The following is a 57,671-nucleotide window of genomic DNA, read 5'->3' as shown; positions in this document are numbered from 1 at the left end:
CGCACTGGAATATTTCGCTGTTCCATTACCGCAGCCACGGCACGGATTTTGGTCGCGTGCTGGCTGGGTTTGAGCTGGATGAGGGCGATCGTGAATTCGAGCAGCACCTACAGGCGCTGGGCTATGAATGTCACGATGAAACCAATAACCCCGCGTTCCGCTTCTTTTTAGCGGGTTAAGTTAGTTGATTAAGCGCTGAGTTTTCCCTTAACGCCGCCGATGGTGTTTCACTGTCGGCGGCGTTATCTTTATGTCATCTGACAGCAATAGGGATGGCATTTCTTTATGGCAACGCTTTTCTCAAGCGGGTTTAACGTTTCTTCAGCAGGTGTCTCAAGGCGTTGTTGAATCAATCTAATTGTAGTTTGTTATTATTATTTTTAAATTAATTGTTTGTTTTTCTAATTTCTTTAAATCTTGCTAATAATTATTTTCTCGGTTAGTTTGGTGAAAAGTGGAATAACACATGGAGACCGAGTATGAAAAATAAAGAAAAACTTGCCATTCAGTTAAATGAACAATTAAAGAGTAGCCTTATTAATAGTTCGTTACCTCCTGAAGAAATACTCGCATTGATGATGAAGCTATGCCTTTCTCTGATGCAGGTGACTCAAAGTAATCTTGTGGAAATGAAGACGTCGGATGGGCGAAAACTTTCACTCAAGCTTGATACACCGTCAGTGCATTGATCATATTTATTCTTAGAGGCTGCTAAAAATGTCGAGTATTATCTATTTAGAGTTGACGGGTGATAAACAGGGGTTAATTTCTTCTGGTTGTTCAACATTGCAGTCAATTGGTAATAGAAGCCAAGTTGGTCATGAAGATCAGATTCAGGTGTTAAGTTTAAATCACTCAATGAGTCATGCTGATAATCTATCTTGTCATCCCGTTGAAATAATTAAACTTATCGATAAGTCGTCACCGTTGCTTGGTGTTTCTACCTCTTCCAATGAAAAGCTAAGTGCAAATTTCTTTTTGTATAGGATAAATGCCGCCGGGGAATTAGAGTTGTTTTATGTCATTAAATTAACAGATGCCCGTATTGTTGACATTTCTTGTAGTTATCCGCATTCGATTAATGATAATGACGTCATGCCATACGAGAAGGTTTTATTAAAATATGGTTCTATATCATGGGAGCATAAAGTTGCGGGAACATCAGGTTATAGTATCTGGAATGATAGTGGTATTTAGTTTGACTTAGTAATAAAACATGCAGCCATTGATAATTATTTTATTTGTGGCTGTTTTATTAACTAATTAATCACTAACCCGAAGAGATGCTAATTAACTTCGCATATTGATGCTTCGTATTAATGAAAAGGAATTTACTCAATGCTAAGAGTACCTCAAGGACAAATAACCTTTGATGGTGAAGGGGATGATGTTCCCAATAGCCCTTTTTTTAGCCGAGTCGTTCACTGGCCAGGAAATCCCAAATCTGGTGTGACGCTGGGGCGCGGCTATGATATGGGGAAGAGAACCAAGGGCGAAATCTATTCGGATATGCTTCGAGCTGGCGTTGGGAGTGAAAAAGCCAGTTTAATCGCGACGGGGGCTGGGCTAAAGGGTGGGGCTGCCGCTACTTTCGTAAAAGAATACAAAGCGAAGATAGGAGCAATTACACATCAACAGCAGGTGGAATTGTTTAATATGATTTATTCTGGGTATATAAAAATAGCGAAAAATCGATACGCAGATTATTCCGCCAATGTACCGGATAGAGTGAATTGGGATGAGCTTCACCCCGCTATCAGAGATATTCTGGTGGATCTTGCCTATCAAGGGATTATGGGGGAGACGACTATTCCTGTCGCAGCAAAAAATGATATCGATCTGTTAATAAAGAAAATAGAGAGTGACGATTATTTGTTGAAGTTTGAAGCTGGAAGAAATCGAGCGGGTTATTTAAGGATGAAAAAATGAAAAATATCTACTGCTGTATGTTGGTGCTATTTGCTGTGAACGGTATATCGCCTGCGTTTGGTGAGATTTACCTGAGTAAACTGGACGTAATCGAAAAAACGTTATGTAAAGATGTGATGAAAGGAGAGAGTTATCATGAGCTGTATATTTGTACTGACCGGATGCTTTCTGATTCGACGGAAAAACTGGAACAGCGAAATAAAGAATTAATAAAGGATCTCTCCAAATTTAAGGCTTTTGGTGATTCGGAGGAGGCGGTGCAGCTTTTCAAAAAAGATCAAGCTGCATGGAAAAATTACGTTGTCCATCGTTGTGCGTATAAGGGATACGGATTCGAAAAAGATAGCCCCGTTTATTTATCAAATAAAGATCTTTGTGAGGCGGTAGAAAATTACAGGCGGATTGAGACGCTAGACGGTGAACCCAACATACCTTAATACTCATTCCTTGGATAAGTGTGTAACGTCGCCGATGGTGTTTCACCGTCGGCGGCGTTATCTTTATGTCATCTGACAGCAACAGGGATGGCATTTCTTTATGGCAACGCAGTTCACGGGTTTTTCTCAAGCGGGTTTAACGTTTCTTCAGCAGGTGCGTCAGTACAACGATAAAGAGTGGTTTGACGAGCATCGTGCGGTTTACGATGAGCAACTGGTTGCGCCATTCCGCACGCTGGTGGATGAACTCAGTCTGACTATGTTGCAGATTGACGACCACTTTGAAACTCGCCCAGCAATCGGTAAGACTCTCTCTCGTATTCACCGCGATACGCGTTTTTCTCACGATAAGTCACGCTATCGCAGCCATATGTGGCTGACCTTCAAACGCACCCGCAAAGACTGGACGGATGCACCGGTGTATTTCTTTGAAATCACGCCGGATACCTGGCGCTACGGGCTGGGCTACTACAGTGCGACGCGGAATACGATGGATCTATTCCGTCAGACGCTGCGCGGCAATTCGCCGCAGTTTCTTGAGGTTGCGAGCTGTCTGGGGAATACCTTCACTCTGGAAGGGGAAAGCTACAAACGCCCGCTGATTAAAGACCAGGAGCCAGAATTAGCTAACTGGTATAACCGTAAATCGTTTGCCGCGATATGTACTCGGCAGGATATGGAAGCGCTGTTTTCCGGCGATCTGGTGGCGATTCTGTCTCAGGGATTTACCCAGCTTGAACCGCTTTATCATTACCTGATGAACATCGAAACCATGAAGAAAGCCGCGCAGGAAGCAGAGTCCGATACGCGGGCATTTTCGGCGGATAAGTGGTTTGAACGCTAGAGCCAGAGATCGCTAACGCTACGGTGTTTGTTCCGGCTTCAGTGGGATTTTATCGCGCTCCAACAGATAGTTAAACAGGTAGCCTTCCTCCTGATTGCTGCCGAAGGTGGCGATTTGCAGATGATCATCGTCAATGCAGGTGAGTAGTATTTTCACCTGCTGACCGAAGCTGCTTTCACCTTTGCCAATGGCCTGCATGTCGCTCATCTGACGGGCCGTGAAGTCGGAATCATCCAGTTTGTTACCGTAGCGGAATGCAATGGACGCACCGCCCTCAATCTTGCCACGTTGGTTGGTCATGGTCAGGCTGACGGCGTGGTAGGGCGCTTTCTGATCGTACATCTCTCGAAAATAATCCCCCAGATCGCGGTACTCCTCGGCGGAAAGCCCTGACATCACATATTCATAGCTGAACGAACCGTGGAAGCAGGATGTGCTTTTCACCGGCGTAATCGGTGAAGGGAAGGCGTGCTGCGCGATGTCATTTAGGTAGCGCAGCCGATTTAACTGCTGTTGATAACGCTGTCGCAGGCAGTCCTCGTCTTTGCATTGATCGCGTGTGGTAAGCCAGCTGCGCTGAAACTGGTTGAGCGTTTTCTCCCACGGTGCGCTGTTGCCGTACGCCGTCAGGAACGCGCGGGATGTCTTCCATGCTTGCGCTAGTTCTTCATCTAGCTGCCCAAGCAATGGGCTGGCGCAAATCAGCTTTTCCTGCACAGAGGCGGCTTTTTCGCAGGGGAAACTGGCGGCTTGCGCGTGGTTGCTGAGGGATGCGAGCGTCACTCCTGCGGCGATGATGGCAGTGAAGGCTATCTTCATGGTGTGTCCTGTAATATGTCCCAAAAGGCGGCAATCAGCGGTTCGCTAAGCCGTTTTTTCTGTACGCAGACGCCCAGCTCAAGCGGTTCCATCACCTGTTCGACAAAGACAGAGACACGGTTGCGTACCGGCTCTGGGCTGTTCTCCAGCACGACGTTGGGAATCAATGCGATGCCGCAGCCCAGCGCGACCATTGATACCATCGCTTCATGCCCAGAGATGGTGGCGTAAATTTGCGGATTGGTGATGTGATTGCGGCGGAACCACTGATCGATGCGCTTACGCACCGGGCCGTGTTCCGGCAAGATGAACGGAATCTGCGACCAGTCTGGATCGGCTTGACGCACCAGCGACTGAACCGGGCAGGGAAGTGCTGGGATAATCAGCGCCAGAGGCAGTTTATCGAGCGGCATGAAATCAACGCTCGCAGGCAGCGCTTCCGGGCGTCCTGCAATCCCCAAATCCCCATCATTCGACTGAATTTTCTCAACGGCATCAGCGGCATCGCCGGTTGTCAGTTTAATTTCAACCAGCGGATGCAGCGCCCGAAAGCGATCCAGAATCGGCGGCAGATGGCTGTAGGCGGCGGTGACGGAGCAGAAGATCCGCAGTTCACCGCTTAATGACGGCCCGTGCTGGTCTATCGTGTGGCGTAGCTGTTGGTATTGCAGCAGCGTCTGTTGGGCGAACAGCTTTAGGTGCTCTCCGGCATCGGTGAGCTGTACGGTACGGTTATCGCGCAGAAACAGCATCTGCCCTAAATCCTCTTCGAGCCGCTGAATTTGCCGCGACAGCGTGGATGGGCTGATGTGCATCGCCTTGGCGGTACGGCCAAAGTGTCGGCTTTCCGCGAGGTGCAGGAATAATTTGAGATCACGTAAATCCATGCGATGCAGGCCCCGTTTTTTATCTTGCAGATAGTGCAATGTCACGTTGTTAATATATCAATTTAAGCAACGCAATTCCTGTCATATGATGAGGTCATAGTGAATTCCCATCTGGCGGGAATCCTTTTCTGAATAACAGACAAACAAAACCGTATACGGAGCACGACATGGCTAACTATTTCAACACATTAAACCTGCGTCAGCAGCTGGATCAATTGGGCAAGTGCCGCTTTATGGGGCGTGATGAATTTGCCGATGAGGCGAGCTACCTGAAAGGGAAAAAAGTGGTGATCGTCGGTTGTGGTGCTCAGGGTCTGAATCAGGGTCTGAACATGCGCGATTCTGGTTTGGATATCTCTTATGCTCTGCGTGCTGAAGCCATTGCAGAAAAACGTGCATCATGGCGCAAAGCGACCGAAAACGGCTTCACCGTTGGCACTTACGAAGATCTGATCCCGCAGGCCGATCTGATCGTTAACCTGACGCCGGACAAACAGCACTCCGCAGTGGTTCAGGCGGTACAGCCGCTGATGAAACAGGGCGCAGCGCTGGGCTACTCTCACGGCTTCAACATCGTTGAAGTCGGTGAGCAAATCCGTAAAGACATCACTGTCGTGATGGTGGCACCGAAGTGTCCGGGTACGGAAGTGCGTGAAGAATACAAACGTGGTTTCGGCGTACCGACGCTGATCGCGGTTCACCCTGAAAACGATCCAAAAGGCGAAGGCATGGCAATCGCCAAAGCCTGGGCAGCGGCCACTGGCGGCCACCGTGCTGGCGTTCTGCAATCCTCTTTCGTTGCAGAAGTGAAATCTGACCTGATGGGTGAGCAGACTATTCTGTGTGGTATGTTGCAGGCCGGTTCTCTGCTGGGCTTCGACAAACTGGTTTCTGAAGGTACCGATCCTGCGTATGCAGAAAAACTGATTCAGTTCGGCTGGGAAACCATCACCGAAGCGCTGAAGCAAGGCGGGATTACGCTGATGATGGATCGCCTGTCTAACCCGGCGAAACTGCGCGCTTACGCACTGTCTGAGCAGTTGAAAGGCATTATGGCTCCGCTGTTCCAGAAACACATGGATGACATCATCTCTGGTGAATTCTCCGGCGGCATGATGGCTGACTGGGCGAACGATGACGTGAAACTGCTGACCTGGCGTGAAGAGACTGGCAAAACTGCGTTCGAAAATGCGCCGCAGTTCGACGGTAAAATCGCTGAGCAGGAATACTTTGATAACGGCGTGCTGATGGTTGCGATGGTCAAAGCGGGCGTTGAGCTGGCGTTTGAAACCATGGTGAGCTCCGGCATCATCGAAGAGTCGGCTTACTACGAATCACTGCATGAGCTGCCGCTGATCGCCAACACCATCGCGCGTAAGCGTCTGTATGAAATGAACGTGGTTATCTCTGACACCGCAGAATACGGTAACTACCTGTTTGCTAATGCCGCTGTTCCATTGCTGCAAGAGGCTTTCATGGCATCTCTGCAGCCGGGCGATCTGGGTAAAGCGGTTGCTGGCACCGAAGTAGACAACGCGCAACTGCGTGATGTTAACGAAGCTATCCGTAACCACCCGATCGAAACCGTAGGCCACACGCTGCGCGGTTACATGAAAGACATGAAGCGTATCGCTGTCGCGGGTTAATAGTCGCTTTTACGTTTAGCGAAACGTGATAATTTCTATGCTGCTCCCTCTGGAGCAGCATTTTTTTATCTGCGATTATCTCTCAGCCTGCGTTATCTCTGTTGTGTATCGGCGGAGCTTTCACGTGAGGCCAGTGCCAGCGCAGTGGTTAATTCCGCTTTTGTCATACGTACACAGTAAGACGGCATGTTCCTTTCAAAACGCCATCCTTCAGACAATTTTCCCGCATCGACGACATCAAACCCGAAGGCATCATAGAGTTCGGCCACAATGGTTTTTTCCTGCTCATGATCACCCGCAAGCGGTAGCGCCCGGCGATGGGCAGAACCCGCAGGCAAACCATCACTTTCAAGCTGCGTCATGGTGATAGCATTGAACGCTTTGGTAATCTTTGCGCCCGGTAAATAACCAGCCAGTAGTTCGCTGGTGGTAGTGCTGCGCGTATCCAGTGCTGCTACCTTGCCATCTCGCTCGGTATAGTAGTTGACGGCATCGATGACGGATTTGCCCTGTAAAGCCTGCTCAGGGAGTTTATCGATAGCGGTAAAGGGAACGGCGATCACGATAATGTCGCCAAATCGCGCTGCCTGAGTCGCGGTGCCGATATCGCAGCCGATCATGGGGCGGAGGCTGAAAAGCGACTGGGGATCGCGTGAGTTGCTGAGCATGACCTGATGACCGTTCTGAAGCGCTAGTTTAGCGATCGCCCGGGCAACAAAGCCTGCGCCAATAATGCCAATTTTCATCTTTTTCTCCTTAATGCTTTTGAGAAGAGAATCTTAATTGCCTACAATTTGAAGATAAATTATGCTTTTAAAAGAAAACAAACAACAAATATGAGCGAATCATGGATCGACTGACCAGCATGAACATCTTTGTCAAAGCGTCGGAGCTAGGGTCTTTTGCCGCCGCCGCAGAGGTGCTGGGCATCTCACCACAGATGGTCGCGAAGCAAGTGGCATGGCTCGAAGCGAGGCTTGGGGTCCGGCTACTGAACCGTACCACGCGTAGGCAGAGCCTGACGGATATTGGTCTGCGCTATTATGAGCGCTGTAAGGTTGCCTTGGCTGAAGCGGAGGACGCCGATGCGATTGCCCGTGAAATGCAGGTGACCCCTTCCGGCGTTATTCAGGTGAATGCACCGGTTACCTGGGGGTCACATCTGCTCGCGCCGTTTATCACACGTTATCTCGCGCGTTATCCTGACACGCAAATTGCGCTGACGCTGAATGATCGCATCGTCGATCCCATTGAAGAAGGGTTTGAAGTCATCATTCGCATCGGTGAATTGGCGGATAGTTCAATGGTGGCTTGGCCGCTTCAGCCTTATTCGTTGATCGCTTGCGCATCGCCTGACTATCTGGCGCGTGAAGGATTGCCGGATACTCCATCGAGTCTCTCACGCCACGCGTGCCTTATTTATGGTGCACGCGCCGTCGCCACGTCTTGTCGATGGGTATTTCAGAAGGACGGTAAGACTGAAGAAATCAGGCCGGAAGGTAGGCTTTTTGCTAACGACTGGAATGCGCTGCTGCATGCCGCGATAGAGGGATATGGGATCACGCTTGGGCCAGAGGTTGTGTTACGTAAGGAAATTGATCGCGGCCGTCTGGTACAGGTGCTGTCTGACTATAATGGGCCTGCTCGCCCGGTTCATGTCATGGTGCCGATGGGGCGGCGGTCAGCGGTTAAAATTAAAACCTTTGTCGATGCCGTCAGAGCCAATTTCGGGTAAAGATAAGCCCGTGGCACAGGGCGCTATGCCACGGGCGTTATGGCTAAACGGACTGGTATTCCGCTTCTGCCTGATTGAAGCGGTCGGTAATTGCTTTTGATGGTGCTTTACCCAGCATGCTGACGATAAAAATGGTCAGGCTGTTGAAGATATTGACGTATTCCCGATGTGCATCTTCTAATCACAGGAGTGGACTCTATGGGCTCTACCACGATGGGTGTAAAACTCGATGAGGAAACGCGCGAGCGTATCAAGATCGCTGCACAGCGTATTGATCGCACACCGCACTGGTTGATCAAACAGGCTATTTTCCATTACCTCGAACGCCTCGAAAGTGGCCTCGACACGCCTGAAACACCGCAATCGGCGAACATCAGCCGCATTGAAGCGGAAGAGATTATGCCGCAATCTCGGGAAGAAGAAACCCACCAACCCTTTCTTGATTTCGCCGAACAGGTTCTTCCTCAGTCAGTTACTCGCGCTGCGATGACTTCTGCTTATCGCCGTCCCGAAACTGAACTGGTGCCTATCTTGCTTGAACAGGCGAGACTTACCGATGAAATGTTGCAGTTAACCCAGAAACTGGCTTATCGACTGGCAGAGAAATTACGCAGTCAGAAAGCCGGAAGTGGGCGTGCGGGTATTGTGCAAGGACTGCTACAGGAATTCTCTCTTTCTTCTCAGGAAGGTGTGGCGCTGATGTGTTTAGCCGAAGCGTTGCTGCGTATTCCTGATAAATCTACGCGCGATGCGCTGATCCGCGACAAAATCAGCCGAGGGAACTGGCAGGCGCATCTTGGCCACAGCCCATCGCTTTTTGTGAATGCTGCAACCTGGGGGCTACTGTTCACCGGAAAGCTGGTGGCAACACACAATGAAGCGAATCTCTCTCATTCTCTGAACCGTATCATCGGTAAACGCGGTGAGCCGCTCGTCCGCAAAGGTGTCGATATGGCCATGCGGCTGATGGGGGAGCAGTTTGTCACCGGGGAAACTATCGGTGAGGCGTTGGCTAACGCCCGTGAACGGGAAAATAAAGGCTTCCGCTACTCTTACGATATGTTAGGCGAAGCGGCACTGACGGCGCACGATGCTGCCGCCTATCTGACGGCCTATCAGCAGGCGATTCATGCTATTGGCAAAGCCTCGAACGGGCGTGGAATTTACGAAGGGCCGGGCATCTCCATCAAGCTATCGGCGCTGCATCCGCGCTATAGCCGTGCGCAGTATGATCGTGTGTTCGATGAGTTGTACCCACGGCTGTTATCACTGACGCTGCTGGCGCGGCAGTACGATATCGGGATTAATATTGATGCTGAGGAAGCAGATCGACTGGAGATCTCACTCGATCTGCTGGAAAAGCTCTGTATGGAGCCGCAACTGGCGGGGTGGAACGGTATAGGGTTTGTGATTCAGGCTTATCAGAAGCGCTGCCCGTATGTTATCGATGAGCTGATTGAGCTGGCACAGCGTAGCCATCGGCGGCTGATGATTCGTCTGGTGAAAGGGGCGTACTGGGACAGTGAAATCAAACGGGCGCAGGTTGACGGGCTGGAAGGCTACCCTGTCTACACGCGCAAGGTTTATACCGATGTGTCTTATCTGGCCTGCGCCCGCAAGCTATTGGCTGTGCCCAATCTGATTTACCCGCAGTTCGCCACACACAATGCGCAGACGTTAAGCGCGATCTATCACATGGCGGGCAACAATTATTATCCCGGTCAGTATGAATTCCAGTGCCTGCACGGCATGGGGGAACCGCTCTATGATCAGGTCGTTGGCGCTGTTGCGGATGGCAAGTTAAACCGTCCATGTCGTATCTACGCCCCGGTCGGAACCCATGAAACGTTGCTGGCTTATCTGGTGCGACGCCTGTTGGAAAACGGCGCGAATACCTCATTTGTTAATCGCATTGCGGATACGTCAATGGCGCTGGAAACACTCATTGCCGATCCGATTAGCGGCGTAGAGGCGTTAGCAAAAGTGGAATGGAGCATGGGCGCACCGCATCCTCGCATTCCTCTGCCGCGTCAGCTATATGGCCAGGAGCGGAAAAATTCGAGCGGGCTGGATCTCTCGAATGAACATCGATTGGCTTCGCTCTCCAGCGCGTTGCTGAGTCATGCGGTGCAGCCGTGGTATGCCGAGCCGATGATTGAGGGGAAAAGCGAGGCGAGCGAACAGAAGCCCGTGGTGAATCCAGCCGACGTGCACGATGTGGTGGGCTATGTTCGCGATGCTTCCACCGCGGATGTTGAATTGGCGCTAGCGACGGCGGTGTATGCCGGTACTATCTGGTTTGCGACGCCACCCGCAGAGCGTGCCGCGATATTGAATCGGGCCGCATCATTGATGGAAGGGCAGTTACAACATCTGTTAGGGCTGCTGGTGCGGGAAGCGGGTAAGTCCTTCAGTAACGCGATTGCGGAAGTGCGCGAGGCGGTGGATTTCTTACGCTATTACGCGGGTCAGGTACGGGATTCGTTCGCCAATGATACCTATCGTCCGCTGGGGCCCGTCGTCTGCATTAGCCCGTGGAATTTCCCGCTGGCGATCTTTACCGGACAAATTTCTGCTGCACTGGCGGCAGGAAACAGCGTATTGGCGAAACCGGCTGAACAAACGCCGCTGATTTCGGCGCAGGCCGTGCGTATTTTGCATGAAGCAGGTGTTCCCACTGGCGTATTGCAACTGCTGCCGGGACAGGGGGAAACGATCGGTGCTGCGTTGGTGAACGACGAACGGGTACGTGGCGTGGTGTTTACCGGTTCGACTGCTGTGGCAAAAATCTTGCAACGCAGCATCGCTAGTCGGCTTAACCCACAGGGGCGTTTGACGCCGCTGATTGCCGAAACGGGAGGCCTGAATGCCATGATTGTCGATTCGTCCGCACTAACGGAACAGGTAGTGAATGATGTGATCGCTTCAGCGTTCGACAGCGCCGGACAGCGTTGTTCGGCACTACGTCTTTTGTGCCTGCAAGAGGATATCGCGGATCGCACGCTGACTATGCTGCGTGGCGCGATGGCGGAGTGCCGAATGGGGAATCCTGAGCGGTTATCAACCGATATCGGCCCGCTGATTGATGCCGAGGCGAAAGAAAACGTGGATCGGCATATTCAAACGATGCGGGCGAAAGGTCATACGGTGTATCAGGCGGCGTATCCGCAGGATGACGCAGCGTGGCTGGGGGGGACGTTTGTGAAGCCGACGCTGATTGAATTGAATAACATCAGTGAGCTGGAAAAAGAAGTTTTTGGTCCAGTTTTACACATCGTTCGCTATCAAAGCCAGCAGTTGGATACGCTAATTGAACAGATTAACGCAGCGGGCTACGGCCTGACGCTAGGCGTGCATACACGCATTGATGAAACCATCCAACGAGTGACGAACAGGGCAAAAGTGGGTAACCAGTACGTGAACCGCAATATGGTGGGAGCCGTTGTCGGCGTTCAGCCTTTTGGCGGAGAAGGCTTATCGGGAACCGGGCCAAAAGCGGGTGGGCCGCTTTATCTGCATCGTTTGCTGGCACACCGGCCGGACGACGCGCTCGCAGCAGAATTCGCCAGGCAGAACAGGGAGCAGGCACCGGATACCTCTGCTCGAGCATTGCTGTTGGCGGGACTACAGACGTTGGAAGATTGGGCGATCAGCGGGGAACATCACGATTTGGCGACGCTGTGTCAGCGCTATAAAGCGCATAGTGTCAGTGGAACAACGCGACGGTTGCCCGGCCCAACAGGAGAGAGTAATACCTACACGCTGCTGCCGCGCGAGCGGATATTGTGTCTGGCGGACAATGATGAGGATCGCTTGATTCAGGCCGCTGCGGTGCTGGCAACGGGTGGGAAGCTGCTGTGGCCGGAAGGTGAGCAGGAGAAAACACTCTATGCCCGTTTGCCGGAGGAGGTTCAGTCGCGTATTCAGTTCACGCATGACTGGCAACGGCACGAGGTGTCTTTTCAGGGCGTAATTTATCATGGCGATGCCGATCGATTACGGCAGTTGAGTAAGGCGCTTGCAGAACGCGATGGCCCGATTATTCTGCTGCTGGGCTATACACATGGCGATACCCATGTTCAATTGGAACGTCTGCTGATTGAACGTTCTCTCAGTATCAATACCGCCGCCGCAGGCGGTAATGCGAGCCTGATGACGATAGGCTAGAATAAAGTGTTCAATATAAAAAAGCGCGCCAAACCGAAAGGTGGGCGCGCTTTTTATGTGTAGATCTGTCGGGTGATGACTTAGTTGCGGTACAGCACCTTGATTACATGGTAACCAAACTGGGTTTTTACTGGACCAAATGGTTTCAGTAACTCACAGGAAAACACCGCCTTATCGAAAGCGGGTACCATATCGCCTTTACGAAACTCACCCAAATCGCCGCCGTTACGTTTTGACGGGCAGGTTGAGTGTTTCTGCGCCAATTTTTGGAAATCGGCACCTTTTTCCAGTTGAGCAAGAATGTCGTTAGCCAGCTGTTCAGTGTCCACCAGGATGTGCAGGGCTGCTGCGGTATTTGCCATGTTGTTACCTTTTTGCAAAAGAGATTCCTGCGCGCAATGTAACATTTGCAACGCAAGATGTGGACAGTGACGTGCTTTCCTTAATAACAAATCCCCGGTCAAGATCGGTACCGCTTTCTGCTACAATCGCCTTCCGTTTTATGAGTGAGCAAGATCGTTATGCGCTTAAACCCCAGCCAACAACATGCTGTCGAATTCGTCACCGGACCTTGTCTGGTACTGGCGGGCGCAGGCTCAGGCAAGACCCGCGTTATCACCAATAAAATTGCGCACCTTATCCGTCAGTGTGGCTATCAGGCGCGGCATATAGCTGCCGTGACGTTTACCAACAAAGCGGCGCGTGAGATGAAGGAACGTGTGGCGCAAACGCTGGGGCGTAAAGAAACGCGTGGTCTGATGATTGCGACTTTCCATACGCTGGGGTTGGAGATTATCAAACGCGAATATGTCGCGTTGGGCATGAAATCCAACTTCTCTTTGTTCGACGATCAGGATCAGATGGCGTTGCTGAAAGAATTGACGGAGCAGTGGCTGGAAAACGATAAGGTTTTGCTGCAACAGTTGATCTCAACGATCTCAAATTGGAAAAACGATCTGATCGATCCAGCCGGTGCTGCGGCGACCGCCCGATCCGAACGTGACAAGCTGTTTGTACATTGCTACTCGCTTTATCACGAACATCTGCGTGCTTGTAACGTGTTAGATTTTGACGATCTGATTCTGCTTCCCACGCTGCTGCTGAAGCGGAATGCCGAGGTGCGTGAACGCTGGCAGAACCGCTTACGCTATCTGCTGGTGGATGAATATCAGGACACCAACACCAGCCAATATGAACTGGTTAAGCTGCTAGTTGGCACCCGAGCGCGTTTTACCGTCGTAGGGGATGACGATCAGTCTATTTATTCCTGGCGCGGCGCGCGACCACAGAACTTAGTGTTGCTACAACAGGATTTCCCCGCGCTTGACGTGATCAAACTGGAACAAAATTACCGTTCGTCCGGGCGTATTCTGAAAGCCGCCAATATTCTCATCGCCAATAACCCACACGTCTTTGAAAAGCGACTGTTCTCGGAGCTGGGTTACGGTGATGAACTTAAAGTGATTACCGCCAACAATGAAGATCACGAAGCAGAGCGGGTTGTGGGTGAGCTGATAGCTCATCACTTTATTAAAAAGACGCAATACGGCGACTATGCCATTTTGTATCGTGGCAACCATCAGTCACGTCTGTTTGAAAAGATGCTGATGCAAAACCGTATTCCGTATCGTATCTCCGGCGGCACGTCCTTTTTCTCCCGACCTGAAATCAAAGATTTATTGGCTTACCTGCGCGTACTGACCAACCCAGATGATGACAGTGCATTTTTACGTATTGTGAACACCCCCAAACGTGAGATTGGCCCGGCGACGATGAAGAAGCTGGGCGAGTGGGCAGGGCAGCGCAATAAAGGCTTGTTCAGCGCGAGTTTTGATCTCGGGTTGAGTCAGTCGCTGACCGGCCGTGGCTTGGAATCCCTGCAACGGTTTACACAGTGGCTGGCGGAGATTGCCCGTCTGGCGGAGCGTGAGCCTGTTGCAGCCGTGCGTGACCTGATACATGGGTTGGATTACGAAAGCTGGCTTTATGAAACCTCGCCCAGTCCAAAAGCTGCAGAAATGCGGATGAAGAACGTTAATCAGCTATTTAGTTGGATGACGGAAATGCTGGAAGGCTCCGATCTGGATGAACCGATGACGCTGACGCAGGTGGTGACGCGTTTCACGTTGCGGGACATGATGGAACGTGGAGAGAGTGAAGAGGAGCAGGATCAGGTTCAACTGATGACGCTGCATGCATCCAAAGGCTTGGAATTTCCATACGTCTTTTTGGTTGGGATGGAAGAAGGCCTGTTGCCGCATCAGAGCAGTATTGATGAAGATAACGTCGATGAAGAACGGCGTTTGGCATACGTGGGGATTACGCGTGCTCAGCGCGAATTGTTCTTCACGTTGTGCAAAGAACGCCGCCAGTATGGCGAATTGATACGCCCTGAACCGAGCCGCTTCCTACTTGAACTGCCGCAGGATGATGTGGTGTGGGAAACGGAAAGAAAAGTCGTTAGCCCACAGGAACGTATGCAGAAAGGTCAGACGAATGTCGCCAGTATCCGAGCGATGTTAGCGAAAGCAAAAGGGGAATAACCAATCCCCGTCATACTTCAAGCTGCATGTGCGTTGGCAATACTCGGCTCATCACTGAGCATCGCCCTAAAGGGCCAACGCTTCACGTTGTTCAAAACGTTAACGTTTTGTCCTGCAACTCGAATTATTTAGGGGATAACATATATCCGTTAAGCAGGGGGCTCTTCCAGCATTAGCGGCCAGTGTACGTAGCTCTGCCAGCGGCTTTCCTGTTCCAGCATTTCTGCTCGTAACGGGTGTTGAGCCAGCCAGCCAGCAGGCAGAATCAAACGCAACGCTTCACCTTCTACGCGTAACCGTACTGCTGGCAGCGTGTCATCTCGGCGGCGGCTGGCAAAAATAATCGCCAGACGTAACAGGCGGCACAGGCGCTGTGCTTGGCTCACCGGTAGCGCATTCTGCTGACTGAGCGGCATTAAATCGACGGGGTTAATCTGGTTTTGCAGGAGCGTGGCTAACAGTTTCTTCTGGGCTGGCGTAAAGCCGGGGAGATCGCTATGGCGAATCAAATAGGCTGCATGCTGGGGTGACTGGCGAAAATCAATGCTCAAACCGATTTCGTGCACCAGACAGGCGCTGCGCAGTAACTCTCGACATCGGCTATCTAACTGCCAGTCACGGGCAACTTGTTGCAGAAAGTTGTCTGCCAGTGTACTGACGCGTTTAGCTTGTTCGGTATCCAGCAGATAACGACGTTGTAGCGTCTCCAGCGTACGATGGCGGATATCCTGATCGACGGGCAGATCCAACATGCCATAGACCAGTCCTTCACGCAGAGCGCCTCCAGCCAGCGTCATCGTTTTGATGTCTAGCTCTTGGAAGATCGCCAATAGAATGGCGAGCCCGCTGGGGAAGACCAGCGCGCGTTCCAGCGTCAGACCATCAATTTCCAACTCTTCCAGTTTATCGCACTGAATAGCATGCTCTTTAAGCTGTCTGAGCTTCGGCAGGGTAATGTATTCATCCATACCCTGCGCAACCATGATTTCCTGTAGCGCTTGTACTGTTCCGGAAGCGCCAACGCAGATCTGCCAACCCTGTTCTCGCAGGGAGGCAGCGACGGGACGCAACATTTCACGCGCTGCGTTTTCAGCGCGTTCAAAATTACCCGCTTCCAGATTGCGGTCGCTGAAATAGCGATCCAGCCACGTTACACATCCCATTGGGAGGCTGATCAACTGGGTCGTTTTTGCGCCGATCCCCGTTGCCAGTTCGGTACTCCCCCCACCGATATCCACGACTAAGCGTGCATCTGGGCCACCCGTAGTATGTGCCACGCCTTGATAAATCAAACGTGCTTCTTCTTCACCGCTGATAACCTGAATCGGCAAGCCCAGAATTTCCTGAGCCCGTTGCAGAAACTCGTCAGCGTTCGTTGCCAGTCGCAGGGTTGCGGTCGCGACGACGCGTACCTGATCCTGCGGAATGTCCTGTAACCGTTCGGAGAACAGCTGTAGACACTGCCAGCCACGCTGCATCGCTTCCTGCGAGAGCCGATTCTGCTTATCCAGCCCTGCTGCAAGGCGGACTTTACGCTTTATTTTCGCCAGCGTCTGAATGCTACCTGCGGTTTCCCGGGTGACCAGCATATGGAAGCTGTTCGAGCCGAGATCGATGGCGGCGTAAAGTGAAGAAGAACTCAGCATCGACGGTTAGTCCGCTCGTTTACGGTTATTACGGGGCGCTCCACTGCGGCGCGGCGCATTACTGTGTCGGCGCGGGCCATTATTGGAACGCGGTGGGCGCGTTAAACGCTTCGGCGCAGGTAAATCACTCATCAGTGCGTCGCTGTTGTATTTGCTGACTGGGATGCCGTGACCGATATAGGTTTCGATCGCCGGGAGATTCAGCGCGTACTCTTCACAGGCCAGACTGATAGAAAATCCGCTTTGTCCCGCACGACCCGTACGGCCAATACGGTGAACATAGTCTTCGCAGTCATCCGGCAGGTCGTAGTTGAAAACGTGGGTCACAGAAGGAATGTGCAAACCGCGTGCTGCAACGTCCGTAGCTACCAGAATATCAAGACTACCCTGGGTAAATTCTTCCAGAATACGTAGGCGTTTCTTCTGCGCGACATCACCCGTCAGCAGCCCAACGCGATGACCGTCGGCAGCCAAATGGCCCCAGATGTCTTCACAGCGATGCTTGGTGTTTGCGAAAATAATGCAGCGGTCCGGCCATTCTTCTTCCAACAGCGTTTGGAGCAGGCGCATTTTCTCTTCGTTGGACGGATAAAACAGTTCTTCTGTAATGCGGTGGCCGGTTTTCTGTTCCGGTTCAACTTCCACATACTCTGCGTTATTCATTTGTTCAAACGCGAGTTCACGCACTCGGTAGGAGAGCGTAGCGGAAAAGAGCATATTCAGGCGCTGTGATGTTGCAGGCATGCGGCGGAACAACCAGCGGATATCTTTGATGAAGCCGAGATCGTACATGCGATCCGCCTCGTCCAGTACGACAACCTGAATCGCACCCAGATTAATATGGTTTTGTTTAGCGTAATCGATTAAACGACCGGTGGTGCCGATCAGGATATCAACGCCGTTTTCCAGCACTTTAAGCTGCTTGTCGTAGCCGTCGCCACCGTAGGCTAAACCCAGTTTTAACCCGGTCATGTGAGACAGCGCTTCTGCGTCTGAGTGAATTTGGACAGCCAGTTCACGAGTTGGCGCCATAATTAAGGCACGTGGCTGATTGGTCTGACGCTCTGCGTTTGCAGGGTGTGAAAGCAAATAATGGAAAGTAGACGCGAGAAAAGCCAGCGTCTTGCCGGTACCGGTTTGCGCCTGACCCGCAACATCACGCCCTGACAAAGCTAATGGCAGAGCTAACGCCTGAATAGGCGTACAGTTATGAAACCCTTTACTTTCAAGGGCTTCGATAACCTGCGGGTGCAGGGCGAAGTCGGAAAACTTCTGTTCAGTTAAGTGTGTTTTGCTCATAGTGTGGTAGAATATCAGCTAACGATTGCTTTACGAAAGCGTATCCGGTGAAATAAAGTCAACCTGTTGTTGGTTAATGCTACACCAACAAGGTAGAAATAATCCTGCGGAGTAAAATATGAGCGATAAAATAATTCACCTGACTGATGACAGCTTCGGCACGAAAGTATTGCAGGCTGAGGGCGCTACCCTGGTTGATTTCTGGGCTGAGTGGTGCGGTCCTTGCAAAATGATCGCTCCTATTCTGGATGAAATCGCCGAAGAGTTTGAAGGCAAACTGACGGTTACCAAGCTGAACATTGATGAAAATCCGGCTACTGCACCAAAATATGGTATCCGTGGTATTCCTACTCTGCTGCTGTTTAAAAACGGCGAAGTCGCTGCGACAAAAGTCGGCGCGCTGTCCAAAGGGCAACTGAAAGAGTTCCTGACAGCCAATCTGTAATTAGCGTGATCCCCTTCAAAAGGGTATTGCCGACGGGCACAATCGGGCAATATGCAATTCTCATATTGACTGCTTGCTGCTCGTCGGGAAGCGTGTTAGATTCATTAACACTGCATATCGTACTTGCCTATGTTTAAGCCCTTAGGCTTGAGCCTGAAAGTTAGAGTCTAAAGTATTATTCTGTGTCTAAATCGAAAAGTCGTTGTTTTACAAAATGATTGTTTTCCGAAATGATTGTTTTGAAAAGTGGTTGTTTTACAACACGTTGTGCTCCGATTTGGACAGTCTACTAGTTTTACAATAATTGGTTTTATGTGTCTTCGATCTCCTGCCGTTGGTTTATGCGGATATCGTTTATGCGGATGTTGTTTTGCGCGGATTTAATGCGCTTCAGGTGTGAAACCAGACAGGAATCCAGCGGTTGAAGGCTGTTATAGAGGCACGGATGATCCTGCCATACCATTCACGTTAATAGTTCGAGATTTACCCCGAGTTAAAGAACCCACCACTATGAATCTTACCGAATTAAAGAATACGCCAGTTTCTGAGTTAATTACTCTTGGCGAAAATATGGGCTTGGAAAACCAGGCTCGCATGCGCAAACAGGATATTATCTTCTCTATTCTGAAGCAGCATGCCAAAAGCGGCGAGGATATTTTCGGCGACGGTGTGCTGGAGATACTGCAGGATGGCTTCGGCTTTCTCCGCTCCGCAGACAGCTCCTACCTCGCAGGCCCCGATGATATCTACGTTTCTCCTAGCCAAATCCGCCGTTTTAACCTTCGCACTGGTGACACCATTTCTGGCAAGATTCGTCCGCCGAAAGAAGGTGAACGCTACTTTGCGCTGCTGAAAGTTAACGAAGTCAACTACGACAAACCTGAAAACGCCCGCAACAAGATCCTGTTCGAAAACTTAACACCACTGCATGCAAACTCTCGTCTGCGTATGGAACGTGGTAACGGTTCGACGGAAGATCTGACGGCGCGTGTGCTGGATCTGGCTTCGCCAATTGGTCGTGGTCAACGTGGTCTGATCGTTGCGCCGCCAAAAGCGGGTAAAACCATGCTGCTGCAAAACATTGCGCAGAGCATTGCTTACAACCATCCTGACTGTGTGCTGATGGTGCTGCTAATTGACGAACGTCCGGAAGAAGTTACCGAGATGCAGCGTCTGGTGAAAGGTGAAGTGGTTGCGTCAACGTTTGACGAACCCGCTTCCCGTCATGTTCAGGTCGCTGAAATGGTGATCGAAAAAGCGAAGCGTCTGGTTGAGCATAAGAAAGACGTTATCATCCTTCTGGACTCAATTACCCGTCTGGCGCGTGCTTACAACACCGTTGTTCCGGCCTCGGGCAAAGTGTTGACCGGTGGTGTGGATGCTAACGCCCTGCATCGTCCGAAGCGTTTCTTCGGTGCGGCACGTAACGTTGAGGAAGGCGGTAGCCTGACAATCATCGCTACTGCGCTGGTTGATACCGGTTCCAAAATGGACGAAGTGATTTACGAAGAATTTAAAGGTACAGGTAATATGGAACTGCACCTGGCTCGTAAAATCGCAGAAAAACGCGTGTTCCCAGCGATTGATTACAACCGTTCTGGTACGCGTAAAGAAGAGTTGCTTACCACCTCTGAAGAATTGCAGAAGATGTGGATCCTACGCAAAATCATCCACCCAATGGGTGAGATCGATGCGATGGAATTCCTCATCAATAAGTTGGCGATGACGAAAACCAACGATGAATTCTTCGATATGATGAAACGTTCATAAATCCGGGCATTCATCTATATATACCCTAAATAATTCGAGTTGCATGACAAAACGTTAACGTTTTGAACAGCGTGAACGCTGGCCCGAAGGGTGAGTCTCATTTATGAGACTCATTAATCCTCAGGAGCTTACATCAGTAAGTGACTGGGGTGAGTAAGAGAAGCTAACGCACATGCGGCTTGAAGTATGACGGGTACATTACGGATAACTCGGGGAACGCCACGCTGGGTCGTGGCGTTTTTTTATCCCCCAATTGACCAGATGTGATGCGTGTTTTCCGCTGGGAAGCCGCGGTTATCACTTCAATTTTTACTGGCGATCAATGTGGGCGATAGGATATAAGGCGTAAACCGAGTCTATACTGAACAGCTACAGCGAAGCTGTTAACGGTGAACTTACTCACTATGAGTACCGAATTACTATTTATTTTCTTGTTTTCTCTGGGCTTTCTTTTTTTTGCTCGCAGCATCGCGGGTAAAATAGGACTTGTCGATCGTCCCAACTACCGTAAACGTCATCGGGGTCTTGTACCTCTGGTTGGCGGTATCTCCGTGTATGCAGGTATCTGCTTTACCTACTTCATTACCGATCAATATATTCCCAACTTCCGTCTTTACCTGATGTGCGCGGGTGTGCTGGTTTTTGTCGGCATGCTGGACGATCGTTTTGATATCAGTGTGAAAATTCGCGCTGTTGTGCAGGCGTTTGTCGCTGTGGTGATGATGGCCCTTGCTGGCTTGACGATACACAACCTAGGGCATATTTTCGGCCCGTGGCAGATGGGACTGGGGCCATTTGGCTATCTGGTGACACTGTTTGCCGTTTGGGCGGCTATCAATGCGTTCAATATGGTGGATGGGATCGATGGACTGCTCGGCGGGTTGTCCAGCGTCTCGTTCGGGGCGATGGGAATTTTGTTGTATCTGAGCGGCCATACGAATCTGGCATTGTGGTGTTTCGCTATGATCGCGGCGACGTTGCCTTATATTCTGCTTAACCTCGGCATGTTTGGACGACGCTATAAGGTCTTCATGGGCGATGCGGGTAGCACGATGATTGGCTTCACGGCTATCTGGCTTCTGATTCAGACGACGCAAGGCCCGCAGCATCCGATTAATCCCGTTACGGCATTGTGGATCATTGCTATCCCGCTGATTGATATGATCGCCATTATGTATCGGCGCTTGCGCAAAGGGATGAGTCCGTTCTCGCCTGATCGGCAGCATATCCATCATTTAATGATGCGGGCGGGCTTTTCCTCTCGTCAGGCATTTTTGCTGATTACGCTCGCCGCTGCTTTATTGGCTGCGGTCGGCGTGTTGGGAGAATATTTCTTTTTCATACCCGAATGGGTCATGTTGGCATTATTCTTGCTTGCATTTCTACTGTATGGCTACTGCCTGAAACGAGCATGGCGGGTCGCCCGTTTTATCAAGCGAATCAAACGCCGTATGCGGCATTCCGATGAGCAAAAGCAGTCATCCTGACCAAATAATTTTGGGGAAGTAATGAAATCAGAGAACTTGTCTACCGGGAATGCGTTGATTGATAACGAACTGGATATCCGTGGTTTATTTCGCCTGCTGTGGCGTGGAAAGGTGTGGCCGATAGCAATCGGCCTGCTGTTTGCCGTCGTGGCATTAGGCTATTCCTATCTTGTTAAACAGGAATGGAGTGCAACATCGATTACCGACAAGCCGACGGTTAATATGTTGGGTGGCTATTACTCGCAGCAGCAATTCCTGCGTAACCTCGATGCTCGATCTTTTTCCTCTCCTCAGCCAGAACAACCGTCTATTTCGGCTGGTGCTTATGATGAATTCATCATGCAGTTAGCGGCTTACGATACCCGCCGCGATTTCTGGTTGCAGACTGACTATTATAAGCAACGTCTGGAAGGCGATGAAAAGGCTGATGCAGCCTTGCTGGATGAGCTGGTCAACAACATTCAGTTTACGGCGCGTGATGACGGGAAAAAAACCAATGACTCCGTGAAGCTGGTGGCGGAAACCTCTTCAGATTCCAACACGTTGCTTCGTCAGTATGTGACTTTTTCCAGCCAGCGTGCAGCCAACCACCTGAATGAAGAAATCAAAGGAGCTTGGGCTGCCAGAACCATTTTTATGAAGTCGCAGATCAAGCGTCAGGAAGCGGTAGCAAAAGCGATTTACGATCGTGAAGTCCGCAGCGTTGAGCTGGCGCTGAAAATCGCACAACAGCAAGGTATTAGCCGTAGCCAGACGGATACGCCAGCAGATGAAATCCCCGCATCGGAAATGTTCCTGCTCGGCAGGCCGATGCTTCAAGCCCGACTGGAAACGTTGCAGACCAGCGGCCCGCATTATGAACTGGATTACGATCAAAATCGCGCGATGTTGGCGACGCTGAACGTTGGCCCAACGCTTGAGGCCAGTTTCCAGACGTATCGTTATTTGCGTACGCCGGAAGAACCGGTGAAACGCGACAGCCCGCGCCGGGCATTCCTGATGGTGATGTGGGGTGCGATTGGTGTGCTAGTGGGAGCGGGTGTTGCCCTGGCTCGCCGTCTGCGTTAACCAGCTTGCTGATTTGCGTTTGATGCTCAGTGAGCGCCTGCGCCTAACCTGATTAAAGAGATTCAATGTGAAAGTGTTGACTGTTTTCGGCACCCGGCCGGAAGCCATTAAAATGGCACCGCTGGTTCATGCCCTGGCTCAGGATGGAGCCTTTGAATCGAGAATTTGCGTAACAGCCCAGCACCGGGAGATGCTGGATCAGGTGTTGCATTTGTTCGATATTACACCGGATTACGATCTAAATATTATGCGACCGGGACAGGGGCTCAGTGAGATATCCTGCCGGATTTTATCGGGACTTGAACCCGTCATGGCGGAGTTTAAACCGGATTTAGTGTTGGTTCACGGTGATACCACCACAACGTTGGCAACCAGTCTGGCGGCTTTTTATCAGCGTATCCCTGTCGGCCACGTGGAGGCGGGATTGCGTACTGGCAATCTCTATTCGCCTTGGCCGGAAGAGGCTAACCGTAAGCTGACTGGGCACCTGGCGATGTACCATTTTGCTCCGACGGAGCATTCCCGCCAAAATTTGCTGCGTGAACATTTGTCCGATCGGCATATTGTTGTGACTGGCAATACGGTGATTGATGCGTTGTTTTGGGTGCGCGATCGTATCCTCGGAGATGCCTCACTACGCCGCAGCCTCGACGAAAAATATGCCTTTTTGGAAGGCAGTAAAAAGCTGATTCTGGTTACCGGACACCGACGCGAGAGTTTTGGTAGCGGCTTTGAGCGCATTTGTGGCGCGCTGGCGGATATCGCCCGTCGACACCCTGAAGTGCAGATTGTATACCCAGTCCATCTGAACCCTAACGTCAGTGAGCCGGTGAATCGTATCCTGAGCGATATTGATAATGTGATGCTGATTGCGCCGCAGGATTATCTGCCTTTCGTGTATTTGATGAATCGTTCTTACATGATTTTGACCGATTCGGGTGGCATCCAGGAAGAAGCGCCGTCGTTAGGAAAGCCTGTATTGGTGATGCGTGATACGACGGAGCGGCCGGAAGCGATAGACGCGGGTACGGTCAAACTGGTCGGCACGGAAGTGGTGAGCATTGTGGATGCGGTATCTATGCTGCTGACGGATGAAGGGGCGTATCAGGCAATGAGCCGTGCCCACAACCCCTATGGCGATGGCCAAGCCTGTCAACGCATTGTGGATGCTTTAAAAAATCATAGGAAATGATTTTTAGCGCTGCTTTTGCAGCGACCCGAAGGGTGTCGGACAGGGATAGCTCGATATGAAAAATCGCCAGGAGCGATTTTAAACGTCGCCTTACGGCGGCAGACATAAAAATATCAGGTGACACTATGAGCTTTACTACCATTTCCGTAATCGGTTTAGGCTACATCGGTTTACCCACCGCAGCGGCATTTGCGTCGCGTCAGAGAAAAGTCATCGGTGTCGATGTGAACAAATTGGCGGTTGAGACCATTAATCGCGGTGAAATTCATATTGTCGAGCCCGATTTGGATACCTTGGTCAAGGTCGCGGTGGAAAATGGCTACCTTCAGGCGATGACAAAACCTGTGCCAGCCGATGCTTTCCTGATCGCAGTTCCTACCCCTTTCAAAGGCGATCACGAACCCGATCTGGCCTACGTTCAGGCTGCAGCAGCGTCCATCGCGCCAGTGCTGAAGAAAGGCGATCTGGTGATCCTTGAGTCGACGTCCCCCGTGGGGGCGACTGAGCAAATGGCCGAGTGGCTAGCCGATGCGCGCGCGGACTTGACGTTTCCGCAGCAGGTTGGGGAAACGGCGGATATCAATATTGCCTATTGTCCTGAACGGGTGCTGCCCGGTCAGGTCGTGGTTGAGCTGATTAAAAACGATCGCGTTATTGGTGGTATGACCCCAGTGTGCTCTGCTCGCGCCAGCGAACTGTATAACATCTTCTTAGAGGGTGAGTGTGTGGTCACTAACTCCCGCACCGCCGAGATGTGTAAGCTGACCGAAAACAGCTTCCGCGACGTCAATATTGCTTTCGCCAATGAACTTTCGCTGATTTGTGCCGAACAAAACATTAACGTATGGGAACTTATCCGATTGGCAAATCGCCATCCCCGCGTCAATATTCTGCAACCCGGTCCCGGCGTAGGCGGGCACTGTATCGCAGTCGATCCTTGGTTTATCGTGGCGCAGAATCCGCAGCAGGCTCGGTTGATTCATACCGCCAGACTGGTGAACGATGGCAAGCCACTCTGGGTGGTGGATCGGGTCAAAGCGGCCGTGGCGGATTATCTGGCACAAACGGATAAACGCGCCAGCGAGGTCACTGTGGCCTGCTTTGGATTAGCGTTCAAGCCGGATATTGACGATTTGCGCGAAAGTCCTGCCGTGGGAATTACTTCCATGATTGCGCAGTGGAATACGGGTGTGACGTTAGTTGTCGAACCGAATGTCAAACACCTGCCGTCCGTGTTGGCTGGGCAGGTAAAACTGGTCGATACCAGCAGTGCATTAAAAGAAGCCGATGTGCTAGTGATGCTGGTAGACCACCGTCAGTTTAAGGCGATTAACCCAGACGATGTGAAACAACAGTGGGTTATTGATACCAAAGGAGTATGGCGTTGAAACGTATTTTAATTACCGGTGGTGCAGGGTTTATTGGTTCCGCGTTAGTCAGATACATTTTGGCTGAGACGCAGGACAGCGTCGTGGTTGTCGATAAACTGACTTATGCGGGCAACCTGTCTTCACTGGCACCGGTTGCCGATAGCTCACGCTTCGCATTCGAGCAGGTAGATATCTGCGATCGTGCTGAACTGGATCGTGTCTTTACGGCTTACCAGCCTGCGCTAGTGATGCATTTAGCGGCAGAAAGCCATGTTGACCGCTCTATCGACGGCCCTGCGGCGTTTATCGAAACCAATATTGTCGGCACCTATACGATGCTGGAAGCAGCACGCCACTATTGGCAGAACCTGGCTGATGCGGACAAGAATGCGTTTCGCTTTCACCATATTTCTACCGATGAAGTCTTTGGCGATCTGCATGGGACGGACGATCTGTTTACAGAAACCACGCCTTATGCGCCGAGCAGCCCTTATTCGGCATCGAAAGCTTCCAGCGACCACCTTGTTCGCGCCTGGCTGCGCACCTACGGGTTCCCGACCGTTATCACGAACTGCTCGAATAACTACGGTCCTTACCATTTCCCTGAGAAGCTGATTCCGCTGGTGATTCTGAACGCGGTCGCGGGCAAACCGTTGCCGGTTTACGGCGATGGCGCACAAATTCGTGATTGGTTGTTTGTCGAAGACCATGCCCGCGCACTGTACAAAGTCGTGACGGAAGGCGAAGTCGGTGAGACGTACAACATTGGCGGCCACAACGAACGTAAAAATATTGAAGTGGTGCAGACCATTTGCGCACTGCTGGAAGAGCTGGCGCCGAATAAACCTGCTGGCGTAGAGCATTATTGCGATCTCATCACCTATGTGAAAGATCGCCCAGGCCACGACATGCGTTACGCGATCGATGCCGGGAAAATTGAGCGTGAGTTGGGCTGGCGTCCAGAAGAAACGTTTGAGACGGGCATGAAAAAAACCGTTAGCTGGTATCTGAATAACGAAAAATGGTGGTGCAGCGTGCAGGACGGTTCCTATACCGGCGAGCGTTTAGGACTGAACGACTAAACCTGTACTGAGATGACAGAAAAGCCAGATGACGGAAAAGAAAGGAGCGAAACGATGTCCAATTCCATATCAGCAGGAAAGGGAGAAATTCGCGCCACGGTTGAACCGCTGGGCTGGGAGAGTGAATTCTTCCAGATCGACAGCGGTAAGCTGAATTTTTCGCCTTCTGCGCCTGTGTTGATGCCTGATGCGTTGAACGGATTTGCGCTGACGCAGGCCAAAATCGCGGCGGACAATCTGGTGCTGGCGGATGCGCTGGCCGATCTCGGTTTTCGCTTGGTGGAAGGCGAGGTCGACCTCAGTCTGCTTCTGCATCCGACGACAGTCGCTACGCCACTACCGCGCTGGCGTGAAGCCACGCTCGATGATATTCCTGCGCTGAGGGACGCGGCATCACGTGTTTTTGCGCTGAGCCGTTTCCGTACGCCGTGGTATCAGCCGGAGGATAGTGGGCGTTTTTACGCTCAGTGGGTTGAAAATGCGGTATGCGGTAAGTTCGACCACAGTTGTTTGATGATGGAAGATGCCGAGGGTCATCCACAAGGATGGGTCACGCTGCGCAGACTGGATGACTCGGATGCCCGTATCGGGCTGCTGGGCGTCTGGCCGGGCGTTACGATACGCGGTATTGGTTCACAACTGATGGCGCTGGCGGAAGCGTGGTGCCGACAGCAAGGGTTGATACGCCTTCGGGTTGCGACGCAGGTTGGCAACGTGGCGGCTCTTCGTCTTTATCTTCGCCGTGGTGCCACGATTGAGAGCACGGCGTATTGGTTATACAGGTGAATACATGATTCCATTTAATGCGCCACCGGTTGTCGGTACGGAACTGGATTATATGCAGGCTGCCATGAGCAGCGGCAAATTGTGCGGCGATGGCGGATTTACTCGCCGTTGTCAGCAGTGGCTGGAACATTACTCCGGCAGCAAGAAAGTCCTGCTTACGCCTTCCTGCACAGCGTCGCTGGAGATGGCCGCTATCCTACTGGATATTAAGCCCGGCGATGAAGTGATCATGCCGAGCTATACCTTCGTTTCTACCGCCAACGCCTTTGTGCTGCGCGGTGCGAAGATCGTGTTTGTCGATATCCGCCCGGATACGATGAATATTGACGAGACGAAGATCGAAGCGGCAATTACGGAAAAAACACGCATTATCGTGCCGGTTCACTACGCGGGCGTCGCCTGCGAGATGGACGCGATTATGGCTCTGGCGAAAAAATACGATTTATATGTCGTGGAAGATGCGGCACAGGGCGTGATGTCCAGCTACAAAGGCCGCGTTCTGGGGTCTATTGGTCACATCGGCTGCTTCAGTTTTCACGAAACCAAAAACTACACCTCGGGCGGTGAGGGCGGGGCCACGCTGATTAATGACGCGAGGCTGGTGGAACGAGCGGAAATCATCCGTGAAAAAGGCACCAACCGTAGCCAGTTCTTCCGTGGGCAGGTGGACAAATACACCTGGCGTGACATCGGCTCAAGCTATCTGATGGCGGATATTCAGGCTGCCTATCTCTGGGCTCAGTTGGAAGCGGCGCGACCCATCAACGAGCGTCGCCTGAAACTGTGGCAGAACTACTATGCGGCATTCAAATCGCTGGCCGATGCGGGGCGTATAACGCTGCCGACCGTGCCTGCCAATGGGATTCACAACGCACACATGTTTTATATCAAACTGCGCGATCAGGACGACCGCAGTGCGTTTATCAATTACATGAAAGAAGCCGAAATCATGACGGTCTTTCATTATATCCCGCTACATAGCTGTCCGGCGGGTCTGAACTTCGGTCGTTTCTCCGGTGACGATCGCTACACCACGCAGGAAAGCGAACGGCTGGTACGTTTACCGCTGTTCTACAACCTGTCGGACGTCAATCAGCGCACCGTCATTAATACCATTCTGAGCTTCTTCTCCTGATATGTCGTTGGCGAAAGCATCGATATGGACGGCAGGCTCCACGCTGATAAAAATCGGCGCGGGGCTCGTTGTCGTCAAACTGCTGGCGGTCACGTTTGGCCCCAGCGGCGTGGGAATGGCAGGGAATTTCCGCCAGCTTATTACAGTGTTAGGCGTGTTAGCTGGGGCGGGGATTTTCAACGGTGTCACCAAATATGTCGCGGAATATCAACAACAGCCGGACCGGCTGAAGCCGCTGCTAGGCACGTCCATCACGCTGGTGCTGGGGTTCTCAACGCTGCTGGCGGTACTCTTTCTGGCAGCAGCAACGCCTATCGCCAATCTGCTGTTTGGGCATGAGGACTATCGCGATGTGGTGCGTGCGCTGGCGTTTATCCAGATGGGTATTGCCTACGCCAACCTGTTTCTGGCAATCCTCAAAGGCTATCGGGATGCGATAGGCAACGCGCTGGCCGTGATCGGCGGTAGCCTGATCGGGCTGGCTGCCTTTTGGCTCTGCCTGCGGCTGGGCGGCTATGCTGGTGCGCTTGCGGGGATGGCGCTGGTGCCTGCATTGTTGGTAATTCCTTCAGGAATCATGCTACTGCGTCGTACGCCGCTGTCGCTGGCGTCGCTAAAACCAGCATGGGATCGTGCCATCGCTGGGCAGTTGGGCAAGTTTACGTTGATGGCGCTGATGACGGCGGTGACGCTGCCCGTGGCGTACATCATGATGCGTAACCTGCTGGCGGCGCATTACAGCTGGGATGAAGTGGGCATTTGGCAGGGCGTCAGCAGTATTTCCGATGCTTATCTACAATTTATTACCGCCTCCTTTACCGTTTATCTGTTGCCGACGCTCTCGCGTCTGACAGACAAGGCCGCGCTGGCGCAGGAGATTATTCGCTCGCTGAAGTTTGTGCTGCCCGTTGTGGCGTGCATCAGCTTGTGTGTGTGGCTGCTGCGAGATTTTGCTATCTGGCTGCTGTTCTCTAGCCAATTTACCGCAATGAGAGATCTCTTCGTTTGGCAGTTGGTCGGGGATGTAATGAAAGTGGGCGCTTACGTCTTTGGCTATCTGGTCATTGCGAAAGCGGCACTGCGCTTTTATCTGCTCACAGAAGTCAGTCAGTTTCTCCTGTTAACCGGTTTTTCTCACTGGTTAATCCCGCTTTATGGCGCACAAGGCGCAGCGCAGGCCTATATGGCAACCTACCTGGTCTATTTTTTGCTTTGTTGTTGCGTATTCATTATTTACCGTAGGCGAGCATGACGACACTGATTCATGTATTGGGATCTGATATCCCGCATCATAACCAGACCGTTTTACGTTTTTTTAATGACGTACTGGCGACGGAACTCCCCGAGCATCAGATTCGGCATTTCATCGTGGCGTCTCACGACGGCATTTCGCCAGCCGATTTTCCTGCATTGCGTATCGAAACCTGCGTGGATAAAAAAACGCTGGCTGAGGCGGTCATCGCCAGAGCAAAGTCGAATCGTAAGATGCGCTTTTTCCTGCATGGGCAGTTTAATCCCACGCTGTGGCTGGCGCTGCTGAGCGGGAAAATCAAATCTGAGCAGGTTTACTGGCACGTTTGGGGCGCAGATTTGTATGAAGAAGCAAGCAGCCTGAAATATCGCCTGTTTTATCTGCTGCGGCGTATGGCGCAGAAGCGTGTCGGACACGTGTTCGCCACGCGCGGCGATCTGGCATGGTATCAGCAGCGTGCTCCTCGCGTGCCGACGTCATTGTTGTACTTCCCAACGCGGATGGATCCGGCGCTAACGGGCATGCAGGTGGATAAACCGCTGGCTGGACCGATGACGATTCTGGTCGGCAATTCTGGCGATCGCACGAACCGTCATCAGGAAGCGCTGCGGGCGATCCACAAGCAGTTCGGGAACAATGTGCGGGTTATTGTGCCAATGGGCTACCCCGCGAATAATACGTCCTACATCTCTCAGGTGGAAAAGGACGGTTTGGCGCTGTTTGGTGTGAAAAATTTCCAACTGCTGAAAGACCAATTGGCGTTTGATGATTATCTCAATATGCTGCGCACCTGTGATTTGGGCTATTTTATTTTCGATCGCCAGCAGGGGATCGGGACGTTATGCCTGCTGATTCAGTTTGGCGTGCCGTTCGTGATTAGTCGGCAAAATCCGTTCTGGCAGGATCTGACGGAACAAGGTCTACCCGTGTTGTTTTACGGTGACCAGATGGATGAAGCGTTGGTGCGTGAGGCACAGCGCCAACTGGCATCGGTAGATAAACACCGGATCGCGTTCTTTAATCCCAATTATCTGCAAGGTTGGCGGGATGCGCTGGCATTGGCGACGGGAGAACCGACATGACGCTGGGGCAATTTGGTGGGCTGTTTGCCGTCTACCTGATTTCAGTCATCTTTATCCTGAGCCTGATTTGGATGGAGTTTCGGCGCGTACGTTTTAACTTTAACGTACTGTTTTCTTTGCTCTATTTATTGACGTTCTATTTTGGTTTTCCGTTTACCTGTGTGCTGGTGTTCCGGTTTGGCGTCGACGTCGTCCCTGTGCAATATCTGCTTCAGGCAATGCTGTCCGCAACCGCGTTCTATGCCATCTATTACGTCAGCTATAAGACACGACTACGCCAGAAAATCTCTGTGCCGCGCACGCCATTCCTGACGGTGAATAGGGTTGAAGCTAACTTGACCTGGCTGCTGCTGGCGTTGATCGCGGTAGCGACCGTCGGCATTTTCTTTCTCAACAACGGTTTCCTGCTATTTAAGCTGCGTTCTTATAGCCAGATATTTTCCAGCGATGTGTCCGGCGTGGCGTTGAAACGCTTTTTCTACTTCTTCATTCCGGCAATGCTGGTGGTGTATTTTCTGCGCCAGACGCAGCGTGCATGGCTGATGTTCCTCATCGGCACGGTCGCCTTTGGGATGCTGACGTATGTGATTGTCGGCGGCACGCGCGCGAATGTGATCATCGCCTTCGCCCTGTTTCTGTTTATTGGTATCGTGCGCGGCTGGATTACGCTCTGGATGTTAGTCGCGGCTGGCGTGTTTGGGATTATCGGGATGTTCTGGCTGGCGCTGAAGCGCTATGGGCTGGATGTCAGCGGCGATTACGCCTTTTATACTTTCCTCTATTTAACCCGTGACACCTTCTCGCCTTGGGAGAATCTGGCGCTGCTGTGGCAGCACTATGACAAGATTGAATTTCAGGGGCTGGCACCGATTGCTCGTGATTTCTACGTCTTTATTCCCTCCTGGCTATGGCCGGATCGTCCGAATCTGGTGTTAAACAGTGCGAACTATTTCACCTGGGAAGTGTTGAATAACCACTCCGGGCTGGCGATATCCCCTACGCTGTTAGGCTCGCTGGTGGTGATGGGCGGCGTGCTATTTATCCCGCTGGGGGCGATCGCCGTGGGACTGGTTATCAAGTGGTTTGACTGGGTGTACGAGCTAGGTAAGAACGACAGCAATCGCTATAAGGCCGCTATTTTGCAGGCGTTCTGCTTCGGTGCGGTATTCAATATCATTGTGCTGGCCCGTGAGGGCGTCGATGCCTTCGTTTCACGCGTGGTGTTTTTCTGTCTGGTATTTGGCCTGTGCCTGCTCGTTGCCAAACTGCTTTACTGGCTGCTGGAAAGCGCCGGGCTCATCCGGCAGCGGCTGATGCGTATGCGTGCCACGCCGCTCGCGCCGACACCCAACACCGTACAGGACCCTGTGATCAAGGAGCAGATATGACCGAGTTAAAAACCACAGAGACAATCCCTCTGTATACCATTCGTGGTTTGCCCATTCACGGTTTCCGCAATATGGGGGCGTTTGTTGACTACCTATTTGTGGGAGAGCGGGTTGAAACGGGTACGCTTGTTGCGATTAACGCGGAGAAAGTGCTAACGGCGGAAAAAGATGTAGCGCTGCGTACGCTGCTCGATCGCGCAGAGTATAAGTATGCGGACGGCATCAGCATTGTGCGTTCTATTCGGCGCAAGTACCCGCAGGCTGACGTCACGCGGATTGCAGGGGCTGACCTGTGGGAAGCGCTAATGGAACGAGCGGGCAAACAGGGAGCGCCCGTTTTTCTCGTGGGCGGTAAACCTGATGTGCTGGCACAAACGGAAGCGAAACTGCGGGCGCAGTGGAACGTGAATATTGTCGGCAGTCAGGATGGCTATTTTACGCCAGAGCAGCGCGATGCCTTGTTCGAACGTATCCGAGCCAGCGGCGCCCAGATTGTTACCGTCGCGATGGGGTCGCCACGGCAGGAAATCCTGATGCGCGATTGTCGCCACCACTATCCTGATGCTTTGTATATGGGCGTGGGCGGCACGTATGACGTCTTTACCGGACGTGTTAAGCGTGCCCCGCTCGTGTGGCAAAACTTAGGGTTGGAATGGTTGTATCGCTTGCTGTCCCAGCCGAGCCGTATTTTTCGGCAGTTTAAGCTGTTGAAATACGTTGCTTATCACTACAGCGGTCGTCTGTAGCCTTATTGAATTGGCGCGTTGGACGCGCCAACCTTTCCTCGTCGTCTTTCCCCACAGCCTTTCTCTTTCTCTACAGTAGATAACCCTGATTTTTCATTCCTATTCGACTTCAATTGTCTGTTTGCCAAACAATCAGAAAGACAGAATTCTATCTTTGCCGTATTCGTCGTCCCTGATGTGTTATTCAAGCCCACATTACGGTATTTTCATGGCCGCCAATTTGAGGCGAGGACACATTCTTTCTAACAGATAGCATTTCTGAAATAACAACAATAACCGGCAACAGTCGGGATAAGCACAACACAAAGACAGAGGATATATGGCAGAAGATGTAAAGCAGGAAAAACTCCATCGAGGGTTGGAAGCCCGACATATTGAGCTGATTGCGCTAGGTGGCACGATCGGCGTTGGGCTTTTTATGGGCGCAGCGAGTGCGTTGAAGTGGGCGGGGCCGTCAGTATTGCTGGCCTATATCGTCGCTGGAATCTTCGTTTTCTTCATCATGCGTTCAATGGGCGAAATGCTCTATCTGGAGCCGGTTGCAGGATCGTTTGCCGTCTACGCACATAAATACATGCATCCCTTCTTCGGCTATCTCACCGCGTGGGGCTATTGGTTTATGTGGATGGCGGTCGGGATTTCGGAAATTACCGCTATTGGCGTGTATGTTCAGTATTGGTTCCCCGACTTGCCACAATGGATACCAGCCATCGCCGCGGTAGCACTCGTCGCGGGCGCAAACCTTGCTGCGGTAAGGCTGTATGGTGAAATCGAATTCTGGTTTGCGATGATTAAAATCACCACCATCGTCGTGATGATATTGGTCGGTGTCGGCATTATTTTCTTCGGCTTTGGTAACCACGGTCAGGCGACAGGATTCAGTAACCTGACTGAGCATGGCGGTTTCCTCGCGGGAGGCTGGAAAGGTCTGCTGTTCGCGCTGTGTCTGGTGGTAGCGTCCTATCAGGGTGTTGAGCTGGTGGGCATTACGGCAGGTGAGGCGAAAAATCCGCAGGTGACGCTGAAGCGTGCGATCAATAACATTCTGTGGCGCATCCTGATTTTCTATGTGGGTGCGATCTTCGTTATCGTCACCATTTTCCCCTGGAATGAAATCGGTACATCCGGCAGCCCGTTTGTGCTGACGTTTGCGAAAATCGGTATTGTGGCGGCGGCAGGCATTATCAACTTTGTGGTGCTGACGGCCGCGCTGTCCGGCTGCAACAGCGGCATGTATAGCTGTGGTCGTATGCTGTATTCGCTGGCTAACAACCGTCAACTTCCTGCCTGGCTAGGTAAAGTGACGGCCAGCGGTGTACCCGCAGCAGGCGTCATGATTTCTATTCTTTGTCTGGTGGCTGGGTCGCTTTTGAATTACGTCATCCCTAACCCGGAAAAAGTGTTTGTTTATGTTTATAGCGCCAGCGTGCTGCCGGGTATGGTGCCGTGGTTTGTGGTGTTGATCAGCCAGCTGCGTTTTCGCGAGCAGCATCGTGCAGCGCTGGCCGCACATCCGTTTAAATCGATATTGTTCCCGTGGGTAAACTACCTGACGATGGCGTTTTTGCTGTGTGTGCTGGTGGGAATGTATATAAATATCGACACACGGATGTCTTTATTGGTCGGTATCGCCTTTTTAGCTGTAGTCAGCCTGTGTTATTTCGCGCTGGGATTGGGTAAAAAAACATCGCTGGCAGGGGGTAAATAGTCGTATTTGGGGGCGGGAAGCGCGGATTTGTACGTTATTTAGCTTGAAATGAGCAAAGCATAAGCAAACACATCATTTCGATAAAAAAGCACTAGACAGCCAGTCGCTAAGTCCGTAATATCCCGTCCCGCAACGGCGCTAAGCGCCCGTAGCTCAGCTGGATAGAGCGCTGCCCTCCGGAGGCAGAGGTCTCAGGTTCGAATCCTGTCGGGCGCACCATTATATTGTCTAAACGAGTATGTTGTGTGCAAGAGCTGCGGTGGTACACTTGCCTTCGTAAAGAAAGTATCCCGTAAAAAGGAAGTACCGCGTAATAAGATGTAAAATGTGGTGATGGTGGCTATAGCTCAGTTGGTAGAGCCCTGGATTGTGATTCCAGTTGTCGTGGGTTCGAGTCCCATTAGCCACCCCAGATTTAGCAGTTGATTAACGTTTTTCGTTAATAAAAGTTTGTGAGTTATGCGAAGGTGGCGGAATTGGTAGACGCGCTAGCTTCAGGTGTTAGTGTTCTTACGGACGTGAGGGTTCAAGTCCCTCTCTTCGCACCACACACAAGCTAGAACATCAGTGATGTTCAAAAAGCAGTACATTCGGCGAGTAGCGCAGCTTGGTAGCGCAACTGGTTTGGGACCAGTGGGTCGGAGGTTCGAATCCTCTCTCGCCGACCAATTAAAAAGAAAAGCACATCGAAAGATGTGCTTTTTTTTCGTCTGCAATTTGCCTTCTCGTGCAAAAGTCCTGTCGGATTCACCAATCCAACAGGACGTGTTGTTACCGATGAGATAGCGAGCTACGGCGCGTAATGCACCGCCGCTAACGCACTGCTATCGATGCTTTTTCGCATGGATTCCAGCGTGGTATCAAAAGGACACAGCGTGCCTTGTTCTGTCTGCTGGCAGCTCTGAGACGTAAACTCTTCTTTCAGTAACGACTGTTGCTCGCCCAGCGGCGTCAGCGAACGGATCTGATCCAGCGACTGTGTCTGAAAATAAATGCGCAAAAAACGCTGCTGAGTGGTGGTATCGCGCCAGCGTTCAAAGACCAGACTGCCTGCGGGCGGGATGTTATCGGCGGTATCGCCGGGTAGCTGCCAGTGAAATTGCAACAGCGTGCGCAGATAGGCGATGTTGGTGTCATGCGCGACATACAGCAAGTAAGGCGCTACCGGTGGCTCGCCTTGTGCGGTGTCCTGCTCTACTTGAGTCCCTTGCGCGAGTGCCTGTGCGATTTGCTGCATCAATAGCGAGCCGCCACGCTGTGCAATGTAGGGAACATCGTTGGTGAAGTCGTATTTGGCAGTCATCGGTGCCATCAGCGGGATGAGATCCTGCGTGCTGCGGACATGACCAAAAGCGACCTGTGCCAGCGGCAGGTTTTCGCTATATTCCAGTAGGAAAACCTCGCTCATATTCGCCAGCGTATTCAGGCCACTGATAGAAGTTGAACCGTCTTTATCCTGTTTGAGCGCCCACGATTTATCAAATACCGGACAGGGTTTGTCTGCCTCGCATACGACCTGCTTTAACAACTCGATACTGGGCTTAAGACGTTGATAGGCGGTATCCAAGTCACCTCCCATGGCTTTCAGTACGGCAGCTTTTGCCTGTTCAGGGTCAAGTGTGCCAATCCCCATTTTATCGCCATGGAACAGCGGATCTTGCTTTTCATCCTCAACGGCATGCGTAGCAACGCCGCAGCCGGGAAACATGCCGTCCATATAGGCTTGTGCGGTTGCGCGGGTGCGCTGTAACGGGCTGGCAAGTACATAAATCTGCTGTTCCGCTGGGCAACCTGACGCGAACAGATGTTGTTGACGATAATATTCGCCCTCATAGCTAGCTTTTATCACGGTGGCAGCATAGCCATGTCCGGTTAATTCACCCTCTCGCGTGACCCACTGCGGCCATTGTCGTGCTGTGCCGGACTCCAGTGCGGTTGTGTTGGATGCTGTCGGGGGACGCACGCCATGACGGCTAACTTCAACTACCTTTTCCAGCAGGTAGCGATCCTGGGCTTGTGCCTGAGAAGAGAATGTTGAAATAATGATCATGGTAATCAATAAGGTACGTGGCATGCGTAATGTCGTGTGGGAAAGCATGATAATCCTTCGTCAGCAGTCATACGGATAAGGAGTTTCATTGTAGGAAGGAAAAAGTGACAAGCGGGTTTTTCAACACGGGAGAGAGTGTTAGCGAACATTTCCAAATGCATAGTTTGCAATCAAACTTTTTGGTCTAAGATAGATCCCAAAGGTATAAAGCGCATAATTTCCGCATGTTATATTTTTAAAAATTAAAAAGACGACATAAATCCCCGCCTGATAAATCCAACACTAACGAGTTAATTATGGCATCACATCTTATTGATTTTCTTCTTATAGGGAATAATTTTGGCACGCCTGAAATGCGCGGCGTCTGGTCCGAGCATAACCGCCTGACTAAGCAGGTCGAGGTAGAAGTTGCCCTGGCACTTGCCGAGGGTGAACTGGGTGTCATTCCGCTGGATGCGGCAAAAACCATTGCAGAAAACGCTGACGCAAGCGCGCTTAATGTTGAAGAGATTGCAAAAGATGCAGCACGCATGAAGCACTCTCTGATGCCGACGATTGCCGCGATTCAGAGACAATGTGGCGCTGCGGGTGAATTTATTCACTACGGCGTGACCACGCAGGACATCGTTGATACCGCGACAGTGTTACAGCTGAAACAATCTTTTGATATTGTCGTCAGAGATACACAACTGCTGGCCGTTGAACTGAAACGTTTGGCGAAGAAATATCAACACACGCTGATGGCTGGCCGTACCCACGGCATGCAAGCGCTGCCTACCACGTTTGGCTTCAAACTGGCCGTTTGGCTGGATGAATTTATCCGTCACCTCGAACGCCTAGGTGAAATCAAAGAGCGTGTGTTGGTCGGCAACATCAACGGTGCCATTTGTACCTATGCCTCTTTTGGCGAGCAAGGGCCGGAAATCGAGCGTCTGACGCTGGATAAACTGGGGCTGAATACGCCGAATATCGGCTGGCAGTCTGCCCGCGATCGCTTCTCCGAATATGCCTCCGTGACGGTTCTGATCAGCGGTACGCTGGGCAAAATCGGCAACGAACTGTACAACCTGATGCGCACCGAGATTAATGAAATCGAAGAGCCGTTCTCCGAAGGGAAAATCGGTTCTACCACAATGCCGCACAAACGTAACCCTGCCGCGTTGGAAGGGCTGGCGAGCCTGACTGCACCGCTGTTTAAGAGCGCCGCGCTGATTCACGAATCCATGAAAGTTGAACATGAGCGTGATGCAATGAGCTGGCGTGCAGAGTGGATCGCGCTGCCGGAAATCAACATCTATCTGTCTGCTCAGCTTCAGAATGCGCTTGGCATCCTGCGTGGAATGTCCGTCAACGAGAAGCAGATGCTGGCGAACCTCGATCTGCAAAACGGCCTGCTGTTATCCGAGAAAGTGATGTTCGAGATTGGCAAGCGTCTCGGTAAGCAGACTGCACACCATCTGGTTTACGAATGCTCTATGCAGGCATTCGAGCAGAATCAGTCCTTTAAATCGGTGCTGCTGGCTCATCCCGTGCTTTCTGAACAGGTCACCGCTGCCGATCTGGACGAATGGCTGAATCCGGCTAACTATGTTGGCAGCGCGCCGCAGAAGGTTGATGACGTGATTCGTTATGCCGATAACTCCGGTCTGCTACCAGCATAAGGTGAAACCATGAGTATCGTATTTCGTCAGGCTACGCTTGCGGATGATGAAACTTTTTTGACGCTGGCGCTGGCGGCATTTGAGCCGATTCGCCAGTTGGGCATCAATTTTTCCGCCGCCCATGCAGATATCGACATGGTGCGCACGCATATCGCCTCACACGGCGTTTATGTGATGGAAAAAGGCGGGGAGATGGTGTCGTCATTTACCATCCGCTATCCGTGGGGGCCAGAACCGGGTCCGTTCGGTCTACCGCATTTGGGCTGGTTTGCGACGCACCCTGGCTACAAAAAGCAGGGATTGGGTAAGCAAATGATGAGCTGGCTGGAAGAAGAAATTCTGATTAACCAGCTCAAAGCGCCTGCGGTGTCGCTTGGCACCGCGCAAAACCACCCGTGGCTGATTGAGATGTACAGAAATTATGGTTTCAAGGAAGTCGGGCAGACGAATCTGGGAAAAGGACACCTGACAATCTGGATGGAAAAAATCCTTGATAACCAATTGTATGACCAGTGGAAAGATAAAAATTCAAAAAGAGAGGCAGTAAAATGATGAAAAAAGTAACGTTGTCTGTTCTGGCGCTGACGACCGCCTTTCTTGTTGCCGGCTGTGATTCTGGGAAGAGCGGCACCGAGCAGGAAAAAGTACTGAAAGTGGGTTCAACAGGCCAGAGTTATCCAAGTGGTTTCAAGCAAGATAACAAGCTGGTTGGGTTTGACGTTGAAGTCACGGAAGCCATCGCGAAAGATCTGAACTACAAAGTTGAGTGGGTCACCGCTGATTTTAGCGGCCTGATGGGGCAGTTGGAAGCGAAAAAGCTCGATACCGTAGCGAACGTGGTGGCAATTACCCCAGCACGTCAGGAAAAATACAATTTCGCCCAGCCGTATAGCTTCTACGGTAGCCAGATTGTGACGCACAAAGATAACACAGACATTAATACACTGGCTGACCTGAAAGGGAAGACGGTTGCTGGGGTTCTGGGTTCTAACCACGTCAACAACCTGAAAAAAGCGTTTGCCGACGGCAGCGTCACTATTCGTACCTATGAAACACGCGATGGCGCAATGAACGATGCACTGTCTAAACGCGTTGAAGGCTACGTGAATTCACGTCCGATCCTGCTGGCTGAAATCAATAAGCGTAATCTGCCGTTCAAACTGGTTGGCGAACCGCTGGTGATTGAAGAAGTCAGCTTCCCGTTCCATAAGGACGAGAAAGGCGATGCGCTGCGTAAGCAGTTCGATGCACAATTGACGAAAATGCGTGAAGATGGACGTCTGAAATCTATCTCAGAAAAATATTTTGGCGAAGACATCACGGTATCACCGGCTAAATAACTTCACGCTGTCATTCTGGATGAGTCGTTACGTAGTCTAATGCCAGATGACTCGTTATATAGTCAACAGTCATAACCCCGTTCCACCGGCGCAGTATGGCCGGTGGAAGCATTAATGGTATTACTTATGAATATCGATCTTGCCTACCTGCTAAAAGTCTTTCCCCAGGTATTAATGTATTTGCCGACCACGCTGTTTCTTGCCGTGGTGTCGATGTTTTTTGCTATGGTTCTCGGCCTTATCCTGGCGTTAGTCCGTGAAAGCAAGATCGTCGTCGTGGTAAAAATCGTCGAACTGTATATCTCGCTGTTCCGCGGCATTCCGTCGTTGGTTCAGCTGTTTATCATCTATTTCGGCCTACCGCAGCTATTCCCCGGCTTATCCAATCTGGATGCGATGACGGCCGCGATTATCGGCTTTAGCTTGAAAACTTCCGCCTATATGGCTGAGATTTTCCGTGCGGGCTTGGCCTCGGTGGATTTCGGCCAGACGGAAGCGGGTCTGTCCATTGGCATGAGTAAAGCGCAGGTCTATCGCCGCATCGTGTTGCCTCAGGCCATGCTGAATGCGCTGCCAGCGACGGGCAACACCTTCATTTCCCTGATTAAAGATACCTCGGTGGCCTTTGCGCTGGGTGTCTCTGAGCTGTTCGCGGAAGGCAAGATGATTGCCGCTGAATCTCTGCGTTTCTTCGAGACCTTCCTGGTCGTGGGTCTGATTTACTGGATGGTGATTGTGGTTTACGCCTGGCTGCAAAAACAGCTTGAGAAGAAACTGAATCACTCGCTACAGCGATAAGGGGCTGACATGATCAGTGTAAAGAATCTTTCTAAACGCTTTGGCGATCAGGTGGTGCTGGACAACATTAGTCTGGATATCGCGAAAGGCGAAGTGGTTGCCATCATCGGCCCATCCGGCTCGGGTAAATCCACGCTGCTGCGCTGTCTGAATCTGCTGGAAACGCCAGAGTCAGGTACGATCGAAATTGGCGAACAAACGCTGGATACGCGTCGTTACTCCTCCAAGGATGCCTACGCACTGCGCCGTCAGACGGCGATGGTGTTCCAGAGTTATAACCTGTTTAAGAACAAGACGGCGCTGGAGAATGTAACGGAAGCGCTGATTGTCGTGAAAAAAATGCCGAAGAAGCAGGCGGATAAAATCGGTCTGGCGTTGCTGGAGCAGGTTGGTCTGCTGCCGCAGGCGGCACAGTATCCGGTGACGTTGTCTGGCGGGCAACAGCAGCGCGTGAGTATTGCGCGTGCGCTGGCGGTCGATCCGAAAGCCATTTTGTTTGATGAACCGACTTCGGCGCTGGACCCAGAGAGGGTACACGAGGTGCTTCAGGTCATTCAGAAGCTGGCGAAAAACGACACCACGATGGTGATCGTCACCCATGAAATGCAGTTTGCGAAAGAAGTGGCCGACCGAGTGATCTTCATGGCGGATGGTCACATCGTTGAGGAAGGTCCAGCGGAGCAGGTGATTAGCTTCTCGGACAACCCGCAAACCCAGCGTTTCCTGCGTCAGTTGACCAAGCTGCCTGAGCCGCTTGAGTACGATATTTAACGTATACGTAGACACACCTGCACGCCTGAACAAGGCCGCCCTGCCAGACGGGGCACGATAATGTGGAGTAAGAATTGATGAAAACCGCACCTCAGCATGAGCCTCTGGCTCAGTTTATTCAGGCGTTTCGCCACGATTTACACCGCAATCCTGAACTGTCGAATCAGGAGTTCGAAACCACGAAAAAGATTCGTGCGGTATTGGAAAAAGAAGGGATTCGCGTCCTCGATCTGCCGTTGAAAACCGGTCTGGTTGCGGAAGTTGGTGGCTTACAGGATGGCCCACTGGTTGTGGTCCGTTCGGACATCGATGCCCTGCCGATTGAAGAAGAGTCTGGCGTAGAATTCACATCGCTCAACAAAGGGGTGATGCACGCCTGCGGCCATGATTTTCACTCTTCCGCTGCGCTGGGCGCAGCGATTCTGCTGAAGAAAATCGAACCTGAGCTGAAAGGTACGGTGCGAATTTTGTTCCAGGCAGCCGAAGAGACAGGGCTGGGTGCGCCGGAAGTGATTGCTGTCGGCGCATTGGACAATGCGGTAGCGATTTTCGGTATTCACAACGATCCGACGCTGCCTGTTGGCGTTATCGGCGGGAAAGACGGCGCATTGACGGCGGGCGTTGACCGCTTTGAGATTAAGATTGCGGCGAAAGGCTGTCACGCAGCGAAGCCGCATGAAGGCAACGATCCGATTATCATTCTGGGTCAGTTGATTTCTGCGGTGCAAACCATCATCAGCCGCACGGTGTCGTCCGACAATAACGCGGTGGTGTCGATTACGCAGGTTCATAGCGGCAGCACCTGGAACGTTATCCCAGACACGGCCTATGTTGAAGGCACGGTCCGAACGTTCAATCAGGAAGCGCGTGATTTAATTGAACAGCGCTTCCGCCAAATCGTTTCGGGTATTGCCAGCAGCTTTGGCGCGGACATTGAATTCCTGTGGCACGCCGGGCCGCCATCAGTGATCAATACGCCAGAGTGGGTTGAGTTTGCTCTGAACGTGGCGAGTGACGAAGGCTTTGAAGCACGCCGTGTGGAAGCCAGCCCGATTGGTGAAGATTTCGCGTTCTATCAACAGAAACTGCCGGGTACGTTCATGATGGTTGGTTCCGGCGGACCGTATGCGCTGCACCACCCGAAATTCCGCGTTGACGACCGCGCACTGTTCCCGACTGCACACTATCTGTATCAGGTCGCGAAACAGAGTTTAGAACAGCTGTCCTCTCGCTAATATCGCCTGTTAAATCATGCCATCCGCGCCAGTTTTCCGGCGCGGACATTTTCCCTTTCTAGCCTATTAATGGCTCAGAATCTGATCCAGGAATTGGCGCGTGCGCGGATGTGATGGCGTGTTGAAGAAGTCCTGCGGCGGTGCGGATTCCACGATGCTACCGTCGGCCATCAGAATGACCTTGTCAGCGACCGTCTTGGCAAACCCCATTTCGTGGGTAACGACGATCATCGTCATACCGGATTCCGCCAGATCGAGCATTACGTCGAGTACCTCTTTAATCATCTCCGGATCCAGCGCCGAAGTCGGTTCATCAAACAGCATGATTTCCGGCTGCATACAGAGCGCTCGGGCAATCGCCACACGCTGCTGTTGGCCGCCAGAGAGCTGTAGCGGGAATTTATGCGCCTGATTCGCGATGTGCACCTTTTCCAGATAGTGCATCGCTAAATCAATGGCTTCCTGCTTCTTACGCTGTTTGACCAGTGTTGGGCCAATCGTCAGGTTATCCAGCACGCTCAGGTGGGGGAACAGGTTGAACTGCTGAAACAGCATACCGATACCGGAACGTACGCGGTTAATGTTCTTAATGTTGTCGTTAACTTCGATGCCATTCACGCGGATATGGCCGTCGTGGTGTTCTTCCAATCGGTTAATACAGCGGATGAGCGTGGATTTACCGGAGCCGGAAGGGCCGCAAATCACCACGCGCTCGCCTTTCTGCACGTTAAGCGTCACGTTATTCAGCGCCTGAAACGCGCCATACCATTTGCTGACCGCGTCGATCTCAATGATGACGTTGTTGTCTGTCACTACACTGTCTGTAACGCTATGGTTTGTAACTGCCTTGCTTGTAACTAAAGTGTCTGCGGCTAAGCTCATGATAAAAAAGCTCCTGTCGGTGTTTTCATCAACGGCTATCGCTTAACCGTGATACGTTTCTGGATTACGGCTGGCATCGATGCGTTTTTCTACCCACAGCGCGTAGCGTGAGAGCAAGAAGCCAAACAGCAGATAGATAGCCGAGATAAAAATATAGGTTTCAATGTAATAGCGTCGCCATATTGGGTCCTGCATCACCGAGCTGGTGGCGGTGAGGATGTCGAATAGCCCAATAATGATGACGAACGAGGTGTTCTTCATGGCGGCGATAATATGGTTGGTCATGGCGGGCAGACAGATACGCAGCGCCTGCGGCAGGATGATTTTAGTCGTCGTGTGCCAATAGCTGAGATTGAGCGCTGTCGCCGCTTCGTATTGTCCGCGTGGTACGGACTGCAAACCGCCGCGAATGACCTCGGCCTGATAGCAGGCGAAAAACAGCGCGATACCGATGATGATGCGTAGCAGTTTGTTGATTTCCATGCCTGCGGGCAGGAATAGCGGAAAGACGTTAACGGCAACGAACAGGATCGTGATGAGCGGTACGCCGCGTAGCCCCTCGATAAAAATCACCGACAGACCGCGTAGAAAAGGCAGCGGTGAGCGCCGCCCTAGCGCTAGCAAAACCGAAACGGGCATACCGATGACGACGGTGCCGCTAAACAGCAGAATCGTCAGTGGCAGGCCACCCCATTCGCTGGAAGGCACGTAAGATAAGCCAAGCACGCCACCGGACATCAGGATGGCAATGCCGATTACTGCGGCAATCCACAGCGGTAAGAGGATGCGTGAATGCCAGAAACGTGGCATCAGCGACAGACCGAGAGCCAGAAACCAGATCCCCATCGCCAGCACCAGACGCCAGTGTTCATCGTAAGGATAAAGGCCAAACAGGATGGGGCGATGTTTTTCCACGATCACTGCCCAACAGGCACCCGCCGCCGCACGGCAGACATCTGGATCGCTGGTGTACCACACCGCATTGAGGATGCCCCAGTGCAGTAGTTTATTGCCGACATTCCACATCAGCACAGCCAGTACTAGTGTGAGTGCGGTTTGTGGCACGCTGCTGAAAAGATGACGGCGCAGCCACAGCTGCGGCGTGCGCAGGCGGTTGGGAACGGCGGAGAGTGACAGTGCTGGAAATAACATTCAGTGCTCCTCAACGCTCTTTGATGGCGACGGCGCGGTTAAACAGGTTCATCAGCAGCGACGTCACGATGCTGACCGTCAGGTAAACCACCATCATGATGGCAATCACTTCGAGCGCCTGACCGGTTTGGTTCATCAACGTGTTACTGATGTTCGCCAGCTCGGGGTAGCCGACTACGACCGCGATCGAGCTGTTTTTCGACAGGCTGACATATTGGCTGGTCAGCGGCGGAACGATGACGCGCATGGCCTGTGGAATGATGATGTGGCGCATCATGTGCCACGGTGAAAAGGACAGCGCGCGTGCCGCTTCCAATTGGCCTTTGGGGATCGACTGAATCCCTGCCCGCACGATTTCCGCGATAAATGCCGAAGAATAGAGCGCAATACCGAGCAACAGCGCGGTGAATTCAGGGCTGACGGTAAAGCCGCCACGAAAGTTAAAGCCGCGGAGAATCGGGCGATCGAGTTCTGCCGGTGCGCCGGAAAGCCACCACACCAGCAGCGGTAACCCGATAAGTGCTAACAGCGTCAGACGGCCTGTAGGCAGAGAACGCCCTGTATTTTCCCGTAGGTAGCGCGCCACGCGGTTCAGGATCAGGCTAATCAGGGCGGCAGCGAGTAGGGCGATGGTGGTCCACAGCCAGCCGTGATGCGCGGCGGGGACAGAAAAAGATAGCCCGCGATTGGTCAGAAAACCCAGATTGCCAAGCTCGATGGCATCCCGTGGTGAGGGCAAGTTACGGATAACCACCGACCAGAAAATCACCTGCAAGATCACTGGAATATTGCGCATCATCTCGATGTATCCCCCAGCGAGCCGCGCCAGCAGCCAGTTACGGGAGACACGAGCAATGCCGACGGAGAAACCCAGCAGCGTGGCAAGTACGATGCCGCATAGCGTGACGTAGAGGGTATTCAGTAAGCCGACGCCAAGCGCACGCAGGTAGCTGTCGCGTGGGGTAAAGGCGATGAGTTTCTCGCCAATCTCAAACTGTGCGGTGTGATCGAGAAAACCGAAGCCAGTGGCAATATTTTGCGAGCGCAGGTTTTCGACTACGTTGGCGTACAGCCAGTAGCTGAATGCGACGATCAGGAGGCCGAGCAGGCCCTGATAAATCCAGGCGCGCAGGGACTTGCTGCCAAACGCGTTGAGCAGACGGTGCGAATGAGATGGCGTTCCCGACCACGGTGTTGCCGAGGTTGGCAGTAGCGTCTTGTCTGATGATTTCATTACTGGCGATCTTTTCTTCTGGTCGTTACCGATTCTCAACGCACATCGCTAATGACGGTAATGCGTGAATGCGTGAATGCGTGAATGCGTGAATGCGTGAATGCGATGGCATGGCGTCAACCCGAATTTTTCCGAGTTGACGCCGAGGGTGGGGTTAATTAACGAATGGGCAGACCGTAGAGCAAACCGCCTTTCGTCCAGAGATTATTCAGGTCGCGTTCCAGCGGAGCTGGTGTGTCTGGCCCGAAGTGGCGGTTATAAATATCGCCGTAATTCCCTACCTGCTTAATCAGGTTGTAAGCCCACTGGTTACTCAGCCCCAGCTTTTGACCATAATCGCCAGTGGTACCCAGCAATGCTTGTATATCCGGGTCTGTCGATTTGAGTTTGCTCTCTACGTTCTGTTGGCCGATTTCCATCTCTTCCGCGTTGAACGTGGCGTAAACCACCCATTTCACGATGTCGTACCACTGGTCATCACCCTGACGGACTGCCATCGCCAGCGGCTCTTTTGAGTAAATTCCCGGCAGAATCACATGGTCAGCGGGCTTTTCCGCATCAAAGGTGCGCACGCCGGGCAGGGCGACTTTATCGCGAGCGATGACGTCGCAACGCCCAGACAGATAGGCTGCGACGTACTCTTTATTGTTCTCGATGACCACCGGAGTGTAATGCAGGTTGCGTGACGCAAAAATCTGCGCGACGTTGCGTTCAGTGCTGCTGCCTGGCGTGATGCAGACGGTCGCGCCGTCCAGATCTTCCACCTTCTTCACATTGGCGCTGGTACGCACCATGAAGCCTGTTCCGGTATAGAACGTCGGCGGGGCGAAGTTCAACCCAAGTGAGGTGTCGCGAGACAAATCGGCGGTGATATTGCGTGATAGCACGTCAACTTCACCTGACTGAATCGCTGGGAAACGCTGCGCGGTGGAAAGGGCAGCAAAACGTACTTTGCTGGCATCGCCAAAAATAGCGGCGGCTAACGCACGGCAGTAATCGACGTCCAGCCCTGTCCACTGCCCTTTGCTATCAATCGCGGAAAAGCCGTGGCGCGCGGGGTGTACGCCGCAAACCAGTTCACCGCGTGCTTTGATCTTTTTGAGCGTTTCACCGTTTCCAGCGTCAGCGGCATTGGCAACAGGCAACAGAAGACTCCCTAAAGTCAGCGCTGTGGCGGTCGTCAATAAGAGTAATTTTCTCAGCATAAGTATCCTCAGAATGGTCGGTGTTGTTTTATGCCCATCAGATTTCAAGCTGCCTGCAACTCGAATTACCTTGGGGCTAATTTGTTGTAATTAATTGTTTTTATTGTAATGCGTCCTTTTGTATACAAATGTTCTCAATGTTGCTTGTAAATGGCAAATAGCATATTTCTCTATCTAAAGCTGAATAATGGATATAGCTATTTCGGGGACGATTCGAAAGATAAAAAGGGGCTGTGCCTTGCGCAGTAAGCAAGGCACAGAGGGATGATTTAGCGGGCGAGCAGGCCTTGTACGCCTTGCCACATGAGTTGGGTGCTGAGGATCAACATGGTGAGGCGAAAGGTGGTGCGGAATAGCTTTTCGGGCAGATTATCCAGCAGGCGCGTGCCTAGCCAGGTTCCCAATACTCCGCTGACAATCATCGCAGCCAGCATTGGCAGCCAGTCGTGATAGGCAAACCCCATCATCCCGAATGCCAGTATCTTCAAGCCGTGTTGTAACACCATGCAGAGCGCATGCGTGGCGATAAGCGGCTGTTTGGTTACCCCTTGAGAACTGATAAGTCCGGCGACCATCGGGCCGGTTGCACCGACGATCATGGTGCCAAGGCTGGTGAGCGCACCGCCGAGAACGAAGAACAATCGATTAACCGGTTTTGGTGCGGTGCGTTTACGGAAAACCGACCACAGAATGAAACTGGCCAGCGCGATTTTTGCCACGCTGTCTGGGATCCAAACGGCGACGGGCGTGCCTACTGCGATGCCAATGACGCTACCGATAAAAAACCACAGTGCCAGCGGCCAGACAATATACAAACGTTGAATCAGGCTGCGGCTCAGGTTAGAACCGAGTTGGACGATGCCGTGAACCGGCAGCAGGCTGCTGACTGGCATTCCGAGCCCCATGATCGCCAGTAGCGTGACGCCGCCGCCCAGCCCCAGCGCTGCCGTTAACGCCGACGTCAAAAAGCTGCAAAAAATCAGGATACCGGCAAAGAGCGGAGAAATGTCGGGCGGAACAAGATGTAGCATGGTGAAACCCATCGCGTGGTCGAGCAAATGATAATGCCTGATGCGATCAATGCGTATCAAGCACCCTTTCCGCCGTTAACGATAATCGTCGCGCAGCAGCCGTTGATACAGTTCCTGTGCCTCGGTACGAGGCAGAGCCTGACTGGCGCAGTCGATAAACTTCTCCGCGATCAGATTATCCGGCAGCGGATTTTCTGCGCTGGAGCCTAGCGCGCCTGCCACACGACGGTGATAAGTGCGGCCATCACGGGTCATTAATGTGACGTGTGCCGTGTGCGTGGTGCTTTCGTCATGGCAGATCAGTTCAACGCGTGCCATTAGCGACTGTGTTGTGGGGTCGTGCAGCGCTGCCTCGTCAATAAAATCGTCGAGCGTCAGCTTCCCCTGCACCCAAGCGCGAGCGATGCAGTAGTGCAGGCTGAATTTCCCTGCCAGCGGTGTGTCCGGTGTTGGGATGTTGATGTGCGGGAAGCGAATAGGGTGGATGGCAATCTGAATACGCTCCAGCGATTCGGGAGCCAGTTTGGTTTCCTCGCGCAGCGCCAGCAGCCCGTCTAGCGGTGCCAGAATGGCGTAGCAGCAGGGGAAATATTTAAAATTATTCCCTTTTATTGGATCCAGGATGTGGGACGGCGCAGACCAGGGTTCGGTTAACGGCGTGGTGTCGACGTTTTCATCTGCGCGGTTGTAGACATTGAAATAGCCGTGATGATGTTCAAACGCGGTATCACCTGCGCTGAAACCTTGACGCGCCAATAATACCGCCATGACGGCGCTGCGGTTGGCGTGACCGACCGCCAGTGATTTCGTCTGGCTGCCAAAGTTGGATTTGATACCGGAGGCCAGCGATGCGGTGATGGCAAAGGCGGTCGCCGTTTCTTCTTCGCTAAGCTTCAGCAGCACCGCGCAGGCGGCGACGCCTGCGAAAATGCCAACGGAGGTTGTCGGATGCCAGCCGTTACGATACTGAAAAGGGCTGACGGCTTTTCCCATGCGCACCGCGGTTTCATAGCCGCACAGATAGGCGTGCAGGATCGCTTTCCCGTTGGCGTCCAGCTCGTCTGCCAATGCCAGCAGAGCTGGAAGCACGGCGACAGAAATATGCCCGTGCAGCCAGGAATTGGAGTCGTCGAAATCGAGTAAATGGGCGGATGTGCCGTTTAGCAACGCGGCATCCAGCGCGTTGCGTTTGAGGTCCGTACCGAAAATCCGGCTTTTCCCTACGGCGGCTGATGGAACGATCACCGCTCTGAGTTTTTGCGCACCGTCCTGAATGCCTCCCGCAAGCGTGACGCCCAGCGTGTCAATCACAGCGGTTCGTGCGTGTGCCAATGCGTCGGCAGGGAATGTCTGGCGAGAAAATTCCAGCAGATTATGGGCAAGCTGGCGGGCAATGGTCATGAAAGCGTCCTGTCGTTATCGTGAAATTTTTATGTTGAATTGCTTACATCGAATTGTTTATGTCGAGCTGAAGCGCGTTAGCTCGCTAATAGCTCGGTGAGAACGGCAAGCGAGCCAGGCTGCTCAAAGTGAAAAGCCGCCTGATAGAGCCGATCGCTACGGGTTTCCCCTAATATGGGGAGGGTCAGGGCATCAAATTTGGCGCGCAGTTCGGCGTCGGTCAGCGGATTTTGCGGATGACCGCGATACACGTCGGTTTCCGCGTGCAGTTTTTCTCCGTCTTCCAGTTCGATGTCGATAAAGGCGGAACTGGCCGATTGTCCTTCTACTGCATTGATCTGCAAGCGCGACAGCAGTTGGCGCGGCGCGGGGTCGTCAACGGCGTGCTGAGTGAAGTCTGTATCGTTGAGACGGTAGCCGCTCAATGCCAGCGCAATGCAGTGCGGAATACTGAATTTACTCTCCAGTGGGTTTTGCGGGTTGGCGATCCCGGCGTTCACCATGCCCATTGGATGGACTTTGGCATGAATACGGGCGATAGCGCGGCCTTTCAGTTGTGGGTAGAGCTTAAGTGCCGTTTCAATTGATGCGTGGGTTCCCCGACAGCTGGCATACAGCTTGTAGCCGTTACCCAATAGCTCCCAACTGTCGCCAAAATCGAGCGGCGGGATAATGGCGCTACCATCCTGCACAAAGGTTTTCACCCAACCATCGGTTTCATAAAAGTGATGGGCAGCGATAAAGCCTTCGTCAGCCAGTTCCGCTGCCGTGATGCCGTCCATTGCCGCTTTGCCAGCATGAAACGGTTTTCCGTGCGTGCCGGACGATTTTTGCAATCCTCCCATCATGGTCGCGGCCGCTCCCAGCGCATTGGCGATGGCATTGGGTTCGAGGCGTAAAATGGAAGCGGCGACGGCGGCTGCCCCGGCACGTCCAACAATCGACGTTGGGTGAAAACCGCGACGTTGTAGGTTACGGCCTACGCCGGGCACCCAGCCGCCGCCCAGTCTGGCCATGACTTCAAATCCGGTAATAAAAGCGATAAGCGTTGTGCGTTCGTCTGCGCCGTAGTGTTGCGCCATTGCTAAAGCGGTAGACCAGCAAGGGCCACTGGGATGCCCCGCGCCAGCGGGATGCGTATCGTCATAGTCGGCTGCATGAGAAAGTGTGCCATTGATCAGTGCTGCCAGTGCCGGTGTGGTTTTTGCACCGAGAATGATTTGTGCGTTACCTTGAGCCTGCCACCGTTGTGCCATGCGTTGAACCGCGTTGGCGGCATCATCTCCTGCTGCGCCAATAGAGACGCCTAGATAGTCAATGAGCGCTCGTTTGGCTTCGTGCCAGACGGCATCGGGAATCGCCATCGTAGGCGCAGTGTGAATAAACTGGTTGAGTGCGTTACCGCGAGGAAACGTCGGAGTGGCGGGCATCGTAGGAGCTCCTTAGACGAAAACGCGATGACATTGCCAGCAAAGCCGATTGGTTTTGGGATTCGCGTTTTGTCTTGTTGAATGCATTTGTATACAGTGTGGCGAAAAGCATATTCAATCGTCCATTCAGTGACAAAGACGCTTTTTCGCTAAGCTAAGCACAAAATATGCGATGCGATATCTTGCTAAAGGCAGGGCGTCGGGCAAACTTGAATTTTTCTCAATACATGACGATCCGTGGCGCAGCGTGAACATCAGAATCGCTATAAAGGCGAGGTGTGTTACCCGCTTGCGTGTGAAGCCATCCTGATCGTCACACCATATATCAAGGGATTATGAACTTAACACTTACCGACAAAAAGATGGCGCTGTCGCCGTTCGAGATACTGATTAACGCGATCGAGAAGGGCGAGTTACTGCCAGGTGAACGCTTGCAGGAAACACGGCTGGCACAGCAGTTTGGGCTTAGCCGCACGCCGATTCGTGAGGCACTGCATCGGCTTGAGGCGTTGGGGTTGGTGGAGCCAGGTCCGCAGCGTGGGCTGATGATTGCGCAGATCAGCTATGAGCGGCTGCGTCAGCTTTTCGCCGTGCGTGAAGGGTTAGAGCGGTTGGCGATGGAACTGGCAGTGGCTTCTGCTTCGACAGAAGAACTGGAGTTGTTGCAGGATATGGTCAACGTGGAGAAAACGCTTACCGACAGCCAGCAACTGCACGATCACAACCGCCTTTTTCATCGGCAGATTTATCGGGCGACCCATAATCCCTATCTGAACGAGATGTTGGAAAACTTGCGTATTCATCTGTCGCTACTGCGTGGAACCACTTATGAGTCGACGAAACGTACCGAAGAAGCGCGGCGCGAACATCAGGCGATTGTGGAAGCACTGGTGCGGCGTGATAAGGACGGGGCGCAAGAAGCAGCCTGCCAGCATATTCGTAATGGTTATCGCGCCCGGCTAAGTATGTTGAATCAGCAGCTTTGACAGGACTGTCGGAAAAACACGACACCTGGGGGGATCTGCTGTCGCAAAAAGGAGACATTTAATTTATTGATTAATAATGATTAATATTTTATCTGATAAATTCGTCTCTGAATGGCGACAGGATTTGTGAGTTCGATCTCGTTTTTACCACCCAGTGTGTTGTTGCTTCCCCTCCGACGGATAAATAAAAATAGTATTTACTATTAGCTAGTTAAATTGAATTGATGAGGCCGCGGCAATAAAATTATGCATGTTGGCATAATTTGTGCTTAAATAAGCGGGTAGATGCTCATTCCACCTTCTATGCTTGCTTCGGCTTCATAATCCTGGGAATGACGCAGAGCCAATTTGAGGTGCCTATCGTCCAACTCCAGATGAAGATGCAAATCTCCATCGGGCCTTCCGGACATAACGTTGAGTGAGGCACCATTCTGTTGTCTGACAGACCTGATATTTTCAACGCTTACCGTTTATCGGTAAGCGTTTTTTTTTCGTCTGATGAAAATGCCCGGTACAGCTTGCTAACGAGACATAAAAAATAAATAAGGCTCCAAAGAAGGAGCCTTATGAAAGGGATGATGCAGTGATTAGTTGGCCGGTTGCTGTAGCGTGAGTAACAGCCCTTCACGCCGCATTTGTGCCGCTTCATCCGGCAGATGCAACCGCTCTAGTGCATCGGCGCGCCAGGCGTAATCATAAGCGTCTGGGCGCAGTTCCAACGCGGTGTGGAAAGCATCGCTGGCCTGTTGCCATTCGCCGTGTTTCATCAGCAGTTGGCCTAACGTACTGCTTAGCAGCGGCGTTGCGCCATGTTGCTTGATGTACTGATGCAGCATTTTTTCCAGCTGTTCTGGGTTACCAGCCTTGAGGCGTGGCATCAGCAGGATCAAACGTTCGTCATACTGACGTTTGAGACCATCAAGAATGATCTTCTGGGCAGTATCATGATCGTCACACTCGATCAAATGCTCAGCCATCGCGATCTGAAGTGGGATCTCATTACGCACTTTGCGACTCTGATTATTCCACCACGATTTCAGCCCTTCACTGCCACCATCCGCCATCGCTTGATTCATCAGACCGATATACGCCTGCTGTTGCAGATCCAGCAAACGCGCTTCAGGGTACAGATTGATTTTGCGCATCGCAGGCAGAATATCCAGAAGCGCACTGTAGGCTTGGGTACGTAGGAAAGCCTGCTCCGCTAAACGCAGCACTTCAGGATGGCGAGGTGCGACTTCCAGCAATTTGTCCACGCCGTGACGCGCAGCATGATCTTCATTACGTGCTAGCTGAATGCGCACGCGCGTAATATCCACCGGAAGCTGATCGGTATCTGCAACCTCGGCGGCACGCTCCAGGTATTGCTTGGTGCGGAACTCGTCACCGCGCTGTTGAGCGGCTTCGGCTGCCAGAAGGTAGTTAACCACGGGCTGCTCGGCATGATCGGCATTGCGAGTCAGCAGTTTCTCTACCTGTAAATAATCCCCTTCGGCCAGCTTGAGCAGCGCGGCTTTGGTCTGTTTTCTGGCTCGGCTGCGTTTGCGGCCAAGAAACCAGCCGCGTGTGCGAGATCCAGTTCGAAAGAGTCGGCGCAGCACCCATTCCACCGCCAAAAAGGCGAGGAAAAACAGCACCAGCATAATGACGAGACCGGTCACGCTGGTTTGAATGTCGTAGTTATCTGTCTGGATCAGAACGTAGCCTTGGTGACCCGCGACGATCGGGCCGATCACAACGCCAGCGATCAGGATCAGGAACAGCAATAAGACTTTCAGCATGTTCACTCTCCCTGCTGTGTGGCTGGCGCTTGAGCCAGTAGGTTACGAACGCGCGTTTGCATCAGTTTTTCCAACAGAGCCTGACTTTGTAGTTCCGTTGGAACATCCAGTGAAACCGACTGCTGGCTTAAGGCATCAAGCTGATCCAAAAAGGCCTGCGTCGTAGGGTCGGTGGTATTGAAGTAGGCGCGAACCCAGGTTGCTGCTGTTTCCAGCGACTGTTTGTACACTTCATTCTGGTGGCGAGGAATTGCCTGTGCGGCAACCAGCAGGCGTGAGCGGATGTTCTCACGCAGATATACGTCCTGATTTGGTGCCAGCAATGGCTCAGCAGCGCTGTCGCGGCGACGAATGGTGATAAAGTCAGCCAGGAAATTGTGCCAGCTCTTGCTCAGGTTTTGTCGCCACTCGCTTAAAGAAGCGGACAGCTCTGTGCTGTTGGCATCCATCGGCGCTTCATCAGTGTTGTTGTCGGCGAGCTGCAAGTTGTCCAACTGATCGGTAAGTTGGTTCACTTTCAGGATGATACCGTCAAAGTCGACCTGACTAACGCCTGCCAGTGCACCGATATCATTGGTTAACGCACGGCGGATTTCTATCAGGCTAGGGTCGTTCATTTCCGCGAGGCTGGCATCCGCGCTTTTCAGCAATGCGCCTGCGGTGGTGACGTCTTTGTCGCTCCAGAGCTTACGTCCTGCCAGTTTTACCAGAAAATCCGCCTGAGCGATCAGCCAGGTATTGGTGTCATGGCTGGAAAGCGCCGCCAGTTTATCGCGTAGCTCATCTGACTGACGCGTTAGTGCTTCAAGACGCTGTGTTGCGCTGTCCTGCACTTTGCTTTGCTGCTGTTGAGCGTCCAGCCATTGCTGTTGTTCCTGCTTGTGCTGTTGCTGCAATGCGTTTAGCTGTGATTCCAGACGTTGAAGCGATGCGGTTTCTCGCTGTGCCTGCTGGTGGCCGTGGTAATACAATCCCGCGCCTATTGCCAGCGCAATCACGATGGCGATCGCTCCTAGCATGGCCCCGCTGCGCTTGGGCTGCGGTGTAGGATCTTGCTGCTGATGCGCGGGTTCAACCCGTTCAGCAACCTCGTCGGATGGGGCTGTGGGGGTATTGTGTTCCGTCATAATGGTACATCCCATGATCAGGTTTATTGTAGTGCGCGCACGAGCGCATCGTTATCGGCGTTATCGGCGACTCGGATATCGCGCCAGCCGAGCTGACGCGCCTGTTCTGCCAGTCGTTCGCTGACGACGATCAACTGGCAACCGAGTAACCAGGAAGCCCGATAGTAATCAGGTACTAAAGTATAGATCCGTTGTAGCATTTCTCCGCTGGTAATCACCAGTTTGTCGATGCCTATTTGCTGCCAATGGCGGCTTTGCTCCGGTCCATCATAGTGAACGTCTCTGCGCTGATAGCATTCACAGTAGGTCACCTGAGCGCCCCGTTCAATTAGCGTTTCTCCCAGTAGTTCTCTTCCGCCGTTGCCGCGTAATAATAGTGCACGTTTCCCCGCAACATCTTGCAGTTCAGGGAGTTGTAAAAGTGTTTCGCTGGTTTCACGCTCGGGTGGATAGGTAACGGGGTGTGCGCTGATTTTATGCAGTGCCAGTGCCGTGGTACGGCCAATGGCATAATAAGCGAGGTGCGCAGGCCAGCTTGTGCCCGTACGTACCAGCATAGGGTCTGCGTAATGAATCGCGTGTTGTGAGAGAGCAAACACCAGATCGTCGGCGTGCAGCGCGTATAATTGTGCAGGCAGGCCTACGAGTTCTCGTCCGGGCGAAAATTCAATCAGCGGGCTGTGCCAAGCGTGGTAGCCGAGCTTTCTTAAACGGGTCACCAGTTGTTCGCCAGTTGGTGACGGACGGGTAACCAGAATAGTCATGATGAGCTTTGCCCTTGATAAACGGCCTGAAGGATTGCGCTGGCTCCTTTTGCCAACAGTTCTTCAGCCAGTTCAGTGCCGATTTTTTCAGCGTCTGAGACGCTTCCTTTCCGCTCACCGACGATCATTTGGCTGCCATCCGGTGCGCCAACCAGTGCGCGTAACCACAGCGTATCGCCTTCCAGTTCGGCGTAGCTGCCAATCGGCACCTGACAGCCGCCTTCAAGGCGCACATTCATCGCACGCTCAGCCAGTACGCGGGCAGCGGTATCGGTGTGATTGAGTGGGGCAAGGAGTTGGCGAATGCGATCGTCATCTAAACGGCATTCGATGCCGATAGCGCCTTGTCCGACGGCTGGCAGAGACTCTTCCGGGCTTAACGCGCAGCGAATACGTTCTTCAAGGCCAAGACGTTTCAGGCCGGCGACAGCAAGAATAATGGCGTCATACTCGCCGTTGTCCAATTTTGCCAGACGCGTTCCGACATTGCCGCGCAAATCACGAATCACCAGATCGGGACGTCGAGCGCGTAGTTGGCACTGGCGGCGCAGGCTGGACGTACCAACACAGCTGCCTTCCGGTAATTGCTCGAGGCTGTCGTAATGATTGGAAACAAAAGCGTCGCGCGGGTCGTCGCGTTCGCAAATAGTGGTCAGGCCGAGGCCATCGGGGAATTCGACAGGCACATCTTTCATGGAGTGGACGGCGATATCAGCGCGTCCTTCAAGCAGCGCCAATTCCAGCTCTTTAACAAACAATCCCTTACCACCGACCTTTGCCAATGGCGTATCCAGGATGATGTCGCCGCGGGTTACCATCGGCACCAGTTCCACCTGTAAATCGGAATAGAGATGGTTCAAACACTGCTGAACATATCGTGCTTGCCATAAGGCTAGCGGGCTTTGTCGGGTGGCAATTCTAATAATATTGGCTAACATGCTTGATACCGTTTTTATCATTTTCCGCCATCGTATCACTGATGGTGCGTTGGTGTCAGGTTGTGGGCATTCGCGGTGCGCCTTTAAAACGGTCTGAAATTTGGGTGCCGCAAATCTAGATATACTCTAAATAATTCGAGTTTCAGGAAGGCGGCAAGGGAAGGAGTCCCGATGAGCTTACACAAGTAAGTGATTCGGGTGAGTGAACGTAGCCAACGCACATGTAACTTGAAGTATGACGAGTAAGGAAGCCGTGCTGATGCAGTCGGGTAGAGAAATTCGTAATAAAGCAAGATAGGTAAGTCTAACTTTCTTTACTTTCTTTACGCCCAATCAGCAAGGTGTTAAATTGATCACGTTTCCAGCAATAATTCGCTAAACATTCTTCTAATTTTATCATTGGCGAATTTGGAACACGGGGTTTTTCTAGGCACTGGGATAAATCAGGCGAGACGTCTTGTACTTCTACATCGAGACTTTGAAGCAAAGACTGGATGCGATCAACCAACTGCGTGTTGACCGTGCTCTGGGAGCAATGAAGCCCGCTTTTCAGCAGGTTTACAGTCTTCTGCCCATTTTATTACATCATCATCACCCGTTGATGCCCGGCTACCTTGAAGGCAAGGTGCCTCACGGTATCTGCACTCACGCGCCTGATGAAAAGCAACAACAGTACCTTGATGGCATCGCATTGCGCTGGGGTCAGTTTGACAGTTCTCATCCGCAGGGCGAACTGCCGATCACAGGCATCTATTCAATGGGGAGCACCTCGTCTATCGGGCAGAGCTGTAGCTCCGATCTCGATATCTGGGTGTGCCACCAATCTTGGCTTGATAGCGAAGAACGCCAACTCCTACAGAAGAAATGTACGCTGCTAGAGCAGTGGGCAGCCTCTCAGGGCGCTGAGGTTAGCTTCTTCCTGATGGATGAAAGCCGTTTCCGTCACAATGAAAGTGGTAGCCTGGGTGGTGAAGACTGCGGCACCATGCAGCACATCCTGTTACTCGACGAATTCTACCGTACTGCCGTGCGTATGGCCGGTAAACGCATTCTGTGGAACATGGTGCCGGTCGAAGAAGAATCCCACTACGACGAATATGTGCTGTCGCTGTACTCGCAGGGGGCACTGGCACCGAACGAGTGGATGGATTTAGGTGGCTTAAGTACGCTGTCGGCGGAAGAGTATTTCGGCGCGAGCCTCTGGCAGCTCTATAAAAGCATCGATTCTCCGTATAAAGCGGTACTGAAAACACTGCTGTTGGAAGCCTATTCTTGGGAATACCCAGATACTAGCCTGCTTTCGACCGAAATTAAAAAACGGCTGCATGACGGCGAAATTGTCTCTTTCGGTCTCGATCCTTACTGCATGATGTTGGATCGCGTAACGCACTATCTGACGGCGATCAACGATCCCACGCGCCT

General features: G+C 52.2%; 50 protein-coding genes and 4 tRNA genes (2 of these 54 only partly in view). 36 read left to right on the top strand and 18 right to left on the bottom strand.

The genetic code is table 11. The features are described from left to right. The 6 genes from ilvA to A0G03_RS09560 all read left to right on the top strand — a co-directional run. Positions 1–179: the end of a threonine ammonia-lyase, biosynthetic gene (gene ilvA / locus A0G03_RS09585; protein ID WP_048263010.1), read on the top strand. 1,366 nt of this gene lie to the left of the window's left edge; the window shows 179 of its 1,545 coding nt (coding positions 1,367–1,545); its start codon lies beyond the left edge, outside the window; it ends in the stop codon at positions 177–179. Between the two features lie 300 nt (positions 180–479). Continuing rightward, on the top strand, positions 480–689 hold the full coding sequence (locus tag A0G03_RS09580; RefSeq protein ID WP_014916966.1) for a hypothetical protein: 210 nt from the start codon (positions 480–482) through the stop codon (positions 687–689). Positions 690–717: 28 nt separating this feature from the next. Further along, on the top strand, positions 718–1,197 hold the full coding sequence (locus A0G03_RS09575; protein ID WP_072062071.1) for an Hcp family type VI secretion system effector: 480 nt from the start codon (positions 718–720) through the stop codon (positions 1,195–1,197). 141 nt (positions 1,198–1,338) lie between these two features. Further along, complete coding sequence (locus A0G03_RS09570) at positions 1,339–1,929, top strand: lysozyme family protein (RefSeq protein WP_048262968.1); 591 nt, start codon at positions 1,339–1,341, stop codon at positions 1,927–1,929. Next, entirely contained in the window at positions 1,926–2,366 is a 441-nt protein-coding gene (locus tag A0G03_RS09565) for a lysozyme inhibitor LprI family protein (protein ID WP_048262967.1), read from the top strand. The genes A0G03_RS09570 and A0G03_RS09565 overlap by 4 nt, the downstream gene beginning before the upstream one ends. A 100-nt stretch (positions 2,367–2,466) precedes the next feature. Further along, positions 2,467–3,210, top strand: coding sequence for a DUF2461 domain-containing protein (locus tag A0G03_RS09560; RefSeq protein WP_048262965.1), 744 nt, complete (start codon positions 2,467–2,469; stop codon positions 3,208–3,210). Between the two features lie 18 nt (positions 3,211–3,228). Here the strand turns inward: A0G03_RS09560 and A0G03_RS09555 are convergent, their stop codons facing one another. Next, positions 3,229–4,029, bottom strand: coding sequence for a lysozyme inhibitor LprI family protein (locus tag A0G03_RS09555; RefSeq protein ID WP_048262963.1), 801 nt, complete (start codon positions 4,027–4,029; stop codon positions 3,229–3,231). After that, the gene (gene ilvY / locus A0G03_RS09550) at positions 4,026–4,916 is read right to left on the bottom strand and encodes an HTH-type transcriptional activator IlvY (RefSeq protein ID WP_048263008.1); all 891 of its coding nucleotides are present in this window, start codon (positions 4,914–4,916) and stop codon (positions 4,026–4,028) included. Before ilvY ends, A0G03_RS09555 begins: the two co-directional genes overlap by 4 nt. Positions 4,917–5,083: 167 nt before the next feature. Here ilvY and ilvC point away from each other — a divergent pair, with 167 nt between their 5' ends. Then, positions 5,084–6,562 carry a ketol-acid reductoisomerase gene (ilvC, locus tag A0G03_RS09545; RefSeq protein WP_048262962.1) on the top strand — a complete coding sequence of 493 codons (1,479 nt, stop codon included), beginning with the start codon at positions 5,084–5,086 and terminating at the stop codon, positions 6,560–6,562. Between the two features lie 92 nt (positions 6,563–6,654). Here ilvC and A0G03_RS09540 read toward each other — a convergent pair whose 3' ends face one another. Then, on the bottom strand, positions 6,655–7,308 hold the full coding sequence (locus tag A0G03_RS09540; RefSeq protein ID WP_048262960.1) for an NADPH-dependent F420 reductase: 654 nt from the start codon (positions 7,306–7,308) through the stop codon (positions 6,655–6,657). Between the two features lie 101 nt (positions 7,309–7,409). Here A0G03_RS09540 and A0G03_RS09535 point away from each other — a divergent pair, with 101 nt between their 5' ends. Together A0G03_RS09535 and putA are read left to right on the top strand one after the other, a co-directional pair. Further along, positions 7,410–8,297, top strand: a complete 888-nt coding sequence (locus A0G03_RS09535; protein WP_048262958.1) for a LysR family transcriptional regulator — start codon at positions 7,410–7,412, stop codon at positions 8,295–8,297. A gap of 198 nt (positions 8,298–8,495) precedes the next feature. Next, positions 8,496–12,464 (top strand): trifunctional transcriptional regulator/proline dehydrogenase/L-glutamate gamma-semialdehyde dehydrogenase, encoded by a 3,969-nt coding sequence (putA, locus tag A0G03_RS09530; protein WP_048262956.1) that lies wholly within the window; start codon positions 8,496–8,498, stop codon positions 12,462–12,464. A gap of 80 nt (positions 12,465–12,544) precedes the next feature. On the opposite strand, the gene ppiC is transcribed toward putA, so the two are convergent. Next, entirely contained in the window at positions 12,545–12,826 is a 282-nt protein-coding gene (gene ppiC / locus A0G03_RS09525) for a peptidylprolyl isomerase PpiC (RefSeq protein ID WP_011095687.1), read from the bottom strand. A 159-nt stretch (positions 12,827–12,985) separates the two neighbouring features. On the opposite strand from ppiC, the gene rep reads away from it, so the two are divergent. After that, positions 12,986–15,007 carry a DNA helicase Rep gene (gene rep, locus A0G03_RS09520; protein ID WP_048262955.1) on the top strand — a complete coding sequence of 674 codons (2,022 nt, stop codon included), beginning with the start codon at positions 12,986–12,988 and terminating at the stop codon, positions 15,005–15,007. Positions 15,008–15,156: 149 nt separating this feature from the next. Here rep and ppx read toward each other — a convergent pair whose 3' ends face one another. Both ppx and rhlB read right to left on the bottom strand, forming a co-directional pair. Beyond that, entirely contained in the window at positions 15,157–16,653 is a 1,497-nt protein-coding gene (gene ppx, locus A0G03_RS09515) for an exopolyphosphatase (RefSeq protein WP_048262953.1), read from the bottom strand. 6 nt (positions 16,654–16,659) lie between these two features. Continuing rightward, a complete protein-coding gene (gene rhlB / locus A0G03_RS09510) occupies positions 16,660–17,952 on the bottom strand; it encodes an ATP-dependent RNA helicase RhlB (protein ID WP_048262951.1) in 1,293 nt (430 codons plus the stop codon). A 118-nt stretch (positions 17,953–18,070) separates the two neighbouring features. On the opposite strand from rhlB, the gene trxA reads away from it, so the two are divergent. The 18 genes from trxA to A0G03_RS09420 all read left to right on the top strand — a co-directional run bounded on the left by trxA (position 18,071) and on the right by A0G03_RS09420 (position 35,131). After that, on the top strand, positions 18,071–18,397 hold the full coding sequence (trxA, locus tag A0G03_RS09505; RefSeq protein ID WP_011095683.1) for a thioredoxin TrxA: 327 nt from the start codon (positions 18,071–18,073) through the stop codon (positions 18,395–18,397). Positions 18,398–18,907: 510 nt separating this feature from the next. Next, on the top strand, positions 18,908–20,167 hold the full coding sequence (rho, locus tag A0G03_RS09500; protein ID WP_048262948.1) for a transcription termination factor Rho: 1,260 nt from the start codon (positions 18,908–18,910) through the stop codon (positions 20,165–20,167). Between the two features lie 389 nt (positions 20,168–20,556). After that, positions 20,557–21,654, top strand: coding sequence for a UDP-N-acetylglucosamine--undecaprenyl-phosphate N-acetylglucosaminephosphotransferase (gene wecA, locus A0G03_RS09495; RefSeq protein ID WP_011095681.1), 1,098 nt, complete (start codon positions 20,557–20,559; stop codon positions 21,652–21,654). A 21-nt stretch (positions 21,655–21,675) separates the two neighbouring features. Continuing rightward, complete coding sequence (wzzE, locus tag A0G03_RS09490; protein ID WP_048262946.1) at positions 21,676–22,722, top strand: ECA polysaccharide chain length modulation protein; 1,047 nt, start codon at positions 21,676–21,678, stop codon at positions 22,720–22,722. Between the two features lie 67 nt (positions 22,723–22,789). Continuing rightward, a complete protein-coding gene (gene wecB, locus A0G03_RS09485) occupies positions 22,790–23,914 on the top strand; it encodes a non-hydrolyzing UDP-N-acetylglucosamine 2-epimerase (RefSeq protein ID WP_048262944.1) in 1,125 nt (374 codons plus the stop codon). 125 nt (positions 23,915–24,039) lie between these two features. Then, positions 24,040–25,302 carry a UDP-N-acetyl-D-mannosamine dehydrogenase gene (gene wecC, locus A0G03_RS09480; protein ID WP_048262942.1) on the top strand — a complete coding sequence of 421 codons (1,263 nt, stop codon included), beginning with the start codon at positions 24,040–24,042 and terminating at the stop codon, positions 25,300–25,302. Then, positions 25,293–26,366, top strand: a complete 1,074-nt coding sequence (gene rffG, locus A0G03_RS09475; RefSeq protein ID WP_198528828.1) for a dTDP-glucose 4,6-dehydratase — start codon at positions 25,293–25,295, stop codon at positions 26,364–26,366. Before wecC ends, rffG begins: the two co-directional genes overlap by 10 nt. A gap of 54 nt (positions 26,367–26,420) precedes the next feature. Then, positions 26,421–27,152 carry a dTDP-4-amino-4,6-dideoxy-D-galactose acyltransferase gene (wecD, locus tag A0G03_RS09470; RefSeq protein ID WP_048262940.1) on the top strand — a complete coding sequence of 244 codons (732 nt, stop codon included), beginning with the start codon at positions 26,421–26,423 and terminating at the stop codon, positions 27,150–27,152. Between the two features lie 4 nt (positions 27,153–27,156). After that, positions 27,157–28,287, top strand: coding sequence for a dTDP-4-amino-4,6-dideoxygalactose transaminase (gene rffA, locus A0G03_RS09465; RefSeq protein WP_011095675.1), 1,131 nt, complete (start codon positions 27,157–27,159; stop codon positions 28,285–28,287). 1 nt (position 28,288) lies between these two features. Beyond that, on the top strand, positions 28,289–29,539 hold the full coding sequence (gene wzxE, locus A0G03_RS09460; protein ID WP_048262938.1) for a lipid III flippase WzxE: 1,251 nt from the start codon (positions 28,289–28,291) through the stop codon (positions 29,537–29,539). Then, a complete protein-coding gene (locus tag A0G03_RS09455) occupies positions 29,536–30,621 on the top strand; it encodes a TDP-N-acetylfucosamine:lipid II N-acetylfucosaminyltransferase (protein ID WP_048262937.1) in 1,086 nt (361 codons plus the stop codon). The genes wzxE and A0G03_RS09455 overlap by 4 nt, the downstream gene beginning before the upstream one ends. Further along, positions 30,618–32,009 carry an ECA oligosaccharide polymerase gene (gene wzyE, locus A0G03_RS09450; protein ID WP_048262936.1) on the top strand — a complete coding sequence of 464 codons (1,392 nt, stop codon included), beginning with the start codon at positions 30,618–30,620 and terminating at the stop codon, positions 32,007–32,009. The genes A0G03_RS09455 and wzyE overlap by 4 nt, the downstream gene beginning before the upstream one ends. After that, positions 32,006–32,755: a lipopolysaccharide N-acetylmannosaminouronosyltransferase gene (wecG, locus tag A0G03_RS09445; RefSeq protein WP_048262934.1), complete on the top strand. Its 750-nt coding sequence runs from the start codon at positions 32,006–32,008 to the stop codon at positions 32,753–32,755. The genes wzyE and wecG overlap by 4 nt, the downstream gene beginning before the upstream one ends. A gap of 319 nt (positions 32,756–33,074) precedes the next feature. Continuing rightward, a complete protein-coding gene (gene thrP / locus A0G03_RS09440; RefSeq protein ID WP_048262932.1) occupies positions 33,075–34,463 on the top strand; it encodes a bifunctional threonine/serine APC transporter ThrP in 1,389 nt (462 codons plus the stop codon). Between the two features lie 142 nt (positions 34,464–34,605). Beyond that, positions 34,606–34,682 (top strand) — tRNA-Arg (locus tag A0G03_RS09435). Between the two features lie 117 nt (positions 34,683–34,799). Beyond that, positions 34,800–34,875, top strand: a tRNA-His gene (locus A0G03_RS09430). A 49-nt stretch (positions 34,876–34,924) separates the two neighbouring features. Then, positions 34,925–35,011 (top strand) — tRNA-Leu (locus tag A0G03_RS09425). Positions 35,012–35,054: 43 nt separating this feature from the next. Beyond that, positions 35,055–35,131, top strand: a tRNA-Pro gene (locus A0G03_RS09420). A 122-nt stretch (positions 35,132–35,253) separates the two neighbouring features. Here the strand turns inward: A0G03_RS09420 and A0G03_RS09415 are convergent. Beyond that, entirely contained in the window at positions 35,254–36,561 is a 1,308-nt protein-coding gene (locus A0G03_RS09415) for a histidine-type phosphatase (protein WP_048262931.1), read from the bottom strand. A 248-nt stretch (positions 36,562–36,809) separates the two neighbouring features. Between A0G03_RS09415 and purB the strand changes: the two genes are divergently transcribed. From purB to A0G03_RS09385, 6 genes are all read left to right on the top strand, one after another. Further along, the gene (gene purB / locus A0G03_RS09410) at positions 36,810–38,174 is read left to right on the top strand and encodes an adenylosuccinate lyase (protein WP_048262929.1); all 1,365 of its coding nucleotides are present in this window, start codon (positions 36,810–36,812) and stop codon (positions 38,172–38,174) included. A gap of 9 nt (positions 38,175–38,183) precedes the next feature. Further along, the gene (locus A0G03_RS09405; protein WP_048262927.1) at positions 38,184–38,726 is read left to right on the top strand and encodes a GNAT family N-acetyltransferase; all 543 of its coding nucleotides are present in this window, start codon (positions 38,184–38,186) and stop codon (positions 38,724–38,726) included. After that, on the top strand, positions 38,723–39,514 hold the full coding sequence (locus tag A0G03_RS09400; RefSeq protein ID WP_048262925.1) for an amino acid ABC transporter substrate-binding protein: 792 nt from the start codon (positions 38,723–38,725) through the stop codon (positions 39,512–39,514). The genes A0G03_RS09405 and A0G03_RS09400 overlap by 4 nt, the downstream gene beginning before the upstream one ends. Before the next feature lie 126 nt (positions 39,515–39,640). Continuing rightward, complete coding sequence (locus A0G03_RS09395) at positions 39,641–40,312, top strand: amino acid ABC transporter permease (protein ID WP_011095665.1); 672 nt, start codon at positions 39,641–39,643, stop codon at positions 40,310–40,312. A 9-nt stretch (positions 40,313–40,321) separates the two neighbouring features. Beyond that, positions 40,322–41,083 (top strand): amino acid ABC transporter ATP-binding protein, encoded by a 762-nt coding sequence (locus A0G03_RS09390; RefSeq protein WP_048262924.1) that lies wholly within the window; start codon positions 40,322–40,324, stop codon positions 41,081–41,083. Positions 41,084–41,160: 77 nt separating this feature from the next. After that, positions 41,161–42,318: a M20 peptidase aminoacylase family protein gene (locus tag A0G03_RS09385; protein WP_048262923.1), complete on the top strand. Its 1,158-nt coding sequence runs from the start codon at positions 41,161–41,163 to the stop codon at positions 42,316–42,318. A 66-nt stretch (positions 42,319–42,384) separates the two neighbouring features. Here the strand turns inward: A0G03_RS09385 and A0G03_RS09380 are convergent, their stop codons facing one another. The 7 genes from A0G03_RS09380 to A0G03_RS09350 all read right to left on the bottom strand — a co-directional run bounded on the left by A0G03_RS09380 (position 42,385) and on the right by A0G03_RS09350 (position 50,653). Then, positions 42,385–43,200: an amino acid ABC transporter ATP-binding protein gene (locus tag A0G03_RS09380; RefSeq protein ID WP_048262921.1), complete on the bottom strand. Its 816-nt coding sequence runs from the start codon at positions 43,198–43,200 to the stop codon at positions 42,385–42,387. A gap of 42 nt (positions 43,201–43,242) precedes the next feature. After that, on the bottom strand, positions 43,243–44,352 hold the full coding sequence (locus A0G03_RS09375) for an amino acid ABC transporter permease (protein WP_048262919.1): 1,110 nt from the start codon (positions 44,350–44,352) through the stop codon (positions 43,243–43,245). A 10-nt stretch (positions 44,353–44,362) separates the two neighbouring features. Beyond that, the gene (locus tag A0G03_RS09370; RefSeq protein ID WP_048262916.1) at positions 44,363–45,586 is read right to left on the bottom strand and encodes an amino acid ABC transporter permease; all 1,224 of its coding nucleotides are present in this window, start codon (positions 45,584–45,586) and stop codon (positions 44,363–44,365) included. Positions 45,587–45,744: 158 nt separating this feature from the next. Next, a complete protein-coding gene (locus A0G03_RS09365) occupies positions 45,745–46,791 on the bottom strand; it encodes an amino acid ABC transporter substrate-binding protein (RefSeq protein WP_048262914.1) in 1,047 nt (348 codons plus the stop codon). A 269-nt stretch (positions 46,792–47,060) separates the two neighbouring features. Then, a complete protein-coding gene (locus A0G03_RS09360) occupies positions 47,061–47,822 on the bottom strand; it encodes a sulfite exporter TauE/SafE family protein (RefSeq protein ID WP_048263005.1) in 762 nt (253 codons plus the stop codon). Positions 47,823–47,897: 75 nt separating this feature from the next. Further along, positions 47,898–49,223: an MmgE/PrpD family protein gene (locus A0G03_RS09355; RefSeq protein WP_048262913.1), complete on the bottom strand. Its 1,326-nt coding sequence runs from the start codon at positions 49,221–49,223 to the stop codon at positions 47,898–47,900. Between the two features lie 77 nt (positions 49,224–49,300). Continuing rightward, positions 49,301–50,653, bottom strand: coding sequence for an MmgE/PrpD family protein (locus tag A0G03_RS09350; RefSeq protein ID WP_048262911.1), 1,353 nt, complete (start codon positions 50,651–50,653; stop codon positions 49,301–49,303). 335 nt (positions 50,654–50,988) lie between these two features. Between A0G03_RS09350 and A0G03_RS09345 the strand changes: the two genes are divergently transcribed. Further along, a complete protein-coding gene (locus tag A0G03_RS09345) occupies positions 50,989–51,639 on the top strand; it encodes a GntR family transcriptional regulator (RefSeq protein ID WP_048262909.1) in 651 nt (216 codons plus the stop codon). A 587-nt stretch (positions 51,640–52,226) separates the two neighbouring features. Here A0G03_RS09345 and hemY read toward each other — a convergent pair. Genes hemY through hemC form a run of 4 tightly spaced genes read right to left on the bottom strand, consistent with a single transcriptional unit; the run spans position 52,227 to position 56,249 of the window. After that, positions 52,227–53,420, bottom strand: a complete 1,194-nt coding sequence (gene hemY, locus A0G03_RS09340) for a protoheme IX biogenesis protein HemY (protein WP_048262907.1) — start codon at positions 53,418–53,420, stop codon at positions 52,227–52,229. Positions 53,421–53,422: 2 nt separating this feature from the next. Beyond that, a complete protein-coding gene (hemX, locus tag A0G03_RS09335) occupies positions 53,423–54,547 on the bottom strand; it encodes a uroporphyrinogen-III C-methyltransferase (RefSeq protein WP_048262906.1) in 1,125 nt (374 codons plus the stop codon). A gap of 23 nt (positions 54,548–54,570) precedes the next feature. Continuing rightward, positions 54,571–55,311 carry a uroporphyrinogen-III synthase gene (hemD, locus tag A0G03_RS09330; protein WP_048262904.1) on the bottom strand — a complete coding sequence of 247 codons (741 nt, stop codon included), beginning with the start codon at positions 55,309–55,311 and terminating at the stop codon, positions 54,571–54,573. Beyond that, complete coding sequence (gene hemC / locus A0G03_RS09325) at positions 55,308–56,249, bottom strand: hydroxymethylbilane synthase (RefSeq protein WP_048262903.1); 942 nt, start codon at positions 56,247–56,249, stop codon at positions 55,308–55,310. The genes hemD and hemC overlap by 4 nt, the downstream gene beginning before the upstream one ends. 457 nt (positions 56,250–56,706) lie before the next feature. Between hemC and A0G03_RS09315 the strand changes: the two genes are divergently transcribed. Further along, on the top strand, positions 56,707–57,671 hold the start of the coding sequence (locus A0G03_RS09315; protein ID WP_048262901.1) for a class I adenylate cyclase. It continues 1,591 nt past the right edge of the window; 965 of the gene's 2,556 nt are visible here — the first part of the coding sequence; its start codon is at positions 56,707–56,709; the stop codon falls past the right edge of the window.

This window comes from Pectobacterium peruviense (assembly GCF_002847345.1).
Classification (GTDB): Bacteria; Pseudomonadota; Gammaproteobacteria; order Enterobacterales; family Enterobacteriaceae; genus Pectobacterium; species Pectobacterium peruviense.
Note: the sequence above shows the minus strand (reverse complement) of the source record. Positions and strands in the feature narration are given on the sequence as shown.

What these genes read in the sequence shown, in the direction of transcription:
- wzxE (WP_048262938.1), top strand. Translation starts at nt 28,289, where the DNA reads ATGTCGTTGGCGAAAGCATCGATATGGACGGCAGGCTCCACGCTGATA.
- A0G03_RS09565 (WP_048262967.1), top strand. Translation starts at nt 1,926, where the DNA reads ATGAAAAATATCTACTGCTGTATGTTGGTGCTATTTGCTGTGAACGGT.
- rho (WP_048262948.1), top strand. Translation starts at nt 18,908, where the DNA reads ATGAATCTTACCGAATTAAAGAATACGCCAGTTTCTGAGTTAATTACT.
- A0G03_RS09385 (WP_048262923.1), top strand. Translation starts at nt 41,161, where the DNA reads ATGAAAACCGCACCTCAGCATGAGCCTCTGGCTCAGTTTATTCAGGCG.
- rhlB (WP_048262951.1), bottom strand. Translation starts at nt 17,952, where the DNA reads ATGAGCAAAACACACTTAACTGAACAGAAGTTTTCCGACTTCGCCCTG.
- rep (WP_048262955.1), top strand. Translation starts at nt 12,986, where the DNA reads ATGCGCTTAAACCCCAGCCAACAACATGCTGTCGAATTCGTCACCGGA.
- wzyE (WP_048262936.1), top strand. Translation starts at nt 30,618, where the DNA reads ATGACGCTGGGGCAATTTGGTGGGCTGTTTGCCGTCTACCTGATTTCA.
- A0G03_RS09400 (WP_048262925.1), top strand. Translation starts at nt 38,723, where the DNA reads ATGATGAAAAAAGTAACGTTGTCTGTTCTGGCGCTGACGACCGCCTTT.
- A0G03_RS09570 (WP_048262968.1), top strand. Translation starts at nt 1,339, where the DNA reads ATGCTAAGAGTACCTCAAGGACAAATAACCTTTGATGGTGAAGGGGAT.
- thrP (WP_048262932.1), top strand. Translation starts at nt 33,075, where the DNA reads ATGGCAGAAGATGTAAAGCAGGAAAAACTCCATCGAGGGTTGGAAGCC.
- ppiC (WP_011095687.1), bottom strand. Translation starts at nt 12,826, where the DNA reads ATGGCAAATACCGCAGCAGCCCTGCACATCCTGGTGGACACTGAACAG.
- A0G03_RS09415 (WP_048262931.1), bottom strand. Translation starts at nt 36,561, where the DNA reads ATGCTTTCCCACACGACATTACGCATGCCACGTACCTTATTGATTACC.
- A0G03_RS09395 (WP_011095665.1), top strand. Translation starts at nt 39,641, where the DNA reads ATGAATATCGATCTTGCCTACCTGCTAAAAGTCTTTCCCCAGGTATTA.
- A0G03_RS09575 (WP_072062071.1), top strand. Translation starts at nt 718, where the DNA reads ATGTCGAGTATTATCTATTTAGAGTTGACGGGTGATAAACAGGGGTTA.
- A0G03_RS09405 (WP_048262927.1), top strand. Translation starts at nt 38,184, where the DNA reads ATGAGTATCGTATTTCGTCAGGCTACGCTTGCGGATGATGAAACTTTT.
- A0G03_RS09370 (WP_048262916.1), bottom strand. Translation starts at nt 45,586, where the DNA reads ATGAAATCATCAGACAAGACGCTACTGCCAACCTCGGCAACACCGTGG.
- wzzE (WP_048262946.1), top strand. Translation starts at nt 21,676, where the DNA reads ATGAAATCAGAGAACTTGTCTACCGGGAATGCGTTGATTGATAACGAA.
- hemC (WP_048262903.1), bottom strand. Translation starts at nt 56,249, where the DNA reads ATGTTAGCCAATATTATTAGAATTGCCACCCGACAAAGCCCGCTAGCC.
- wecG (WP_048262934.1), top strand. Translation starts at nt 32,006, where the DNA reads ATGACCGAGTTAAAAACCACAGAGACAATCCCTCTGTATACCATTCGT.
- A0G03_RS09540 (WP_048262960.1), bottom strand. Translation starts at nt 7,308, where the DNA reads ATGAAAATTGGCATTATTGGCGCAGGCTTTGTTGCCCGGGCGATCGCT.
- putA (WP_048262956.1), top strand. Translation starts at nt 8,496, where the DNA reads ATGGGCTCTACCACGATGGGTGTAAAACTCGATGAGGAAACGCGCGAG.
- rffG (WP_198528828.1), top strand. Translation starts at nt 25,293, where the DNA reads ATGGCGTTGAAACGTATTTTAATTACCGGTGGTGCAGGGTTTATTGGT.
- A0G03_RS09375 (WP_048262919.1), bottom strand. Translation starts at nt 44,352, where the DNA reads ATGTTATTTCCAGCACTGTCACTCTCCGCCGTTCCCAACCGCCTGCGC.
- wecC (WP_048262942.1), top strand. Translation starts at nt 24,040, where the DNA reads ATGAGCTTTACTACCATTTCCGTAATCGGTTTAGGCTACATCGGTTTA.
- hemX (WP_048262906.1), bottom strand. Translation starts at nt 54,547, where the DNA reads ATGACGGAACACAATACCCCCACAGCCCCATCCGACGAGGTTGCTGAA.
- rffA (WP_011095675.1), top strand. Translation starts at nt 27,157, where the DNA reads ATGATTCCATTTAATGCGCCACCGGTTGTCGGTACGGAACTGGATTAT.
- ilvY (WP_048263008.1), bottom strand. Translation starts at nt 4,916, where the DNA reads ATGGATTTACGTGATCTCAAATTATTCCTGCACCTCGCGGAAAGCCGA.
- hemY (WP_048262907.1), bottom strand. Translation starts at nt 53,420, where the DNA reads ATGCTGAAAGTCTTATTGCTGTTCCTGATCCTGATCGCTGGCGTTGTG.
- A0G03_RS09535 (WP_048262958.1), top strand. Translation starts at nt 7,410, where the DNA reads ATGGATCGACTGACCAGCATGAACATCTTTGTCAAAGCGTCGGAGCTA.
- A0G03_RS09390 (WP_048262924.1), top strand. Translation starts at nt 40,322, where the DNA reads ATGATCAGTGTAAAGAATCTTTCTAAACGCTTTGGCGATCAGGTGGTG.
- A0G03_RS09350 (WP_048262911.1), bottom strand. Translation starts at nt 50,653, where the DNA reads ATGCCCGCCACTCCGACGTTTCCTCGCGGTAACGCACTCAACCAGTTT.
- purB (WP_048262929.1), top strand. Translation starts at nt 36,810, where the DNA reads ATGGCATCACATCTTATTGATTTTCTTCTTATAGGGAATAATTTTGGC.
- trxA (WP_011095683.1), top strand. Translation starts at nt 18,071, where the DNA reads ATGAGCGATAAAATAATTCACCTGACTGATGACAGCTTCGGCACGAAA.
- A0G03_RS09560 (WP_048262965.1), top strand. Translation starts at nt 2,467, where the DNA reads ATGGCAACGCAGTTCACGGGTTTTTCTCAAGCGGGTTTAACGTTTCTT.
- ppx (WP_048262953.1), bottom strand. Translation starts at nt 16,653, where the DNA reads ATGCTGAGTTCTTCTTCACTTTACGCCGCCATCGATCTCGGCTCGAAC.
- A0G03_RS09345 (WP_048262909.1), top strand. Translation starts at nt 50,989, where the DNA reads ATGAACTTAACACTTACCGACAAAAAGATGGCGCTGTCGCCGTTCGAG.
- ilvC (WP_048262962.1), top strand. Translation starts at nt 5,084, where the DNA reads ATGGCTAACTATTTCAACACATTAAACCTGCGTCAGCAGCTGGATCAA.
- A0G03_RS09555 (WP_048262963.1), bottom strand. Translation starts at nt 4,029, where the DNA reads ATGAAGATAGCCTTCACTGCCATCATCGCCGCAGGAGTGACGCTCGCA.
- A0G03_RS09580 (WP_014916966.1), top strand. Translation starts at nt 480, where the DNA reads ATGAAAAATAAAGAAAAACTTGCCATTCAGTTAAATGAACAATTAAAG.
- A0G03_RS09360 (WP_048263005.1), bottom strand. Translation starts at nt 47,822, where the DNA reads ATGCTACATCTTGTTCCGCCCGACATTTCTCCGCTCTTTGCCGGTATC.
- A0G03_RS09355 (WP_048262913.1), bottom strand. Translation starts at nt 49,223, where the DNA reads ATGACCATTGCCCGCCAGCTTGCCCATAATCTGCTGGAATTTTCTCGC.
- A0G03_RS09365 (WP_048262914.1), bottom strand. Translation starts at nt 46,791, where the DNA reads ATGCTGAGAAAATTACTCTTATTGACGACCGCCACAGCGCTGACTTTA.
- wecD (WP_048262940.1), top strand. Translation starts at nt 26,421, where the DNA reads ATGTCCAATTCCATATCAGCAGGAAAGGGAGAAATTCGCGCCACGGTT.
- A0G03_RS09455 (WP_048262937.1), top strand. Translation starts at nt 29,536, where the DNA reads ATGACGACACTGATTCATGTATTGGGATCTGATATCCCGCATCATAAC.
- A0G03_RS09380 (WP_048262921.1), bottom strand. Translation starts at nt 43,200, where the DNA reads ATGAGCTTAGCCGCAGACACTTTAGTTACAAGCAAGGCAGTTACAAAC.
- hemD (WP_048262904.1), bottom strand. Translation starts at nt 55,311, where the DNA reads ATGACTATTCTGGTTACCCGTCCGTCACCAACTGGCGAACAACTGGTG.